We start from the raw sequence: 57,671 nt of genomic DNA on the forward strand, positions 1-57,671 counted from the left end.
GCTATCACACCGTGGCAAAGCACTGAGCAAGCTATTCGCTACTTTGTCAGAGCAAGTATAATCGTTGGCAAAATTGACGATGTTAAAACCACCTAAACTCAGCCTTTATGTACACATCCCATGGTGTGTACAAAAGTGCCCATACTGTGATTTCAATTCACACGCTTTAAAAGCAGATATTCCGGAACAGCAATATATTGACGCGCTACTTGAAGATCTCGATACCGATATCGAAAAGTATCAGCTAAACGACAATTCACGTAAATTGCATTCAATATTCATCGGTGGCGGAACCCCAAGCCTTATATCAGCTCAAGGCATAGAGAAGCTTCTAAACGGCATTGAAACTCGAATTGGCTTTGAGCCCAATATCGAAATCACAATGGAAGCAAACCCCGGTACCGTCGAAGCTGAACGCTTTAAAGGCTACCAAAAGGCAGGAGTGACGCGAATCTCGATTGGCGTACAGAGTTTTGAACAGCAAAAACTCGACAAGCTAGGACGTATCCATGGCCAACAAGAAGCGGTAAATGCCGCCCAGCTTGCTCATACAATCGGACTCAACAGTTTCAACTTAGACTTAATGCACGGCTTACCTGATCAAACAATCGAACAAGCCCTAGCAGATTTAGATAAGGCGATTGAACTCAATCCCCCTCACCTATCATGGTATCAGCTCACCATTGAGCCGAATACGATGTTTTACTATAAGACACCGACGCTACCCGACGACGATGATTTATGGGATATCTTCGAGCAAGGACATAAAAAGCTCGCAGATGCTGGCTATGTGCAATACGAGATTTCAGGATATAGCAAACCAGATTTTCAGTGTCGCCATAACTTAAATTACTGGCGCTTTGGCGATTACCTAGGCATTGGTTGTGGCTCACATGGCAAGCTGAGCTTTGCTGACGGCCGGATTGTCCGTACCACAAAGGTCAAACATCCACGTGGCTATCTCGCTGCTTATCAAAATATGGTGAAGCCGTATCTTTCAGATGAATTTATCGTAGCCAACGAAGATCGGCCTTTTGAGTTTTTCATGAACCGTTTTCGCTTGATGGAAGCCTGCCCTAAGCAAGATTTTATCGATACAACGGGCTTAGAGTTTGATGCTATCCAGTCGACTATTGAATGGGCGATAGAGAAGCAATACCTCAATGAGAGTGAAACACACTGGCAGATCACCGAGAAAGGTAAGCTGTTTCTTAATGATCTACTGGAAGCCTTTATGGCTGAAGAATAACTCAACTCATTGCTATATATGCTTAGAATAAAACCATAGACGAAAAAAGGTTAGCATCACGCTAACCTTTTTTGATCCTGAAACTATCTTGATCCTAATTAGTTCATATTAGGACCAAGCCATTTCTCAGCTTCGAGCAGATCCCAACCTTTACGATCAGCGTAACTCTCAACCTGATCCTGCTGGATCTGTGCGATCGCAAAGTAACGCGAGTCTGGATGCGAGAAATACCAGCCGGATACCGAAGCCCCAGGGTACATCGCATAGCTTGAGGTTAGCGTCATACCAATCGTCTCTTCTACCTTCATTAAGTCCCAGAGCGGGCCTTTTTCAGTATGTTCTGGACAAGCAGGATAACCCGGAGCAGGACGAATACCTTGGTACTTCTCTCGAATCAATTCTTCGTTCGATAGGTTTTCATCTGCGGCATAGCCCCAAATGTCTTTACGAACACGCTCATGCAAACACTCAGCAAACGCTTCTGCTAAGCGGTCCGCGACAGCTTGAATCATGATTGCGTTGTAATCATCACCTTGCGCTTTATACGCATCGGCCAATTCACGCTCATTAATACCACCAGTTACGGCAAACGCTCCAATCCAATCTTTCTTGCCAGACTCTTTCGGCGCAATGTAATCAGATAAACAGTAGTTGAAGCCTTTTGGCTTTTCAGTTTGCTGACGTAAGTTGTGAAGAACTTTAGCGACTTCAGTACGAGACTCGTCGGTGTAGACTTCAATGTCATCACCAACGCTCGCGGCCGGGAATAGCGCACACATACCACGTGCTTGCATTAGACCTTCTTTCTCTACTCGATCGAGCAGTTCATTTGCGTCCTTAAAGAGTCGTTGAGCTTCTTCACCGACTTCTTCATGGTCGAAGATCGCGGGGTATTTACCCACTAGCGACCAAGTCATGAAAAATGGTGTCCAGTCGATATATTTACGCAGTGTCGAAATTTCAAAGTCATCAAACACATGCACCCCTGGCTTCACTGGAGCAGGCGGTGTGTAAGTATTCCAATCAATCGCAACTTTATTTGCTCGAGCTTGCTCTAAGGTAACAGGCTTAGTGCGAGGCTTTTTACGGTTATGTTGGTCACGAACACGCTCATAGTCCGCATCTAACTTTTCTACAAACGCTGGACGAAGCTCATCAGAAAGCAGGGAAGTACACACCCCAACAGCACGAGATGCATTGTTTACATACACTACAGGGTTCTTGTAGTTCTGCTCAATTTTCACAGCTGTGTGAGCTTTTGAAGTTGTCGCACCACCAATTAACAGAGGCAAGTTGAAATCAAGACGTTCCATCTCTTTTGCAACGTGAACCATCTCATCTAGTGATGGCGTAATCAGGCCAGAAAGCCCGATGATATCTACGTTCTCTTCTTGAGCTACTTTCAAGATTTTCTCGCACGGAACCATTACACCAAGGTCAATGATCTCGTAGTTATTACATTGGAGAACAACACCAACAATGTTCTTTCCGATATCGTGAACATCCCCTTTCACCGTTGCCAGTAGTATCTTACCGTTGGAAGAGCCAGCTTGCTTTTCCTTGTTAATGAACGGCTCTAAGTGAGCTACAGCCTGTTTCATTACGCGTGCAGATTTCACTACTTGAGGCAGGAACATCTTACCTTCGCCAAATAAGTCACCGACCACGTTCATACCGTCCATTAGAGGGCCCTCAATAACCTCTAGTGGCTTAGATGCATTAACACGCGCCTCTTCAGTATCTTCAACAATGAACTCTGTAATACCTTTTACTAACGCGTGCTCTAAACGTTTCTCTACTGGCCATGTGCGCCATTCAAGTGCCGATGCATCATCTTCTTTGCCAACACCTTTACCAGCGTATTCTGCGGCGATATCAAGCAAGCGTTCAGTCGCATCATCACGACGGTTTAAGACCACATCCTCTACTGCTTCACGAAGTTTGTCGGGAACGTTGTCATAGATCTCAAGCTGACCTGCGTTAACGATCCCCATATCCATACCATTCTTAAAACAGTGGTAAAGGAAAACGGCGTGAATCGCTTCGCGAACATAGTTGTTGCCTCGGAAAGAGAACGACACGTTCGACACACCACCTGAAATCATCGCATGAGGTAAGTCACGTTTGATATCGGCAACAGCCTCGATGAAATCTACAGCGTAGTTGTTGTGCTCTTCAATTCCCGTCGCGACTGCAAAGATATTTGGATCGAAGATAATGTCTTCTGGTGGGAAGCCAACTTCATCAACTAGAATTCGGTATGCGTTAGTACAGATTTCTAGCTTACGTTCACGTGTTTCTGCTTGGCCTACTTCGTCGAATGCCATAACGATAACTGCAGCACCATAACGGCGGATCAGCTTTGCTTGCTCTACAAACTTTTCCTTCCCTTCTTTCAGTGAGATCGAGTTAACGATGCCTTTGCCTTGGATACATTTCAGGCCAGCTTCAATCACTTCCCACTTAGAAGAGTCCACCATGATTGGCACTTTGGAAATTTCAGGTTCTGAGGCACATAGGTTCAAGAATCGAACCATACACGCTTCAGCATCAAGCATGCCTTCATCCATATTGATATCGATGATCTGGGCGCCGTTCTCAACTTGCTGGCGTGCGACTTCTAGCGCTTCATCATAAAGCTCTTCTTTAATTAGGCGTTTGAAGCGAGCAGAACCGGTCACATTGGTACGTTCACCAACGTTAATAAACAGAGTCTCTTTTTCTATGGTCAGTGGCTCAAGACCGGACAGACGGCAAGCCGTTACTAGCTCAGGTTGCTTACGTGGTTGAACCCTCTCTACTGCGTCCGCCATATGACGAATATGTTCTGGCGTGGTACCACAACAACCACCAATCAAGTTTAGGAAGCCGCTTTCTGCCCATTCTTTAACGTGAACAGCCATATCCTCTGGTGACAAATCGTACTCACCGAAAGCATTAGGTAAGCCCGCATTAGGGTGAGCCGATACAAACGACTCAGAAATGCGTGACAACTCTTCGACATAAGGACGCAGTTCATCCGGTCCCAATGCACAGTTAAGGCCAAATGAGATAGGGTTAACATGGCGCAAGGAGTTGTAAAACGCTTCCGTTGTTTGGCCTGATAGCGTTCTTCCCGATGCATCGGTAATCGTACCTGAGATCATCACAGGCAAACTAATGCCTAGCTCCTCGAACACCGAATCAACGGCAAACGCACAAGCTTTAGCATTTAGGGTATCGAAAATAGTCTCAATAAGGATGAGGTCTGAGCCGCCTTTGATTAACGCTCTAGTAGACTCGGAATATGCAGTAACAAGTTCATCAAAGCTAACATTTCGATAGCCAGGGTCATTCACATCAGGAGAAATAGAACATGTTCGGTTTGTTGGGCCTAATACACCTGCAACATAACGCGGTTTCTTTGGTGTTTTCGCGGTCCACTCGTCGGCAGCTTCACGTGCTAACTTGGCCGCTGCAAAGTTAATATCTTCACTCAGGCTTTCCATATCATAGTCAGCCATAGCAATGGTGGTTGCATTGAATGTGTTGGTTTCAAGAATATCTGCACCTGCTTCTAAGTATTGCAGGTGAATATCTTTAATTAATTTAGGCTGAGATAGGACTAATAGATCATTGTTACCTTTTAAATCACAATGCCAATCCGCAAAGCGCTCACCACGATAATCTTGCTCTTCTAATTTGTAATCTTGGATCATGGTGCCCATACCACCATCAATCAATAAGATACGTTGCTTTAATTGAGCTTCAATCTGTTGCCTTACATTACTTCCCACAGTACAGCCTCATTCCTTTAGTTATCGCTCCATCCTATCACACATTAAAAAGGAGTCTAGACGTCTAAATGAGGAAATTGATTACTTAGCCATGACAAAAAAGTGTTTGCTATTTGAGCATAGTAGGCAGAAAATCCCTATTCATATTTTGTTACATACTGAGAATATAATGTCGGTCTACTACACGCTTTGCTTCCTCTCAGCAGCAGCCATGCTGATTGCTTTCGTAAACAGCAAAATTGGTAAGATGCAAACAACCATTGCGATTACAGCAGGTTCGATGATGCTATCGCTACTCATCTTAGTTGCAGGCCAAAATGATTGGTTTCACCTCACTGAGATTGCCTCTGATACAGTAGCGAGTATTAACTTTGAAGACTTTCTACTAAAAGGGATACTAGGCTTTCTTCTATTTGCTGGCGGCCTAGGAATCAAGCTTCCTAACCTTAAAGATCAAAGATGGGAAATTACTGTATTAGCGCTCGGGGCAACATTATTCTCGACTTTCTTCATCGGATTTGCGCTTTACTGGTTCTGTCAGTTGATTGGAATCCAATTCGACCTTATCTATTGTTTACTGTTTGGTGCACTGATTTCACCAACTGACCCAATAGCCGTGTTAGCGATCGTAAAAAAGTTGGACGCACCAAAACGTATCTCCACACAGATAGAGGGCGAGTCTTTATTTAATGATGGTTTCGGACTAGTAATCTTTGTCACTATCTTCACGATTGCTTTTGGGACTGAAGCTCCAACAGTCGGCAGCGTAACACTACTATTCATTCAGGAAGCCATTGGTGGTATCGCCTATGGTTTTGTTCTTGGCTTAGTGTTCCATTATTTAATCAGTTCAACCGATGACCACTCGATGGAGTTACTACTTACGATTGGCATTCCCACGGCAGGGTATGCATTTGCTGAAGTGCTTCACGTTTCAGGGCCGCTAGCTATGGTGGTATCAGGCATTATGATAGGTAACTGGACTCGCTTTATTGGCTTTTCGAAGGAAAGTGAGGATCACTTAGACCATTTCTGGGAACTGGTCGATGAGTTTCTTAATGGCGTGCTATTCCTTCTCATCGGCATGTCAATGCTACTGTTCGAATTCCATAAAGAAGACTGGATTCTAATGGCCTTTTCTATCCCGCTGGTTTTGTCAGCTCGATATCTTAGTGTGTTCATTTCCTACATTGGGTTTAAACGCTACCGAAACTACAACCCTTGGTCGGTAAAAATCCTAACTTGGGGTGGGCTCCGTGGCGGCCTAGCACTAGCGATGGCGCTATCTATTCCATCAGGTGTATGGGTTATTCAAGACAAGCTGATAGACGTAAAAGAAATCGTCTTAGTTATGACCTACTCAGTCGTTGTGTTCTCGATACTAGTGCAGGGATCAACCATCACACCAATGATAGAGAAAGCAAAGCAATCTCAGAAGGAACTGGACGCTGAAGAACCAGAATTAGAAGAGTAGCGCCCAGTAGTCCCCACTAAAGTAAAAAGGCAGCTGAATTTAGCTGCCTTTTTTGCCATTCATCCATCGTACATTTACGACAGAGATTATTCTAAGCTTGCAGAGGATCTAGATGCGGCTTTTCTTACCTTCAAAGCGATTAGACTGGATAACGCTATTCCTAAAGTGATAATAGGTGCAGCCATCAAGAAAGCCGTCACATAACGGCTAATTGCCTCGGGAAGTTGAGGCAATAGCATTCCCAACGTACATAATAGTAATGTCCACAACGTTGCGCTAAGCCAGGAGAAGTACTGAAATCTGCACGCTTTATGCTCACGTATACCCATTACTAACGGTAATAGAGATCGTACTACTGGGATAAACCGTGCACAAAACAAAGCAACCAATCCATGCCTGTTAAGCAAACTATCCACTTGAGCCATTCTTTTTGAAGGGACCGCATTAACCCAACTTTGGACTTTTGGCAGTCGATTGAGCCATAAACCTTGTATATATCCAACCCAGCTTCCGGTTGCTGCACATACCGTGATAACAAGTAACGTTGCAATAGGCTCAAGCACACCAACAGCGGCAAGCGTTCCAGATAACACAACCACGCTATCACAAGGGAAAGGAGCAGCTGGTATAAAACCACTTTCCAAAAAGATTAGCATGCCAACAATTATGTATATAAGGGACTCGCTCTGCGCAGCTTGTAATAGAGTGAAATCTTGATGCCATAGGGCCGTTATCACCGAAATAACACCGTCCAACATGTCACTATCCTTTGCTAGATATTCTATAGTTCCTTTTTGTATATCTCACCCAACGCTATGACAAATCCTATTTTGAATCGTCAAGATTAGTATGGTTAAAACTATGCTGAGAGATGAGGAGGGCTTTCGTTTTCTATATATTAACGGGGCTTAATGTAGTGAAGCGATACAGTACTAATTTCTTAACCTCTGGAAAGCTTTAACGACAATTGATCCCGAGTTTCCTAGGTCACCTGAATTTTCAAACATTCAGGTGAAGTAGCACACCTGGCAGGAAAACTAGATCTTCAGAAACGGGAAAAGCCCAGTTCTTCGACTGGGCTTATAGATGTCGGAATGGGTAAGACTCTAATCTCAGCCCCCTGCGTGATAGGCCATATTCTTCTCAGTATGGCCTAACCAACTGAACCACCGCTCACTCTAAGTTGGTAACTCGCTGCTTCTATTTGCTCCAAATACAAAAAGACCTCAGCATTTCTGCTGAGGTCTCGAAATAAATGGCGGAGTGGACGGGACTCGAACCCGCGACCCCCGGCGTGACAGGCCGGTATTCTAACCAACTGAACTACCACTCCGCAGTGGTATCACTCGCCTTAGCAGATGTACTAAATTTAAAGCCTGGCGATGTCCTACTCTCACATGGGGAAGCCCCACACTACCATCGGCGCTATTGCGTTTCACTTCTGAGTTCGGCATGGAATCAGGTGGGTCCACAACGCTATGGTCGCCAAGCAAATTCTTTCTCTCTATTTCTAGAGAATAACTTGGAAAACTGATTTAAGTTCTACTGATACACATTCAATGTTCTATTTGAGTCCATCAAAACCCCTTGGGTGTTGTATGGTTAAGCCTCACGGGCAATTAGTACAGGTTAGCTCAACGCCTCACAACGCTTACACACCCTGCCTATCAACGTTCTAGTCTCGAACAACCCTTTAGGACGCTTAAAGCGCCAGGGAAGACTCATCTCAGGGCTCGCTTCCCGCTTAGATGCTTTCAGCGGTTATCGATTCCGAACTTAGCTACCGGGCAATGCGTCTGGCGACACAACCCGAACACCAGAGGTTCGTCCACTCCGGTCCTCTCGTACTAGGAGCAGCCCCCTTCAATCTTCCAACGCCCACGGCAGATAGGGACCGAACTGTCTCACGACGTTCTAAACCCAGCTCGCGTACCACTTTAAATGGCGAACAGCCATACCCTTGGGACCGACTTCAGCCCCAGGATGTGATGAGCCGACATCGAGGTGCCAAACACCGCCGTCGATATGAACTCTTGGGCGGTATCAGCCTGTTATCCCCGGAGTACCTTTTATCCGTTGAGCGATGGCCCTTCCATACAGAACCACCGGATCACTATGACCTGCTTTCGCACCTGCTCGAATTGTCATTCTCGCAGTCAAGCGGGCTTATGCCATTGCACTAACCTCACGATGTCCAACCGTGATTAGCCCACCTTCGTGCTCCTCCGTTACTCTTTGGGAGGAGACCGCCCCAGTCAAACTACCCACCAGGCACTGTCCTCACCCCAGATAATGGGGCTAAGTTAGAACATCAAACATACAAGGGTGGTATTTCAAGGATGGCTCCAACGATACTGGCGTACCGTCTTCAAAGCCTCCCACCTATCCTACACATGTAGGCTCAATGTTCAGTGCCAAGCTGTAGTAAAGGTTCACGGGGTCTTTCCGTCTAGCCGCGGGTACACTGCATCTTCACAGCGATTTCAATTTCACTGAGTCTCGGGTGGAGACAGCGTGGCCATCATTACGCCATTCGTGCAGGTCGGAACTTACCCGACAAGGAATTTCGCTACCTTAGGACCGTTATAGTTACGGCCGCCGTTTACCGGGGCTTCGATCAAGAGCTTCGACCGAAGTCTAACCCCATCAATTAACCTTCCGGCACCGGGCAGGCGTCACACCGTATACGTCATCTTACGATTTTGCACAGTGCTGTGTTTTTAATAAACAGTTGCAGCCACCTGGTATCTGCGACTCTCAATAGCTCCATCCGCAAGGGACTTCACCGTCAAGAGCGTACCTTCTCCCGAAGTTACGGTACCATTTTGCCTAGTTCCTTCACCCGAGTTCTCTCAAGCGCCTTGGTATTCTCTACCCGACCACCTGTGTCGGTTTGGGGTACGATTCCTTACAATCTGAAGCTTAGAGGCTTTTCCTGGAAGCATGGCATCAATGACTTCACTACCGTAGTAGCTCGACATCGTGTCTCAGCCTTAAAAAGAGCCGGATTTACCTAACTCTTAAGCCTACGCACTTGAACCTGGACAACCGTCGCCAGGCCCACCTAGCCTTCTCCGTCCCCCCATCGCAATTGTAAGAAGTACGGGAATATTAACCCGTTTCCCATCGACTACGCCTTTCGGCCTCGCCTTAGGGGTCGACTTACCCTGCCCCGATTAACGTTGGACAGGAACCCTTGGTCTTCCGGCGAGGAGGTTTTTCACCCCCTTTATCGTTACTCATGTCAGCATTCGCACTTCTGATACCTCCAGCAGACTTTACAATCCACCTTCAACGGCTTACAGAACGCTCCCCTACCCAATACAATAAATTGCATTGCCGCAGCTTCGGTGTATAGCTTAGCCCCGTTACATCTTCCGCGCAGGCCGACTCGACTAGTGAGCTATTACGCTTTCTTTAAATGATGGCTGCTTCTAAGCCAACATCCTAGCTGTCTAAGCCTTCCCACATCGTTTCCCACTTAGCTATACTTTGGGACCTTAGCTGGCGGTCTGGGTTGTTTCCCTCTCCACGACGGACGTTAGCACCCGCCGTGTGTCTCCCGGATAGTACTTACTGGTATTCGGAGTTTGCAAAGGGTTGGTAAGTCGGGATGACCCCCTAGCCTTAACAGTGCTCTACCCCCAGTAGTATTCGTCCGAGGCTCTACCTAAATAGATTTCGGGGAGAACCAGCTATCTCCAGGTTTGATTGGCCTTTCACCCCTAGCCACAAGTCATCCGCTAATTTTTCAACATTAGTCGGTTCGGTCCTCCAGTTGATGTTACTCAACCTTCAACCTGCCCATGGCTAGATCACCTGGTTTCGGGTCTATATCCAGCAACTCGACGCCCAGTTAAGACTCGATTTCTCTACGGCTCCCCTAATCGGTTAACCTTGCTACTGAATATAAGTCGCTGACCCATTATACAAAAGGTACGCAGTCACACCACGAAGGTGCTCCTACTGCTTGTACGTACACGGTTTCAGGTTCTATTTCACTCCCCTCACAGGGGTTCTTTTCGCCTTTCCCTCACGGTACTGGTTCACTATCGGTCAGTCAGTAGTATTTAGCCTTGGAGGATGGTCCCCCCATATTCAGACAGGATATCACGTGTCCCGCCCTACTCGATTTCACTGATTATGATGTGTCGGTTACGGGGCTATCACCCTGTATCGCGAGACTTTCCAGACTCTTCACCTGCATCATTAAAAGCTTAAGGGCTAGTCCAATTTCGCTCGCCGCTACTTTCGGAATCTCGGTTGATTTCTACTCCTCCGGGTACTTAGATGTTTCAGTTCCCCGGGTTCGCCCTGTTAACCTATGTATTCAGTTAACAGTAACTGCTTATGCAGTTGGGTTTCCCCATTCGGAAATCCCAGACTCAAATGGTTTTTACTACCTAATCTGGGCTTATCGCAAGTTAATACGTCCTTCATCGCCTCTGACTGCCAAGGCATCCACCGTATACGCTTAGTCACTTAACCATACAACCCGAAGGGGTCTTTACGTATGGCAAACAACCAAGGTGTTGTCTCTCATTATTTGAATGAGCGAGAGACATTCGATTTTGCCGGACTCAAATATGAATAACTCGAAAGTTATTCCCAAGAACACTTGAATGTGTGTTGGTACCTACATCTCTATGAGACATAGGATTTGAGAACTTTTATTTAGATAACAATCAATCAAATTGTTATCTGTCAGCTTTCCAAATTGTTAAAGAGCTAGATTCATTTAAGAACCATTTTTAAAAGCACTATCGCTAATGCGCTTAAAGATGGTGGAGCTAAGCAGGATCGAACTGCTGACCTCCTGCGTGCAAGGCAGGCGCTCTCCCAGCTGAGCTATAGCCCCATCAAGGTGTCGATACTATCAGCCAATCCCCTGAGAGGAAGATTGGTGGGTCTGAGTGGACTTGAACCACCGACCTCTCGCTTATCAGGCGAACGCTCTAACCACCTGAGCTACAGACCCAGTATCGTCTCTTAAACTTTTTTAAACCATATCAATCTGTGTGAACACTCATCGCAATAATCATCGTATAAGGAGGTGATCCAGCCCCAGGTTCCCCTAGGGCTACCTTGTTACGACTTCACCCCAGTCATGAACCACAAAGTGGTGAGCGTCCTCCCGAAGGTTAAACTACCCACTTCTTTTGCAGCCCACTCCCATGGTGTGACGGGCGGTGTGTACAAGGCCCGGGAACGTATTCACCGTAGCATTCTGATCTACGATTACTAGCGATTCCGACTTCATGGAGTCGAGTTGCAGACTCCAATCCGGACTACGACGCACTTTTTGGGATTCGCTGACCATCGCTGGCTCGCCGCCCTCTGTATGCGCCATTGTAGCACGTGTGTAGCCCTACTCGTAAGGGCCATGATGACTTGACGTCGTCCCCACCTTCCTCCGGTTTATCACCGGCAGTCTCCCTGGAGTTCCCGACATTACTCGCTGGCAAACAAGGATAAGGGTTGCGCTCGTTGCGGGACTTAACCCAACATTTCACAACACGAGCTGACGACAGCCATGCAGCACCTGTCTCAGAGTTCCCGAAGGCACCAATCCATCTCTGGAAAGTTCTCTGGATGTCAAGAGTAGGTAAGGTTCTTCGCGTTGCATCGAATTAAACCACATGCTCCACCGCTTGTGCGGGCCCCCGTCAATTCATTTGAGTTTTAATCTTGCGACCGTACTCCCCAGGCGGTCTACTTAACGCGTTAGCTCCGAAAGCCACGGCTCAAGGCCACAACCTCCAAGTAGACATCGTTTACGGCGTGGACTACCAGGGTATCTAATCCTGTTTGCTCCCCACGCTTTCGCATCTGAGTGTCAGTATCTGTCCAGGGGGCCGCCTTCGCCACCGGTATTCCTTCAGATCTCTACGCATTTCACCGCTACACCTGAAATTCTACCCCCCTCTACAGTACTCTAGTGAACCAGTTTCAAATGCAGTTCCGAGGTTGAGCCCCGGGCTTTCACATCTGACTTAATCCACCACCTGCATGCGCTTTACGCCCAGTAATTCCGATTAACGCTCGCACCCTCCGTATTACCGCGGCTGCTGGCACGGAGTTAGCCGGTGCTTCTTCTGCAGCTAACGTCAAACACTAAGAGTATTAATCTTAATGCCTTCCTCACTGCTGAAAGTGCTTTACAACCCGAAGGCCTTCTTCACACACGCGGCATGGCTGCATCAGGCTTTCGCCCATTGTGCAATATTCCCCACTGCTGCCTCCCGTAGGAGTCTGGACCGTGTCTCAGTTCCAGTGTGGCTGATCATCCTCTCAGACCAGCTAGGGATCGTCGCCTTGGTGAGCCATTACCTCACCAACTAGCTAATCCCACCTAGGCGTATCCAATAGCGCAAGGCCCGAAGGTCCCCTGCTTTGCTCCGAAGAGGTTATGCGGTATTAGCCATCGTTTCCAATGGTTATCCCCCTCTACTGGGCAACTTCCTAGGCATTACTCACCCGTCCGCCGCTCGACGCCGTTACCATCCCCCGAAGGTTCAGTTAACTCGTTTCCGCTCGACTTGCATGTGTTAGGCCTGCCGCCAGCGTTCAATCTGAGCCATGATCAAACTCTTCAATTAAAGTTTTGTTGAAGCTTAAAGCTTCGGCTCAATGAATACTGATTACATTTTCTTTGCTTATAAAAAGCAGAGTAATGTGAATTGACTGTGCCAAGCTGTCCTTTCAAATAAAAAGACGACTCGTTTGGTCACTCAGTTCATTGATAAATCTTTTGGATTATCATCAACGAGTGCCCACACAGATTGATAGGTTTAAATTGTTAAAGAGCGTTTCTTCTTTGTGACTTAAGTCACTTCGGAAGAGGCGGCCATTCTAGCGAGATAATCTTCAGTGTCAAACACTTTTTTGCATTTAATTTCATTTTCTAAAACTAAAGGCAAATGAAGATTTCTATTTCCTTTTGACCTTGCTAACTAAGCTTTGCTGCCCGTGGGCCCTTGCTGCGTCAACGAGGAGGCATTATAGAGATCGATATCACATTGGCAAGCGTTATTTTTCAAAAATTGCAAAAATAAGCTCTAATCGCTACATTTTCATTCAAAGCGCTATTTATCCATATTTACCCATATATGACAAACAGGTTAACCCCAAAGTTATCCACAGATAGTCGTTCACACAGCTCCCTCTGGAGATAAAAAAGCCGCTTACGCGGCTTTTTATCTTCATGTACCAATACTAGATACCTGAGCCATACTGTTCCCCATCATCTTCATGGAGACCACATTCTCTTTTAAGACCAAAGAAACGAGTTTCTTGCTCTGTCATACCCGGTTCCCATTTTTTAGTCGTGTGCGTATCACCCACCGACAGGTACCCCTCTTCTCTTAGAGGATGATAAGACAGGCCATGCTCTTCTAGATAGTAATGAACATCTTTGTTACTCCAGTCGATTACCGGTAGAAACTTAAACACACCATTTTGGATCGACAAAATCGGTAGGTGTGCTCTTGAATCTGATTGCTCACGACGTAATCCAGAAAACCAAGTACCCACTTCAAGTTCATCCAATGCGCGGCGCATCGGCTCTACTTTATTTAGCTTGTTGTACTTCTCAATTCCTTCTATACCTTGCTCCCACAGTTTACCGTAACGTGCTTCTTGCCAATTAGGGCTGTCTAAAGAGCTATATACTTTCAAGTTCAGGGTCAACTGCTGACTCAACTGATCAATAAAGCGGTAGGTTTCAGGAAATAGATAACCTGTATCGGTAAGGATAACTGGAATATCTGGTTTTACTTGAGTGACTAAGTGCAGCATCACTGCAGCTTGAATACCAAAACTGGACGAAACAACATGTGTCCCTTCTAAGTTATTCAATGCCCATTCAACTCTTTGCTGAGCGGTAAGACGTTCGAGCTCACCGTTAATCTCAGCAAGACGGAGTATTTGCTCCGTCTTAGTTAATGAGAGCAGTTCTGCCAACTTCGGTTTAGAAGCTACAGAATTAAGCATGAAAATCCCTCTTTGAGTTAATGACCTCAGCAATGATTCCTGCTCGGATAGTAAAGTCGCCAAAGCCTTCATTTTCTTCGCGCTCTGCCGCCCAACGCCCAATCAGTTGATCGATATCTTCGAGGATTTGCTGCTCAGTGATGTTTTCTTTGTACATCTTAGGCACACGAGTACCTGCACGGTTGCCACCCAAATGTAGGTTGTAACGACCAGGCGCTTTACCTACTAGGCCAATTTCCGCCAACATTGCACGTCCACAACCATTTGGGCAACCAGTCACACGTAAAATGATGTTGTCTTCTTTGGGTAACTGGTGCTTCTCTAGGAGGCCTTCTACATCTGTAACGAATTCAGGTAAGAATCTCTCGGCTTCAGCCATTGCCAAAGGACAAGTAGGAAACGCCACACAGGCCATCGAATTTTTGCGTTGTTCACTGATCGCGTCATCCATTAAGCCGTGCTCACGCGCGATCTTCTCGATCTTCGCTTTTTGACTTTTCGCTACACCAGCCACAATTAGATTCTGGTTAGCCGTCATTCGGAAGTCGCCTTTATGCACCTTAGCGATTTCAGCAACACCTGTTTTAAGAGGTTTTCCTGGGTAATCCAACAAACGACCATTTTCAATAAACAGCGCTAAGTGATATTTACCATCGATTCCTTCCACCCAACCGATGCGGTCACCTCGGTCAGTAAATTCGTAAGGTCGGCTCGCTTCAAATTCTACACCTGCACGCTTTTCGACTTCAGCTTTAAATACATCAGTACCCACTCTGTCTAGCGTGTATTTGGTCTTTGCGTTTTTACGATTAGAGCGGTTACCCCAATCACGCTGCGTTGTAACAACGGCTGCTGCTACATCGAGTGTTTTTTCCAAAGGAATGAACCCCAGATCATCCGCTTTACGTGGGTAAGTAGACGTATCACCATGGGTCATAGCAAGACCACCACCAACCAATACGTTAAAGCCCACCAGCTTACCGTTGTCTGCTATCGCAACGAAGTTGAGGTCATTAGCATGTACATCAACATCATTTTGCGGTGGGATCACTACTGTGGTTTTGAATTTACGTGGTAAGTAGTTGCTACCCAAGATTGGTTCTTCATCCGTCGACTCAACTTTTTCACCATCCAACCAAATCTCAGTATAGGCTTTAGTTTTTGGTAGTAGGTGCTCACTGATTTTCTTGGCCCACTCATAAGCTTCTTGATGTAGCTCTGACTCAACGGGGTTAGTCGTACACAACACATTTCGGTTAACATCGCCCGCGGTAGCAATCGAATCGATACCAATACTATTGAGTGTCTGGTGCATCAACTTAATATTTGGCTTTAACACACCGTGAAACTGGAACGTCTGACGTGTAGTTAAACGTAAACTTCCATACATTGTATGCTCAGTAGCAAACTTATCGATCGCTAACCATTGCTTAGGTGTAATGATCCCACCAGGCATACGAGCACGCAGCATCACATTATGCAATGGCTCTAGCTTTTGCTTAGTACGCTCGTTGCGGATATCACGGTCATCCTGTTGATACATACCGTGGAAGCGGATCAATTGAAAGTTATCAGCAGTAAATCCACCAGTAATACGATCTTGTAAGTCCTGCTCTATCGTTCCGCGAAGAAAGTTACTTTCACGCTTTAAACGCTCATTGTCAGCTAATGGACCAAGCACTTGACCCAAAACTTCCTGTTCAAATACATCTTGCTTGCTCATTAGTACACATCCCTTTGATAGCGTTTTTCTTTACGTAAGTTATTAATGAATTCCTCGGCATCATCACGAGACATCTTGCCTTCTTGTTCAGCCACAGCGATGAAGGCTTCATGGACATCTTTAGCCATACGTGTCGCATCACCACACACGTATAAATAAGCCCCCTCTTGAATCCACTGCCATACCTGTTCAGCTTGTTCTAGGATGCGATGTTGTACATAGACCTTTTCATGCTGGTCGCGGCTAAAGGCAACATCCAATCGATTGACCAAACCAGACTTCAGATACTTCTGCCATTCCACTTGATATAGGAAATCCTGCGTGAAAGTACGATCGCCAAAGAACAACCAGTTTTTACCTTCTGCATCACGATTGTCTCGCTCTTGAATAAAGCTGCGGAACGGAGCTATTCCTGTACCTGGACCAATCATGATAACTGGCACACTATCATCTTGAGGTAACTTAAAGTTGTTGTTGTTTTCGATAAAGACTTTAACTTCACCGCCTTCTTCAAGACGCTGTGCAAGGTAGCTTGACGCACCACCATAGCGAGTCGAATCACCTTTTTGGTATTCAACCAGTCCAACGGTTAAGTGAACTTCTTCGTCGACTTCACTTTGCGCCGAAGCGATAGAATATAAGCGCGGCGTCAAACGGCGAAGTAGCCCAACTAATTCTTCTGCCGATAGCTTGGTTTTCTTTTCAGCAATAACGTCGACAACTTGAGTATTTCCTGCGTATTCGCGCAGTTTGTCCTTATCTTCCACCAGCTTTTGCAGTTTTTTACTGCCAGATAGCTCTGCAAATTTAGTCACGAGCTGTGGATTAGACGTCGTAATTTCGTATTTACTTACAAGCGCACTATGAATAGAGAGGCTTTCACCATCGACTTCAACACTTTCAACACCTGACAAGCCCACTTTAGCGAGGATTTCATTGGCTAGATCAGAGCTGTTTTCGTACCAGACCCCTAACGCATCGCCTGGTTGGTATGTAATGCCCGACTCTTCAAGATCAATCTCGATATGACGAACATCTTTACCCGAATCACGACCCGTGATTTTTTGGCTCGTCAATAACGTTGCTGTATACGGGTTTTGCTTAGTGTATTGCGAGTGTCCTGCTGCCGCTTGGCCAACCGGCAATTGCACGACTTCAGCTTCACTACCTGACGCTAGCTCTTCCTGTACAAGATCAAGAGCCTTACTGCGCCATTCTGACGCTGGAGCTTCGTAATCCACATCACAGTCGATACGATCGATAAAAGACGTCGCGCCCAACTTAGCGAGGTAAGAATCGAAGTCTTTACCCGTTTGACAGAAGAATTCGTAACTAGAATCACCAAGTCCAATAACACCATATTTAAGGTTTGGCAGTTTTGGCGCTTTCTTAGATTGTAAGAACTCGTGCAACTCAATCGCATTATCGGGTGCTTCACCTTCACCGTTAGTCGATGCCACGATAATGACATGAGTTTCTTTCGCGAGGCTCTTCCCTTTATAATCACTAGCATCGTATAGCTGAGCTTCAATGCCAGCCTGACGAGCTTCGTTTTCAAGCGATTCAGCTACACCTTTTGCATTACCAGTTTGAGATGCATAGATAATGGTGAGCTTGCCAGCAGGTTTTGAAACAACCGTCGCAGCAGCTTGAGTGATTGGTGCCGATGCACCAGAAGTTTGAGCTTGACTTAGACCCCAGAAATAACCACTTACCCATGCAAGTTGATTTGGAGACAGTTCAGATACGGTTTGCTGCAACTGACCTAGTTGCTGCTGATTAAGAGGGGCTGTTAATCCAGCCAGATCATTAGTGCTTCCTGATGACACTTTCTTTTGAGAAGACATAGTCACGACATCCCTATTCATTGCGTGACGATAGATTAACCACTCTTTTTAATAACAAGAAAGAATAGATAAGTATGTTTTATAACTTTTTGGAAGTAAGAAAAGGAGGTAATCGAGTGGCTAGGTGCTATTTGGCTTCAACTCTCACCTGTTTAAAACCCACAGCCATGGCAGACTTTGATGCTAAATCTAAGTCCATATAGTGGCATTCTTCCCCATGAGAGTCGGTTAGTAATACAAACCCACCTCTAGCGTGACGAAACTCAACAATCCAACTCCCCTCTTGCACAGAGGGTTCGATGATAGCTTCAACTAGCTTGTCATCTCTATACAGAGTACGTAGCTCAGTAATTGTCATAGTAAACAGCTTCCATTGCTTTACATTACAAGTCTTGCTCAGTAAGCATGGTTGATTCCCGCCAAACTGCTAACAAAATCCTTTTCCATATAATGATTAGATATAAAAAAACGCCGCTTAATAAAGCGGCGTTTTAAGAAACTTTAGTAGCGGTACGCTAAAAAACGTATTCAGCTCCGACAAACCAGCCATCAACAAAGATGAATGGTTTATGGCCACCTACATCGACTTCAAATTGGTCTGATTCAATATCAATTACGCGATAACCACCTTTCAGTGCTAATTCACCTGATGGCAGCTGCCAACGGTACTGGCCACCTGCAACCATATCAGTCGTTTTTAACCCTTTGCTATCACCAAAATCGATTTGACCAATAATATCGAAGTTCGTCCCATCGATATTGATCGCTGCCTTACCGTACCAGTTCCAAGTTAGTTCATCGAAAGTGTCAGTATTCGGCGTACCCACTGTCGCTACATACTTTGAGTTAGAAAACTGACTAAGAGCAATACCCGCATCAAAGTGAAGCAAATCGTGATCAATCAGCGAGTAATAAAACGTAAAGTCATACTTATCAAACGCCATGTAATCAGCGTCAACACTAGTGTAGCGGAAGCTAACATCTGGCAAGTATGGAAGATCATGCTCGAAAGATGCATTGAAAGATGGGATAGATGCATCATCTTTGCGCACTTCATTCACTTTGGTGCTCCCCCACCAATGCTCTGCGCCTACACTGAAACGATATGGCGATTCAGCGTAAGCAGAAGAGGCAAGCATAACCCCGCCCAAAGCAATCGCCAGTCTGCAAATATTCATCCTGTTTAGCTCCTGAAGTAATCGGCTACTTGTTGTCATCAAAATCTGGCGGGAATAATAGCACAGAATGTCATCAGGATAAGGGGGATCGTTTTACAAATTATCTCGGGCTGTAAACAAAGCTTTTGAAAAACCACACACCTAATGCAATCACAATGAGCCAGGGCACCAGTTTAATGACCGCTCCAATCATGCCCAGCAACATCATCACCAGCAGCGCAACACCCGTTGCAACGAAAACAGTCACCATAGTCAAACCTGTCACTAACAACGTCGCAATGAATACCAATACAAAAATAAGCTCTAACATAAAACCTCTCCTATCTTTCTCTCTCAAAAGATTGCAGATATTGGGCCAGCTCATAACTATCGATATTTTTCAATCACTTAGAAACAAAAAAGCCGATGGCGTATAAAAACATCATCGGCCTCAACATTAAGATCGGTAAATTTAACCACTAAACATGGTCATATTTACACATTCAGCTCTTTCGGAATTTTCGCTAAAGCGGCTTCAACCACTTCAATACCGGCACCTTTCTTATGCGCATTTTCGCTGATATATCGACGCCATTGACGAGCACCTGGCATATTTTGGAATAAACCCAACATGTGACGAGTAATATGACCAAGGTATGCGCCCTTTGCCAATTGTTCTTCTATATAAGGGTACATTTCCTCAACCACTTGGCTGCGTTTTTTGATAGGTGTATCTAGGCCAAAAATGCGTTGATCGACCTCAGCCAGCAAAAATGGGCTTTGATATGCTTCACGACCAATCATCACACCATCTAAATGCTCGAGGTGTTCTAACGACTCATCAAGCGTTTTAATACCACCATTAACCGCGATCACTAAATGGGAGAAATCTTTCTTTAGCTGGTAAGCCCTTGGGTAATCCAATGGTGGGATTTCTCGGTTCTCTTTCGGGCTTAAGCCACTCAACCACGCTTTACGAGCGTGAATAGTGAACTGCTCACAGCCACCTTTTTCCGATACTGTTGACACAAAGTCTGTCAGAAACTCATAAGAGTCCTGATCATCAATGCCGATGCGGGTTTTGACTGTGACCGGTATATCGACGACTTCTTTCATTGACGCCACACAATCTGCAACTAACTGTGGTTCCCCCATTAAACAAGCACCAAAGCGGCCATTTTGCACACGATCCGATGGGCAACCTACATTCAAGTTCACTTCATCATAACCACGTTCCTGAGCCAACTTAGCACACGTCGCTAAGTCTTGTGGGTTAGAGCCTCCTAGCTGCAGCGCTACTGGGTGCTCTTCTTGGTTGTAAGCAAGAAAATCACCTTTACCATGAATAATCGCGCCCGTTGTTACCATCTCTGTATAAAGCAATGTTTGACTAGACAACAAACGATGGAAGTATCGACAGTGGCGATCTGTCCAATCGAGCATTGGTGCAACAGAAAGTCGGCATGAGTGAGTCATGGCTAAGTATCCTAAATAAGTAAATCACAGATCACGTTTTGCAAGGACAAAAGTGAAGCGCCGTATTGTAATCACTTCTCAGATCAATCGCCAACTTATCTTCTAGGTATCGTTTTCGTCTTATTTAGGGTAACTTATGTTCAGAGTTTTCCTCATATACAAGCTGAAGAGACGCAGCTTAGAGGACAAATAAGATGGTTTGATAAACGATAATTATCTTAAAATAGTATATTATTAATAAAGTCCAATGGTTATGGTGATTAATTTGGACCAAACGCTACTTAAGCAAATCGAAGAAATATGTGTTGCAAGAGGGGTTAGGCTCACCCCGCAGCGTAAAAGAGTTTTTGAACTGATTTGCGCCAACAAAAAAGCATCCAGTGCTTACGAGCTTCTAGAAGATCTCAAAGAGAGCGAACCTCAGGCAAAACCGCCTACGGTATACCGAGCTCTAGATTTTCTTCTTGAGCAAGGTTTCATCCATCGAGTTGAATCCACAAACAGCTATATTTCTTGCTGTTCGTGCAATGCACATAAGCACCACTCACATCTATTGATTTGCGACAATTGCAGCAATGTTATTGAACTTCAAGACGATAGTCTGGTAACTTTGTTAACAGAGAATGCAGAGAAACACGGATTCAACATTACGAATCATGTCATTGAATCCCATGGCATTTGCCAGCAGTGTTCCTCAGAAATAGAAGAATAGACACAGAAGAAGGTTATGCGCGCTGAATTTGTAAACCCGTTTTTAGCTTCGTTAATGAATGTACTAAAAACGATGGCTTCATTGGAATTGAAGCCACAGAAGCCTCGTGTAAAGAAAGATGAAATTGCACGTGGTGATGTTTCTGGATTAATAGGGATGGTTGGTGATCAAAGCCGCGGTTCTATGTCGATCACTTTTGATGAAAGCTTGGCTCTAGAAATCATGCAGAACATGCTTGGTGAACGCCCAAATGGCTTGAATGAAGAAGTTACCGATATGGTGGGTGAAATCACTAACATGGTTACTGGTGGTGCGAAACGTATCTTGGCTGAAAGCGGATTTGATTTCGACATGGCAACACCTGTTGTCGTCTCTGGCAAAGGTCACACTATCCGTCATAAGTGTGAAGGTGCGATCATTATCATGCCTTTCTCTTCACAGTGGGGAAATGCATTTATCGAAATCTGTTTCGAATAACGCTTTCCTTTTGAACTGAAAAAGCTAGCCACCGGCTAGCTTTTTTTGTTTTGTTGAAACTAATGGGTAATAAATCAGCTTCAGCAAATAAAAAGAGCCTGCTATCAAGCAGGCTCCTTACTTCGACATATATCTTTATGCTTTAAACGCTTTAAATGCGTTAATCAAACCATTGGTTGAGCTGTCGTGAGAGCTGATTTCAGACTCATCCGCAAGCTCAGGTAGAATTTGGTTAGCCAGCTGTTTACCTAACTCTACGCCCCACTGATCAAAACTAAAGATATTCCAAATAACACCTTGTACGAAGATCTTGTGCTCGTACATTGCGATTAGGTTGCCTAGAGTACGTGGGGTAATTTGCTTAACTAGAATTGAGTTCGTTGGGCGGTTACCTTCAAATACTTTGAATGGTGCTAGTGTCACCGCTTCTTCTTCGCTCTTACCTGCTTTAGCAAATTCAGCTTTCACGGTCGCTTCGTCTTTACCAAATGCCAGTGCTTCTGTTTGAGCAAAGAAGTTAGACATTAGCTTCTGGTGATGATCGCCTGCAGGGTTGTGGCTTACTGCTGGAGCAATAAAGTCACATGGAATTAGCTTAGTGCCTTGGTGAATCAACTGGTAGAACGCGTGCTGGCCGTTAGTACCTGGCTCACCCCAAATGATTGGGCCAGTTTGGTATGTTACTGCATTGCCGTCACGGTCAACGTATTTACCATTTGATTCCATGTTGCCTTGCTGGAAGTACGCAGCGAAACGGTGCATGTACTGATCGTAAGGTAGAATTGCTTCAGACTCAGCGCCATGGAAGTTATTGTACCAAAGGCCGATAAGCGCAAGGATCACCGGGATATTGCTTTCTAGTTCAGTCGTCGCGAAATGGTTATCCATCTCGTGCGCGCCATCTAGTAGCTCAATAAAGTTGTCGTAACCTACTGCTAGAGCGATAGAAAGACCGATTGCTGACCATAGTGAGTAACGACCACCAACCCAATCCCAGAACTCAAACATGTTGTCTGTATCGATACCGAATTCAGATACCGCAGGAGCATTAGTTGAAAGCGCCGCAAAGTGCTTAGCAACGTGTGCTTCATCACCAGCAGAAGCGAGGAACCAATCACGTGCGCTGTGTGCATTGGTCATCGTTTCTTGAGTGGTAAATGTCTTCGACGCAACTAGGAATAGCGTTGTTTCTGGGTTTACTTTCTTCAATGTTTCTACGATGTGCGTACCATCAACGTTAGAAACAAAGTGTAGGTTTAGATGGTTTTTGTATGGTGCTAGTGCTTCAGTCACCATGTAAGGACCTAGGTCAGAACCACCGATACCGATGTTTACGATGTCAGTAATCGCTTTACCTGTGTAACCTTTCCACTCACCGCCAATAACACGGTCAGTGAACGATTTCATTTTTTCCAGTACAGCATTGACAGCAGGCATGACGTCTTCGCCATCAACCATTACAGGGTTGTTGCTGCGGTTGCGCAGTGCAGTATGAAGTACTGCACGATCCTCTGTCTTGTTGATCGCGTCGCCGCTGAACATCGCTTCAATCGCTGCTTTTAGCTCAGTCTCGTTTGCTAGAGCAAATAGGTGCTTTAACGTTTCTTCGTTGATTAGGTTCTTAGAGTAATCAACTAGAATGTCCGCACCAAAACGTGTAGAGAAGTTGTCAAAACGAGCTGGATCTTGAGCAAATAGTGCTTTTAGATCCATATCTTGTGCAGATTCGAAGTGCGCAGTTAGCGCTTTCCAAGCTTGTGTTTGCGTTGGATTGATATTTTTCAACATGGTTACGATCCCGATGTTACAGTAGGTTTTATTCTACGAATCATAGCGTGTATCACCGCCATGGGTAGAATCCCCGATTTAGCAAAAAGTATATTAGAATTGTCCCGATATTGGAGACAATAAATTTGTAATTAATTTTCAAGTCGCAATTATGACCCAGCTTGATGACACCTTTGTTGAGGTATATCACGTTAACAACGTATGCTAATTGAACAGACTATAACTTCAAGGCTTTCAGACCAGAGTCACGCGATTATTTTTACTTTTCGATCAAGAGAACTGTCTATGTGGTTTCAGAAAACGATCCAATTAACTGCGCAAAAACGTGGTTTCCACCTCATTACTGATGAAATTGAACAACAATTACCTGAAATCAACTCTTTATCTGTCGGATTATTACATTTGTTTATCCAACATACTTCAGCCAGCTTAACGCTCAATGAAAATGCTGATCCGACGGTTCGGGCCGATATGGAGCGCCACTTCAATCAATTCGTTCCTGAACGCGCGCCCTATTATCAGCATACTTATGAAGGGGATGATGACATGCCTGCACATATCAAGGCTTCGCTACTCGGAAGCAGTGTGTCCATCCCTATTCAAAATGGCCGATTGGCACTAGGGACATGGCAAGGGGTGTACTTGGGAGAGCATCGAGACTTTGGAGGAAGCCGGACAGTCGTCGCGACTCTTAATGGAGAGTGACCTCAGCTAAAGGCAGCTCAAAATGGTTGGTTGATCATCACGCGAAATAGCCCTTCGTCTTGTCCTTGGGCAATTTCCGTTCTCACGACAATCCCTTCAACTTGAAAACGTATCGCCCCACCGACACTCCACTTCATGTCGGTATGGAGTGTTTTCAGGTCATACTCTTCTGCAACACGTCCGGCGTCAATAAACAGAACCCATTGCCACCAAGGAAGATCGTAATAGTTGATCACCGGAATTTCTTCTAGTGGCTGCCAATCAGGAATCACACGATATTCTGCCGAGTAGTGGATAGCCGAACGACCATGATATCGACCACCAGTATAGCTTCGAAGGCGATATAACCCGCCAAGCTGAACCTGTTCATGTTCTGGCGGTCTCCCACATCCAGACTGTTCGCAGTCTTCCCATGTTGGTGTGTCCGCCGTATAGAAGTCAAACGCTAATACTTGCTGGTCAAACAAATCACCAAGCGGGCCTAAAGCAAAATAGTGACTATTTTGAAATTCAATCTTGGTCCAGATCTCTTCACTCGACCAGCGTTCTGCGCCAACCGTCACATCTAAGTATGTATGTGAGCCTTTGGTAGTATTGCGGATATTGTCACGATTATCCCAGTCTAGCTTTAGGCTAAAACCCGTAGCGACTTCTTGATCCGATTGGATAGCAAGATCGCGTGAAGTATAGAAAGGCGTGAGCTGAATACTGCTCACACCAGAATCTACCGGGGAAGCAAAAGAGACATCTTTGTTCGGCATGAAAGCTCCACGCATTCCATGCTTAGCCACTTCCCCCCACGGCAGTAAGTACTTGAACTCAAGTTCATAGTTTTTTTCAAGGCCATCTGTCACCGTCTCTTCACCAGTGATGGAATCGTTATTGCCCTGATCGCCTAGGTAGTATGGGTTTTGATTGAACTGTGCTTGATATAGCTGAGAGCTGATTAATAGATTATCTGAGACCGCATAGTTTAGAGCAGAGAAGAAACCCACATAGCTGTCTTTATCGGAATAGAGCCCCATACCAAACAGTACAGCTTGTGGTTGCCCAACGCCTTTTGCCACTCCAGCAACACCGACCGTATGACCCAGTGTTTCAGTACTGAAATAAAAGGGAACAAACGCGGAGTCTTTTTCTTTGGCCATCAAAGCGGGCGCTAGCAGCAATGCTAAGCCAAAGCAGGCAAATCTAAATAGCATGAGAGGTTACTTTACATATTCCATTTCTACGCGTGACGTTAGCTTAGTCACCAATTCGTAAGCAATGGTTCCAATATGTTGTGCGACTTCTTCAGAAGGGAGAGCTTGTCCCCAAAGAACAGCCTCATCACCAACGTTATCATGAGCTTCAGGGCCGAGATCTACCGTCAACATATCCATTGAAACTCTACCAGCAATCGGTACCTTTCGGCCATTCACTAACACCGGTGTACCATTCGGAGCTGTACGAGGATAGCCATCACCGTAACCAATTGCGATGACACCAACTTTAGTGTCGCGTTCGCTGGTCCAAGTACCGCCATATCCAACGCTTTCCCCGGCTTTTACATCTCGAACCGCGATTAAATGCGATTTCAAGGTCATCACGGGTTTGAAACCAAGGTCTGAGGCGGTTTTGTCATTGAATGGAGAAACTCCATACATAATGATGCCAGGTCGAACCCAATCCAAGTGACTAGAACTCCAAGCTAATAAGCCTGCCGACGCTGCTAACGAGCGCTCTCCTTCGCAACCTTGGGTTAGGGCTAAAAACAAATCGATTTGCTGCTGAGTGATCGGTTTATCCAATTCATCTGCGCAGCCAAAATGGCTCATGTAACGCAATGGCTTAGCTACGTTAGAGCATGCCTTCAAGCGAGTCACAAAGTCTGAGTACTGCTCAGGGCGAACTCCCAAACGATGCATGCCACTATCAACTTTCAACCATACCACTACAGGCGTTTCAAGCTGCGTATTTTCAAGTGCGTTTAACTGTTCTTCACAATGCACGACGGTTTGGATGTTGTTGGTCACCAATACAGGAAGGTCACCCGCTGAATAAAAGCCTTCCAACAATAGAATCGGCTTTACCACTCCGCAAGCACGTAACTGAAGCGCTTCTTCAATACGAGCAACACCAAACGCATCAGCGCCATAAGCATGTTTGGCAATATGGCGTAAGCCATGACCATAGCCATTGGCCTTCACAACCGCCATCACCTTACTTTGTGGTGCTTGCGTTTTGATTTGCTCTAAGTTGTGTTGTAGCGCCGCTAAATCTATACACGCCGTGGCCGCTTTCATGTAACTCATGGATTATTCATCATCCATATCGAAGGCTGGACCAGCATAGTTGTCAAAGCGCGACCATTGGCCTTGGAAAGTCAAACGTACCGAACCGATAGGACCATTACGCTGTTTACCAAGAATGATTTCCGCCGTGCCCTTCATTGAACTATCAGGGTTATACACTTCGTCACGATAGATAAACATGATCAAGTCGGCATCCTGCTCGATAGAGCCAGATTCACGAAGATCCGAGTTCACTGGGCGTTTGTCCGCACGTTGCTCTAGGGAACGGTTAAGCTGAGACAGCGCTACAACCGGGACATTCAGCTCTTTTGCCAACGCCTTCAATGAGCGAGAAATTTCAGCGATTTCTAGAGTACGGTTATCAGAAAGTGCAGGTACACGCATCAACTGAAGGTAGTCGACCATGATCATCGAAAGACCACCATGCTCACGCGCAATACGTCGAGCGCGCGAACGCACTTCCGTTGGAGTAAGACCTGAGCTGTCATCGATATACATATTCTTCTTTTGCATCAGAATACCCATAGTCGATGAAATTCGTGCCCAGTCTTCGTCATCCAATTGACCAGTACGAATCTTGGTTTGGTCTACTCGTGACAAAGACGCCAACATACGCATCATTAGCTGTTCGCCTGGCATCTCTAACGAAAAGATAAGTACCGGCTTTTCTTGACTCATGGCTGCGTTTTCACACAAGTTCATCGCAAACGTGGTTTTACCCATCGATGGACGTGCCGCGACAATGATCAAATCAGAGCCCTGTAGGCCGGCAGTTTTCTTGTTGAGATCGGTAAAGCCCGTATCCACACCAGTGACACCATCTTGAGGTGTCTTATATAGGATTTCGATACGCTCTAGTGTTTTCTCTAAGATATTGTCGACGTTCTGTGGGCCTTCATTTTCGTTAGTACGATCTTCTGCGATCGCAAAAACTTTACTCTCAGCCAAATCAAGAAGATCTTCAGAGCTTCGGCCTTGTGGATCGTAGCCTGCATCAGCGATCTCATTCGCGACACCAATTAGGTTTCGTACCAGAGCGCGCTCAGCGACAATATCAGCATAAGCATTAATATTTGCCGCACTCGGAGTGTTCTTTGCCAGATCTGCAAGGTAGGCAAAGCCACCCACATCTTCAAGCTGCTCACGTAGCTCCAAGAACTCAGACAGGGTTATTAAGTCAAGAGGCTTACTTTCTTCCAGAATCGATTTCACCGCTTCAAATATCAAACGGTGTGGACGGCTATAAAAATCTTTTGCCACCACCTTTTCCGCAACCGTATCCCAGCGTTCATTGTCCAGCAGCAAACCACCAATAACGGATTGCTCGGCTTCTAATGAATGTGGTGGTACTTTTATTGCGTCCACCTGGGCATCTGATTTGTTGCGCTTTTTCTGATCCATTCTGGGCTCGGCCATGACTACACTCAATAACACTAAAATGACCGCCCATTATAACGAGAATCACGCATTTGTAATTAACAATGAAGATGTTTGTTTTCAAGTTAGGTAGAATTAACCGTTCACTGACCAAGAAAGCATTTGGTCAATTTAATATTCAACACCCTGTTTACATATCATCGAGGTACTTTGTGCAAAAACTTTGGCTTATTGGTGCAAGCCTACTTGCCATTCCATCTGCTTACGCGGAAGACACCACACAAAGTCAAACGGATATTGAAGTACCTTCTCCATGGACGACAGAAGTTGAATTCGGCTACCAAGCACATGATGGTAATACTGAATCAGAGTCATTAAATACTCGCATGAATGCTGAGTATGTGTCTGGTCGCTATCGTACCAATGGTGAGTGGCGCTTCTACAACTTGTACAAAGATGGTGAAGAAGACAAAAACCAATCGACTTATAGTATCCAGAGCGACTATAAGCTAAGCCCCAAAACTTACCTATACGGAAGCTTCCAAGGTAACGATTCTAAATACACCGCTTACTTTAAGGACTACACACTTTCTGCCGGTTTAGGTTACCAGTTTTCTTATACAGATGACTTCAAGTTGGAAGTAGAAGTGGGCCCAGGCTTTCGTTATCAAGAGCCGAACCTAGATGAAATTGACGACGATGAAATCGTATTTCCAGATATCGTCGAAGAAGGTATTTTCCGAGGCAACATCGCTTCGACATGGCAAGCGCTCGAGCATTTAAGTCTTTCGGCCGACATAACTATCGTTACTGGTCACAGTAATACCAGAACCGACCTAGATTTAAGCGCTACTAATGATATCACTGATCATATTGCATTGAAGTTCAGCTACGATCAGACCTATCACGATAAGGTTCCTGAAGGGCTGGATAAATCTGACTCGATTTTTTCAGTCAACATCCTGTTCAGCTTTTAACATAAGTGTCGAACGTACTCTAGGTTTTCTTCAGCCATAAAAAAACACCGGCCAATGGCCGGTGTTTTACTATCTTCTGCATGAAGATTTCGTCTCGTACTGAGATTACTCAGCAGCAACAACTTGTAGGTTGATAGCAGCGAAAACTTCAGAGTGAAGTTGGATGCTGATTTCGAACTCACCAGTGTTACGTAGAGCGCCTTCAGGAAGACGAACTTCGCTCTTAGCAACTTCAACGCCTGCCGCTGTGATAGCGTCAGCGATGTCACGAGTACCAATAGAGCCGAATAGCTTACCTTCGTCACCAGCTTTAGAAGCGATAACAACAGCTTCAAGAGCGTTAACTTTCTCAGCGCGCGCTTCAGCAGCAGTTAGTTGCTCAGCAACTTTAGCTTCTAGTTCAGCACGACGAGCTTCGAACATTTCAACGTTGCCTTTAGTAGCCATAACTGCTTTACCCTGTGGGATAAGGAAGTTACGAGCGTAACCAGATTTAACGTTAACTGTATCGCCAAGACCACCTAGGTTACCGATTTTATCAAGTAGAATAACTTGCATTGTTTAATCCTCTTTCTTAATAAAACGACCGATTACTGATGCTTATCAGTGTACGGTAGTAGAGCTAGGTAGCGAGAACGCTTAATAGCGCGAGCTAGTTGACGCTGGTACTTAGCGCTTGTGCCAGTGATACGGCTAGGTACGATTTTACCAGCTTCAGTGATGTAGTTTTTAAGAGTTGCTACGTCTTTGTAATCAATCTCTTGTACGCCTTCTGCAGTGAAACGGCAGAATTTACGACGACGGAAGAAACGAGCCATGGGCTATCTCCTGATCTTAAATTTGAGTAATGTTGTCGGCATGCAACACTAATTTTCCCACGCCATTTCGGCCGGTCTGATAAGCAACGAAGCCGCCTACCTTAATGTTACTACCTTGAACTAAATTCTGAGTTAACGTTTTTGACCTCTGCCCGCTGACAACGACTGGCATGCGACAATACACTTGCCTTGGTAAATCAGCTTCAAGAACGGTGGAACGATGCTCTAACCAAAAGCGGCAGTGCTCAATCCCACTAGGACTTTGGCTTCGAATCGGAGGCTTTACGACGCTGCCGCTGAGCTCCATTCGATTGGTCATAAAGTCAATTACTCAGCAGCTGCTTCTGGCTTAGCTTCTGTACGCTCTTCGCGACGAGGAGCACGCTCTGCACGCTCTTCTTTTTGCTTAAGCATGATAGATTGCTCAGTGATAGCAGATTTAGTACGCATGATCATGTTACGTAGAACTGCATCGTTGAAACGGAAAGCAGTTTCTAGCTCATCGATAACAGCTTGGTCAGCTTCAACGTTCATTAGAACGTAGTGAGCTTTGTGAAGCTTGTTGATTGGGTAAGCCATTTGACGACGACCCCAGTCTTCTAGACGGTGGATAGTACCGCCAGCTTCAGTGATAGAACCAGTGTAACGCTCGATCATGCCAGCAACTTGCTCGCTTTGATCTGGGTGCACCATGAATACGATTTCGTAATGACGCATGTTTGCTCCTTACGGATTATTAGCTTCCACGATTGGCTCGGTCGTCCAGAGGAAGCAAGGAACTAAAGATAATTGACCGAGTTTTAAGGAGCACGAATAGTACAGAAAGGAAGCAAATTACGCAAGAAAAATGTGAGTTAAAACAAAACAGCCTGCTTCGAGTATGCAGGCTGTAAGTAATAGATAGTAAAGAGTATGCGGTCAGCTAATCATCGTCTTCATCGACATACTGAGCTTGTAGGTAGTTTTGGATACCTGTCATGTCAATTAAGCCTAACTGTGTTTCGAGCCAATCAACATGCTCTTCTTCATCTTCAAGGATATCTTGGAATAAGTCTCTAGAGACATAATCATGAGTGTCTTCAGCATAGGCAATGGCATTTTTTAGATCTGGAATTGCGGCCATTTCAAGTTTGAGGTCGCACTCTAACATCTCTTTAGTGTCTTCCCCGATCATTAACTTGCCCAAATCTTGTAGATTTGGCAGTCCTTCAAGAAACAGAATTCGTTCGATGAGGTGATCGGCATGCTTCATCTCGTCAATCGACTCATGGTATTCCTTATCGGCGAGGTGTTTTAAGCCCCAGTCCTTATACATGCGAGCATGCAAAAAATATTGGTTTATCGCGACGAGCTCGTTGCCGAGTATTTTATTGAGGTGTTGAATAATGATTGGATCGCCTTTCATGACAAATACCCTCCTGTTTGGCTCTTATAAATGTAGAACCAAATAAGAAGGTGTCAAAAAAGGAAAGCTGCTGTTAGCTTGCTTTTTGCACTTGTAAGTATTGAGTTTCGGCTAAAATTTCTTTGGTTAGCTTCACGCATTTACCACATTGGCTGCCTAAAGCAGTACACTTCTTGATACCTCTAATATCTGTGATGCCTTCATCTATCGCTAACTTCCTAATTTTCTTATCAGATATACCGTGACAAAGACAAACATACATAACAACTAAATCCTAATACAACTTACGAAATTAAATATAAACAAGAATTGTTATCGCTACCAGTTGTATTGATAATTTAACCAGAACATTTAGTTATATTCATAAGAGCGCAGCGGCATAGATTCAAAGATTTAGCATAAAAAAGAAAAGACAACCGTAGAAGGAAGATTTTTATCGACTGGTTTTCAGTAAGTTAGTATCGGAGCGTGCGCTTAGCGCTTATAACCAAAAATAAAAAAGGGAAGCCTAAGCCTCCCTTTTTAATGCGATTACCGCAATCTCGAATTAATTCCTAAGAATTAATCGAAGATCTTAGCAACAACACCAGCACCTACTGTACGGCCACCTTCACGGATAGCGAAACGTAGACCTTCGTCCATTGCGATTGGAGCGATTAGTTCAACAGTCATTTGAACGTTGTCGCCTGGCATTACCATTTCTACGCCTTCTGGAAGAGTGATGTCACCAGTTACGTCCGTTGTACGGAAGTAGAACTGTGGACGGTAGCCCTTGAAGAATGGAGTGTGACGGCCGCCTTCGTCTTTAGAAAGTACGTATACTTCTGACTCAAACTTAGTGTGTGGGTTGATTGACTTAGGAGCCGCTAATACTTGACCACGCTCTACTTCGTCACGCTTAGTACCACGTAGAAGTGCACCAACGTTCTCACCCGCACGACCTTCGTCTAGAAGCTTACGGAACATCTCAACACCAGTACAAGTAGTTACTGTAGTATCTTTGATACCTACGATTTCTACTTCGTCACCTACTGTTAGGATACCACGCTCGATACGACCAGTTACAACTGTACCACGACCTTGGATTGAGAATACGTCTTCAATCGGTAGTAGGAACGGTTGGTCTACTGCACGCTCTGGCTCTGGAATGTAAGAATCTAGTGCTTCTGCAAGCTCAACGATCTTGTCTTCCCATTGCTTCTCGCCGTTTAGTGCGCCAAGAGCTGAACCTTGGATTACTGGTAGGTCATCACCTGGGAATTCGTACTCAGAAAGAAGTTCACGAACTTCCATTTCTACTAGTTCTAGTAGCTCTTCATCGTCAACCATGTCACATTTGTTCATGAATACGATGATGTATGGGATACCAACCTGACGGCCTAGTAGGATGTGCTCACGAGTTTGTGGCATTGGGCCATCTGTCGCAGCTACAACTAGGATACCACCGTCCATCTGTGCAGCACCTGTGATCATGTTCTTAACATAATCCGCGTGTCCTGGACAGTCTACGTGTGCGTAGTGACGAGTTGGAGTGTCGTACTCAACGTGAGAAGTTGCGATTGTGATACCGCGCTCACGCTCTTCTGGAGCGTTATCGATAGATGCGAAGTCTTTCGCTTCACCGCCGTACACTTTAGCTAGAGTAGTACAGATTGCAGCAGTTAGAGTTGTTTTACCGTGGTCAACGTGGCCGATAGTACCAACGTTTACGTGCGGTTTCGTACGTTCAAATTTTTCTTTAGACACGATCGTGTTCCTTCCTAGTTATGATTCGCCACGATCATTATTGATCGAGACGCGCCAGAATTTGCTATTTTATGCGCCAACTCGCGTTAGCGCAATATTTGGTCGAGCCGTTCTGCCAAAAAATATCGATTATTTAGCAGTTAGCCCATCCGGGTATTAACCACGCTCTGCAATGATAGCTTTTGCAACATTGTTAGGCACTTCAGCGTACTCACTAAACTCCATAGAGTAAGAAGCACGGCCTTGTGTCGCAGAACGTAAATCAGTTGAGTAACCGAACATGACAGACAACGGAACTTGTGCACGAATTATCTTCAGGCCAGCTGTCCCCTCGTCCATACCTTCAATGATGCCGCGACGACGGTTAATATCGCCAACAACATCACCCATCCAGTCTTCTGGAGTTGTTACTTCAACTTTCATCATAGGCTCAAGCAGAACCGGTTGCGCTTCAAGTGCACCAGATCTGAAAGCCATAGAGGCAGCGATTGTAAACGCCATCTCACTTGAATCTGTTTCGTGGTAAGAACCGTCATATAGTGTAGCTTTGATATCCAGAACAGGATAGCCAGCAAGCACACCATTGTTCATTTGCTCTTCAACGCCTTTCGCGACTGATGCAATAAACTCTTTTGGTACAGTTCCATCATCAATTTCATTCACGAAGACAAAGCCTTCGCCAACTTCTGATGGCTCTAGTTTCAGCCATACGTGACCGTATTGACCTTTACCACCATGTTCACGGATAAACTTACCTTCAGCTTTCGCTGAACCGCGAATCGTTTCACGATAAGCCACTTGCGGGTTACCCACATTACAAGCCACGCTGAATTCACGCTTTAAACGGTCGACAATGATGTCTAGGTGAAGCTCACCCATGCCAGAAATCAGTACTTGCCCTGTTTCATCGTCGGTTTCCACACGGAAAGACGGATCTTCTGCAGCCAACTTCGCCAGCGCAATCGCCATTTTATCTTGATCGGCTTGCGAGCTTGGCTCTACAACGATCTGGATAACTGGATCTGGGAACTCCATGCGCTCAAGAACAATCTTATGGTTCTGATCACATAGGGTTTCACCGGTAGTCACTTCTTTTAAGCCAATTATGGCTGCGATATCACCAGCTCGTACTTCTTTGACTTCTTCACGCTTATTTGAGTGCATTTGAACAATGCGCCCTAGGCGTTCACGTTGCTTCTTCACCGAGTTGTAAGCGGTTTTTCCACTCTCAACCACACCTGAATAAACACGGATAAAGGTTAAAGTACCAACGAATGGGTCAGTTGCGATCTTAAATGCAAGTGCAGAAAACGGTTCGTTGTCGTCAGCATGACGCTCTACTTCGTTCTCATCTTCGTCGATACCTTTAATTGCAGGAACATCAACCGGAGACGGAAGGAAATCGACTACTGCGTCAAGAACTGCTTGTACACCTTTGTTTTTGAACGCACTACCACAGGTAGCAAGTACAATTTCGTTATTAAGGGTACGAGTACGAAGGCCTTGTTTGATCTCTGCTTCAGACAATTCACCTTCTTCGAGGTATTTGTCCATTAGCTCTTCAGAGGCTTCCGCCGCTGCTTCAATAAGCTCTGTACGATATTCCTCAGCCATTTCTTGCATGTCTGCTGGGATATCTTCGTATGTGAACGTCATGCCTTGATCAGCTTCGTTCCAGTTAATTGCCTTCATCTTGATGAGATCGACAACGCCTTGGAAGTTTTCTTCAGCACCAATGTTCAATTGAATAGGAACAGGTGTCGCACCTAAGCGATCCTTAATCTGTTCAATGACACGCAGGAAGTCTGCGCCTGTACGGTCCATTTTGTTAACGAAAACCATACGTGGGACGTGGTACTTATCAGCTTGACGCCATACTGTCTCTGATTGAGGTTCAACACCTGATGAGCCACAGAACACAACCACTGCACCATCAAGAACACGCAAAGAGCGTTCTACTTCGATAGTAAAGTCTACGTGTCCAGGAGTGTCGATAATGTTGATACGGTGATCTGGGAATTGCGCTTCCATACCACGCCAAAACGTAGTAGTTGCTGCTGAAGTGATTGTGATACCACGTTCTTGCTCTTGCTCCATCCAGTCCATGGTTGCTGCACCATCGTGAACTTCGCCGATTTTATGAGAGAGACCGGTATAGAACAGAATACGTTCACTTGTGGTTGTTTTACCTGCATCTACGTGAGCAACAATACCGATATTACGGTAGCGCTCAATAGGAGTTTTACGAGCCACGGTTGAATCCTCTTTACTTAGAGACTTAGGGACTATTGCTATACCCAGACTGGTTGCTAAAAAAGCCCCCCTCTAGAAATAGCAATAGTTCCTAGCATACGCATAGGAACTAAAGAAGTGCTGCAAGGAACCTTGCAGCACTATAAAGGTATTACCAGCGGTAATGTGCGAACGCTTTGTTAGCGTCAGCCATGCGGTGAACGTCTTCACGTTTCTTAACCGCAGTACCTTTGTTCTCAGACGCATCTAGCATTTCAGCAGCTAGGCGTTGAGCCATAGATTTTTCACCACGCTTACGCGCAGCTTCAACTACCCAACGCATAGCAAGTGCGTTACGGCGAACCGGACGTACTTCTACAGGTACTTGGTAAGTTGAACCACCTACACGGCGAGATTTAACCTCTACCGCTGGGCGAACATTTTCAAGAGCTTCTTCGAATACTGCTAAGTGATCTTTACCAGATTTCTCAGCCATAGTGTCTAGTGCAGTGTAAACAATTTTCTCTGCAGTAGATTTTTTACCGTCAACCATTAGGATGTTAACGAATTTTGCCAGCAATTCAGATTTGAATTTAGGATCTGGAAGGATCTTACGCTGACCGATGACGCGACGACGTGGCATGGATTTTCTCCGTTGTCTTCTTCAGGTTATCCAAAACTTTTCAGTTTCTTCAAAAATTAAAATTAATTTAGTGTTTGGCCTTACTTAACGGATACCATTAAGATTTTGGACGCTTAACACCGTACTTAGAACGACCTTGCTTACGGTCGTTAACGCCAGCACAGTCTAGTGCGCCGCGAACTGTGTGGTAACGAACACCCGGAAGGTCTTTTACACGACCGCCACGGATTAGAACAACACTGTGCTCTTGAAGGTTGTGACCTTCACCGCCGATGTACGAAGTTACTTCGAAACCGTTAGTTAGACGTACACGACATACTTTACGTAGTGCCGAGTTAGGTTTTATAGGTGTAGTAGTGTAAACACGAGTACATACACCACGTTTTTGTGGACACGCTTCTAGTGCAGGCACGTTGCTTTTAACAACTTGCTTTGCACGAGGCTTACGTACCAACTGGTTAATAGTTGCCATTAACTAGCTCCTGAAATTTACTTAAAAGTAAGCTTTGTGAAAAATCTATCCCAAACCGCCATTGCAGTTAGGGACGCAAAATTCTATGCAGCAGTGAGAGGTGTGTCAAGAAATATACGGATCTTTTTTGTTCAATAAGAGCAATTAGTCCGTAAAGCCACATTGGCAGGAAAAGTAGGTTAATCCCAAGTCAGTGAGTTGTGTTGTTTTGCTGTTAAATCGACAAAGCCAGCATAGCTGACGACAGATACCGACGGGCTCACTCGATTAGCGATACCTCTTGCTTCTAAGTCACTCTGTAGAGCAAACAAAGACAGCCCTTTAACACGATTAAAGGCTTGATGCTGAGGGTTGACCACATAGACGGCATCTTCGACCAACAACACGTCATCTTCTGCAGCATAAAGCGCGAGCATGTCGTCTAATGCTGAAATGGATTTGATGATATGTAACATAGCTTCCTCAGAAAGACAGTAGTTTACCGGCTTGCTGCAATTTAATTTGCAGTTGTTGTCGAGTTAATGCTTCAGCTTCTATGACCAGATCTGCTTGAGCTAGGCCACGCTCCGAAAGCGACTCTGCGCAGACATACACGTGCTCTATATCGTACAAATCGAATAGTTTGAGCATCGGTGCATAGTCCTTGCTCAAAACCCCACTAGGATCTTGCCCTAATAGCAATTGGTACACGCCATCGCCAATAAACAGCACTGTGATATCTTCACAGTATGCTGATGCAGCCAGAAGCGCATCGACACCTTCTCGGCCCGAATTGCGTCCATGTGGTGCACTGCGAAATAGATAAGTTAGTTGACTCAAAACTGCACTACTCGATCTTGGGTTAACATAGCTTCAGCTAAACTCCCCAACCCAGCCTGTTCAAACCCAGCCGCCAAATTGTGCTGTGCAAGGCCGTGCTGATTTGCTTCGTCTTCACTGAGAATACCACGCCGTAAAGCTGCGGCAACGCATGTCTCGAGACGTATATCATGTTGCTGCGCCATTGACTGCCAAGCTTTAGTGAGGTTGAACTCATCGTTTGCTGGCACACTCAATGCAGTGCCATTGGTCACACCGTCCTGATAAAAAAACACGCTCTTGATGACATGTCCTTTTTCGATGACTGCTTGAGCAAATTGGTATGCACTGCGAGCCGATTGGCTGCCATAGACAGGGCCATTGACCACCAGCGAGTAAGTTAGCTGGCTCACGCTTATTCGTCCTCGGTCTTACGCTGACGAATGTAGAGATAAACTGTGTGTTTAGAGATGTTCAATCGGTCTGCAACACGGTTGATGGCATCTTTAATATCAAAGATACCTTTATCGTATAGCTCCATCACGATTTGGCGGTTCTTGGTATTGTTGGACACAGATTTGTCGGCGTTGATCTCTTCGATCGTGCGCTCAACCGTTTGGTCTACGAGTTCTTCAACATCGCTTGCGAAGTTAACAGAAGACGCCGCTTCTTTCGCTTCTTGCGTTGGCATGAACGATTGCAGCACTTGAGAGAAAGGCGCATCAAGGTTGACGTTGATACAAAGCAGACCAATCACGCGGTTTTCGCCGTTACGAATAGCAACGGTGATCGACTTCATTAATACGCCGCCTTTTGCGCGGGTAAAGTACGAACGCGAGAAGTTACGCTCAGAGCCTTCGATGTCTTTCAACATCTTAAGCGCTAAGTCTGTAATTGGAGAACCAACCTGACGGCCAGTGTTTTCACCGTTAGCAATTTTAATCGCCGATGTATTGAGATCTTCAAGCGAGTGAAGAACAATCTCACAAAACGGACCGATGAGGCTAGCAATGCCATCAACCACGGCTTCGTAAGATTTAAGAATAATTTTATCGTGCTCGCTAAATGGCATCACATTGACAGATTCCATTTCGAGCAACATGTCTGCATTTATTGTTTCTGTAGTTGTCACTTTTATCTAGCCTTAGAGCGAAAAATCAACAAATTGGTGTAAGTTTATCAGAAATTTTGAATTGAAGATCAAGCTAAGTGACGTTCTAGTGATATAAAACAAGTTATCAAGACAAACATCACGATAACAAAAAAGGCCTGACAGAGTCAGGCCTTTGAAATTGATGAAACTTTTAGCTGCGATTATTGCGTAGCCGTTTCTGTTCCGTTATCAATTTTAAGCAGTTCAACTTCGAATACTAGTGTCGAGTTTGCTGGAATTGTTGGAGTGTCTTGCTCGCCGTAAGCTAGCTCTGGTGGGATAACAAACTTGAACTTAGAACCCACTGGCATTAGCTGAACACCTTCAGTCCAACCCGGAATAACGCGGTTTAGAGGGAAAGTAGCCGGCTCACCACGATCGTAAGAACTGTCAAACTGAGTACCGTCGATTAGAGTACCTTTGTAATGTACTTGAACAGTATCAGTATCTTTAGGCTGCTCACCTTCTGCTGGAGTCATTACTTGATAAAGTAGACCAGTTTCAGTTTTGTTTACGCCTTCTTGTTTTTCAAAATCGGCGCGGTAATCATCACCTGCCTTTTTCGCTTCAGCCGCTTTTTCAGCAGCTTGCGCTTGCATTGTTTCAGCAACACGCTTGTCCAGCGCTTCTAGTGCAGCACGAGTTTCTTCTTCATTCAGCTCTGGGTTACCAGCAAATACATGCTCGATACCTTTAAGAACCAAATCTTTGTTTAGATCGATGCCAATTTCGCTTGGCTTTTCAATGCTAGTGCTTAGGTAATTAGCAAACGATACACCAATTGCATATGCTGCTTTGTCATCGTCCGATTTAAAATGAACCGTTTTACCTGTTTCAGCTTGAGTTTGTTCAGCTGCTGGTGCCACTTCGGCTTTTGGCTCTTCTTCTTTTTGACAGCCGACTGCTAACAATACTGTTGCCGCAAGCAGTGACACTTTAAACATCGATTTCATTTTATTCTCCAATTTGTAGGCTAACCTTCTGTCGTTATACATAAATATCATTTTTATGACTGGTACGTACGACTCAGTTGTACCAATATAGCTATATGTTTACAGATTGTCTTTAAACACCAAGCGGATAATTAGACTTGATGCGAAATATTTTTCATGCAATTGCATTGTTATTTGTCATCGTTACGTTAAATGGATGCTTTTTCTCCAGTAACGATGACCAACGTTGGGAGTTAGAACCAAAAGGAACAACTAGCTTTGCGCTCAGCAGAGACGCTCGCTTTGCGTTAATTTATTCTAAGTCCCAGCACCTTGTTCTGTGGGACCTAGCCCAGAACCAACTACTCGCGAAACTTGGTGAACAAGACCAGCAAGCCAATACCGTATCAAGAATCCGAATATCAGATAATGGCCGCTATGCCATCACTGCCAGCCAAATCAACTTTGCGGTCTGGGATCTGTCTTGGACTCAAGCTGAAGGGCTTTGGTCTATCTCTGACGGGTTGATTCGAGACGTCGATATCTCCAGCAATGGAGAGCAAGTCATACTCGGCTTATCCAATGGCAAAGCAATTTACGTAAACTTAGTCACCGGACGACGACTTGAGTTCCTTGCACACCAAGAAAAAGTCAATTCTGTCGCTCTTTCCCCAAATGGAAAATACGCGCTGTCAGGAGGCAACGACTACACAGCCTATCTATGGGACACCGAAACAGGGCTGATAATACGCACCTTTGAACATGAACAGCGTATCAATCGAGTCGCACTACAAAGAGATGGCTTATATGCGTTTACATCCGACGGCGGTAATCAGGCAATCATCTGGGACTTAAAGACAGGAGAACAGATTAGCCAGCTTAAGAGCTTATCTCGACAGCTGATCTTCTCCAGCGCCCGCTTTTCAGATGATGGCCAGTACTTAGTTACTGGTACTCCTTCCAGCCGTATCCATGTTTGGGAGACCCAAACAGGCAAACGAATAGAGGGCTTTGAAGCCGAACCATTAAAAGATGCTCGCCCACCGCGTGCGGTAGTGTATGATGCAGCATTCGACCACCAGCAACGTGTTATCTCTGGCACATCCGCTGGTATTGCACAGGCGTGGAAATTAAATGACTGAAAAGACAATTCAAGCTCTTGAAAACCGAATTAACGACCTAGAGTGTCAACTGGCTTTCCAAGAACAGACTATTGATGAGCTCAACAGTGCGCTGAGTGAGCAACAATTGCTGATAGGTAAAATGCAAGACCAAATGAAGTACGTCGCGGGTAAGATTAAAAACATGGATACTTCAAACTTGGCCGATCCATCTGAAGAAACACCGCCACCTCATTATTAATCGAGTTCTCAGGTGATTGCCTAACCAAAGATATAGGCAATCACAGCTCCCGCAACGACCAAGCAACCACCAACTCGACGCAATAGATTATCCGGTAACTCACTCAACTGAGCGACCATGTTTCGCCAGCCATTAGGCGCAATCAAAGGCCCTAGCCCTTCAACAATCAACACTAAGCCGATCGCTAGCCAAATTGAGTTCGACATTATTACCTCTATATATTTAATCAAAAAATAAAGGCCCCTAAGATTAGGGGCCTTTATTGTTACTAGTGCTGAGATTATTTTGCAGCTGCGCCAGAAGCGTTATTCATGTACTGGAAGAAGTCACTCTTCGGATCCAATACTAGGATATCACTCTTCTCACTGAACGATTTCTCATAGGCTTTCAAAGAACGCATGAAGCTAAAGAACTCAGGATCTTTGTTGTAGGCATCAGAGTAAATCTTCGCTGCTTTAGCGTCTGCTTCACCTCGTGTTACACGAGCTGTTTTGTCAGCTTCAGCAAGGACGGTTGCGACTTCAAGTTCAGCTTGTGCACGGATAACTTCCGCACGCTCACGACCTTGAGAGCGGTGCTTACGCGCTACAGATTCACGCTCTGCACGCATACGACGGTAGATAGACTCACTGATTTCATCTGGCAGGTTAATCTTCTTCATACGGAAGTCGACAATTTCCACACCTAAATCTTCCAGTGCACTATCTGTTGTGCCCGCAAGAACATTTTCCATGATCTTGTCGCGCTCACCATCAATCTCTAGTGCTTCTTTCGCAGCTTCAGTCGCGACTTCTTCACTGTCGATGCTCTCTGGTAATACATCTCTATTACGAGGGCCCGATACAATCTGTTTGATTTCACGTGCACCGATTTCAGAACGAAGTACGTCTGTTACCTTACGCTCAAGAAGCGCTTCAGCTGTTAGTACGTTACCGCCACCAGTAGTTAGGTAGAAACGCCCGAAATCAGAGATACGCCACTTTACATAGGTATCGATGATAACGTCTTTTTTCTCTGACGTTACGAAGCGGTCAGAACGTCCATCCATCGTTTGGATACGTGCATCAAGTGTCTTCACACGGTCAAACAAAGGCATTTTGAAGTGCAAGCCAGGCTCATAAATCTTCGACACACCATTGTCATCAAGAACACGGCCGAATCGGATTACCATACCGCGCTCGCCTTCTTGAATCACGAATACCGACATTAGCAATAGTACAATCGTTACTGCCAATACAGGGATCATTAACTTACGCATTCTTAATATCTCCCTTGACGTGAACCAGTAGAACGAGATTGTGAATCATTGCTTGTCTCAGTGCCTTGCGACTCAAGTTCAATTTTGTCGTATGCTGATGAAGACTTAGTGCTACGTTTAGTCTGAGTTTTACCTTCCTGACCTGCTAGCTTATCGATTGGCAAGTAAAGTAGGTTGCCGCTCGATTCAGAATCAATCAACACTTTCGACGTACTTGAGTAAACCTGCTCCATTGTGTCTAGGTATAGACGGTTACGAGTAACCTCTGGAGCCGCTTGATATTCAGGTAGCAGCTTTTCAAACTGAGCGACTTGACCAAATGCTTCGTTCACTACGCGCTCAGAGTAACCAAGTGCTTCTTTCTTCAAACGTTCAGCACGACCCGTCGCTTTCGGTAGAATATCGTTACGGTAAGCTTCAGCTTCACGTTCAAAACGCTCTTCATCTTCTCGCGCCGCGATTGCATCATCAAATGCATCTTTCACTTGCTCTGGTGGACGCGCTGATTGGAAGTTCACATCCACAATCACTAAGCCCATATCATAGCCATCGATAATTTGATTTAGCGTTTCTTGTGTGCTTTGGCGGATTTGCTGACGACCACTTGTTAGGATGCTATCCATTAGGGAGTCACCAATCACAGCACGTAGTGCAGAGTCAGTCGCTTGACGTAAGCTATCGTCAGCATTTGTTACTCGGTACAAGTATTTGTATGGGTCAGCAACACGGTATTGAACGTCCATACCAACTGTTACTACGTTTTCATCTTTAGTCAGCATTAGACCAGATGCACGCAATGAACGGATAGATTGAACATTAACCGGTTCGTACTCATCGATAAAACGAGGGCGCCAGTTCAGGCCTGGATCGACGATGCGATCAAACTTACCTAAACGAGTAACCACACCACGTTCTGTTTCACCAATGGTATAGAAGCCTGCAAAGAACCAAATTGCTACGGCAATCGCTGCGATGACACCAAATCCTAGTGCCCCACCATTGCCAATAGATGGGCCTTTGCCACCCTTATTACCAAACTTGCCACCCAGCTTTTGACTCAGTTTGTTAAATACTTCGTCTAAATCTGGCGGCCCTTGATCACGGCCACCTTTGTTACCACGATTATTATTACCCCAAGGGTCATTATCGCGGCCATTGTTGCCGTTGTTGTTACCAGGCTCATTCCACGCCATTAGAAAGCTCCATCATTAGATATGACGTTATACTGTAGCAGTCCTTTAAGTAACTATAAAGTCACATAAAACTGCCTCTTCTCTTTTTTCAAGTCTAGACCAATCTACCTGTTGCATTCGAACATCGATCAACAGGTTACCTTCCTGGTCATATTCTTCTCGTTGAATACATTTCATTTTGAAGAATGTGCTACGTATGCGCCCTTGATGCAGGGGAGGTATACGCAGTCGGTACTGAACCATCTGACTCGCAAGACGTTCCGTCAATGCTTCAAAAAGCAGTTCAATACCCAAACCTTCCATTGCTGAAACCCACACAGCTCGCGGCACGCCTTCTTCGTCTCGCTCAATTCGGGGTTTCTGGTCTTCTAGATTATCAATCTTGTTCATGATGACGAGCGTCGGCACTTCGTGCGCATCGATCTCTTCTAGCACGTCATGAACAGCTTGAATGTTCTCACGAAAACGGTCATCACTCGCATCAACAACATGTAACAAAATGTCAGCTTCCTGAGTTTCTTGTAACGTTGCTTTAAATGCAGCCACTAAGTCATGTGGCAAGTGACGAATGAAGCCCACCGTATCTGCCAAAATTGCCGGTCCAACATCCGCAAGTTCGATCTTACGTAAAGTAGGATCCAGTGTCGCAAATAATTGATCGGCGGCATACACGCCAGCTTCAGTAATACGGTTAAATAATGTCGATTTTCCCGCATTGGTATAACCGACTAATGATACTGTCGGTATTTCAGCTCGGTTTCGAGCACGACGACCTTGCTCTCGCTGCTTGGCCACTTTTTCAAGTCGACGCAAGATAGCTTTAATACGATCACGCAGTAGACGTCGATCCGTCTCTAACTGTGTTTCACCTGGTCCACGTAAACCAATACCGCCTTTCTGCCTCTCTAGGTGAGTCCAACCGCGAATAAGGCGGGTGGATATATGGCGTAGTTGAGCAAGCTCGACCTGTAATTTACCTTCGTGCGTTCGAGCACGCTGAGCAAATATATCCAGTATCAAACCGGTACGATCTAATACTCGGCATTTACACAGAGCTTCTAGGTTACGTTCTTGGGCAGGGGAAAGAGCATGATTAAAGATCACTATATCTGCACCCGCTAACTGAACAGCTTGTGCAATTTCCTGAGCTTTACCTTCTCCAACATAGTATTTAGGGTGAGGAGACTGACGACTGCCAGTAATCACTTGCAGTGACGACACTCCTGCAGAAGACACAAGCATTTCAAATTCGCTTAAGTCTTCCCACTCACCCTCTTGCGTGAAGTTGATATGAACAAGTACGGCTCGCTCACCGGCTTCATAACGGTCAAACAAGCAACCAACTCCTTATGATGATTGGTAGTAGAGAATTAATCTTCAGATTTCTCTTGTGGACGATCTGCTTGAGGGCGATCGCCGCTGTGGTGGCTAACAGCACGAGCAGGCACGACTGTTGAGATCGCGTGCTTGTATACCATTTGATTTACTGTGTTCTTAAGTAGGATCACAAATTGATCGAACGACTCGATCTGACCCTGAAGTTTAATACCGTTAACCAAGTAAATAGATACTGGAATGCGCTCGCGACGAAGTGCATTTAAGAATGGGTCTTGTAGAGATTGCCCCTTAGCCATTTTTATTTTCCTTATTTGTATTTTGTTGTAATTATTTAGCTAGTGGTTTAGTGCAAATATTTTGGTGCAGCCTTTGCATCTGAGCTAAACGAATAATAATCACCCCGTTGTTACTCTTTAATGAAGGCAATACCAACATTTTTCAAGTAACGAATCCTTCACAGGGCACATGCACGCAAAAGCGATCACATTATACACAGCTAACTTAATCAGATGCTATTGCATTCGATACAGTTTCTAGCGCTTGTTCAATGTTTTCACTATCTAACCAAGTTAAATCATCCCAGCTGCGTAACCAGGTGATCTGACGCTTGGCCAATTGACGGGTCGCACAAACTCCACGAAAAATCGCTTCGTCCAATGTACAGTTCCCATCCAAATAGTCCCACATCTGTCGATACCCGACACAACGAATAGACGGTAAATCAGGGTGAAGATCCTTTCTGGCGTACAACGCCTTCATTTCTTCTTCAAATCCCGCTTCGATCATTTTGTCAAAACGCAGTTCAATTCGACGATGGAGCTCAGCCCTTTCCTTGGGAGCTATTGCAAACTGTTTTACACGAAACGGCAGGCTTTCACCTTTGGTTTCAGTCAGCTCAGTAAGAGTTTTACCCGAAATTCGATAAACTTCCAATGCCCTTGATAATCTTTGTGGATCATTAGGGTGAATTCTTGCGCCTGAAACAGGATCTATTTCCTTCAGTTGATCGTGTAATGCTCCCCAACCTAACTCGGCAGCTTCTTGCTCAATTTGCTGACGAATAGCTACATCTGCAGCCGGAAGCGGAGACAACCCTTCTAGCAACGCTTTGTAATACAGCATCGTCCCCCCCACTAGTAGGGGGATCTTGCCCTGTGCAACAATGTTGTTCATTGCTTCAAGTGCATCCCGACGAAAATCTGCTGCTGAATAGGCTTCACTCGGGTCGAGAATGTCAATCAACTGATGTGGAGCAAGCTCCAACTCTTTCTCATCAGGTTTTGCTGTTCCGATATCCATCCCTTTGTAAATCAGGGCAGAATCCACACTGATGATCTCTACAGGAAATTTTTGGCGCAGTCGAATAGCCAAATCAGTTTTTCCTGACGCTGTTGGCCCCATTAAAAATAGAGCTAAAGGGAGTGTTTTGTTCATGTTTACTTATATGTTTATGGCATTAGTGCCGCTATGGTCGCTTCAAAATTAACAGGACGAACAAAGCTAGGATCATCTAAAGGTAGTTGACCGTGCCAAAGCTGTTCTAGTTCCGCAATAATTTGAATTCCTTCGGATAAAGTGTAGTCACTTTTCACTTGAGTGATGTTTTGCGCAAGCCAATCCGCCAACAAACGCGCGTTCTTCTGGCTTGCTTCCTGACCATCATCAAACGAAGCGACGTAAGATAACAGATCTGGGATCAGCTTTTGCAAGTTTTGTTGTCGCAAAGGTTGTGGGACCCCCATAACCATTACCGTTGAGGTATTTCTCGCCTTAAATTCAATCCCAAATAACCCGAACAACTCACTGGCTTGCTCGATGAGGGTCACCTCATCAGTGGTTAACTTCAAGGAGAGCGGAACCAATAAAGGTTGGGACTTTAGCGCTTCTATACCTGTTTCTAACTGCCCGCGAGTTCTCAGCCACTCCGCTTTAGCGAGTGATACCAGTGCCACGCCATGCTTTGACCCCATGACTAAGTATTGGCTATGGGATACAGCAATCGCTTTGCCTAAGGTTTCCACCTTCTCATCATGTGTACCTATTGGTTGAGAGCCACTTGATTTGTCAGGTTTGCTAGTTAGCTCAGAACCAAAGTCAGGCGTTTGCATAAGCTCATTGTAAGCTCTGACTTCTTGCTTACTTGGCGCTGGAGCAGAATATCCTTCTTGCTGCTTAGATGACAGTGGCTTGTTTGGTTTAGCCGTCTCTATCCATTCACTGCGCGCCGAAGTTTCGTTAACCGAAAAAGCAGGCTTGGACTCTGCTACTTCTCGTTTGCGAGGGTATGCAGGGGTATTTTCAATCGCTTGAAATACACGCTGTTCAACATCGTTATAAGCATCAGTACGGCCACTTTCTCCGTGGTGTACCTGAGCACTATGACCTTGATTACTCGCTTCCTGAGCAGTATGTCCTGGAGAATCACTGTGTTGAAACGTTGCCGTAGACGGCTGCGCACTAGACTCCGGTGAAACGCTCTCTGCCGCTTGATGAAAAGCAGACTGAGGAACTTGAGGCGTTTCAATATGAGCGCTCTGTACTAGGGCATCGCTCAACGCTTGATAAATGAAATCATGCACTAACCTCGCTTGATGGAAACGAACTTCATGCTTCGCCGGATGAACGTTCACATCTACTTGGTGTGGATCAATTTCAATAAACAATACATAGGTGGCAAATTGATCTGCTCTTAAGCTCGTTTCGTAACTTTGCCGAATGGCATGATTGATCAATTTGTCGCGCATCATACGACCGTTCACATAGCAGTATTGAAGATCGCTTTGCGCACGAGCTCCCTCTGGAGTGGAGATCCAGCCATGCAATTTAAGGCCTTGATGATCCAACTCTATCTTCAACATATTACGAACAAACGCATTGCCACACACTGCCGCGATTCGTTTCTCTGCTTGAAGCTCGTTTTTTGCTGCTCTGTACTGACGAATCATCTTGCCGTTATGGCGCAGATTAATCGTCACATCAAACCGGCTTAATGCAATACGCTTAAGCAACTCATCAATATGAGTAAACTCAGTTTTCTCTGTACGCAAGAACTTGCGTCTTGCCGGAGTATTGAAGAACAGATCCAATACTTCGACTGATGTACCAATAGGGTGGGCAGCAGGTTGGATCTTCACTTCCATCTCGCGGCCTTCACTGTAAGCCGACCAAGCCTGATCCTGAGTTGCAGGTCGTGAAGTCATCGTCAAACGGCTTACTGAGCTAATACTGGCTAACGCTTCCCCACGAAAGCCTAAACTCACTATCGCCTCAAGATCATCTAAAGTGTGGATCTTTGATGTCGCATGGCGGCTGAGCGCTAAGCCCAACTCCTCTTTAACAATGCCTTTGCCGTTATCTCGAATACGGATCAGTTTCGCTCCGCCTTTCTCGATATCAATATCGATTCGAGTTGCACCGGAGTCTAAACTGTTCTCGACCAGCTCTTTAACCACCGATGCAGGGCGCTCTACCACTTCACCTGCGGCTATTTGGTTGGCTAAACGAGCTGGAAGGATCTTTATCGTCATTGTCGTGCCACTGGGTATTGCTACTTGTTTGGAATGATCAGGACTTGGCCAATAGCCAGTTCATCTGAACGAAGTTTGTTGGCTTGACGAATGCTATTAACCGAAACGCCATATCGATTTGCAATCTTACCCAAAAATTCCCCTCGCTGTACTTTATGCTTCCTAACAGGAAGATCTTTCAAGCTAACGGTTATCTTAAGTTTCTGACCTAACCTGAGCGTATCTGATTTAAGGTTGTTCTCTCGCTTAATCGACGCCACCGTAACTTTATACTTACTGGCTATCTTACCTAAGTACTCTCCCGACTTAACAACATGAGTCAATGTCTTGGTTTCAACAGGGTTCTTGGCAACAGGAACATACACTGCAGAGGCAGCACCTGGAATCGTTAATACCTGACCAATCGCTAGGCTCGAACTTTTTAAGTTGTTAGTTTGCATCAGCTTGCTAGTTGAAGTGCCGTACTTTTTAGCAATAACAGAGAGTGACTCTCCGCGCTGGACCTTGTGCTTTTTCACTTTGCCACGATTAGCAAACAGAGTCCCTTCTGGAGGGTTAGCCTCAAAGTATTGTACAACCGCTTTGGTTAACGCTCGTGCCAGCTTATCTTGGTGACTTCGCTGGAACAGCAGCCTTTCTTCAGTTGGGTTGGTAATGAACCCTGTTTCAACTAATACCGATGGAATATCTGGCGACTTAAGTACTGCAAGGCTCGCGTTTACTGGCTCCTTCTTATGCAGCTTCACCCCTGCACGCGTCATTTCTCCAAGAATTTTAGTCGCGAGCTTATAGCCTTCTTTTTGTGAGTGGCTAAACTGCAGGTCCAATAATGTTTGGCTCACGTTACGGTCAGTAGTGTTTTTGGCCAGCACCTGCCCCGCTCCACCTAATAACTCGGATTGTTGCTCATGGTTTTCTACCCAGCGAGCAATTTCAGAATTGGCACGCTTAGTATTCAACACGAATACCGAACCACCTCGCGGTTGAGGTGTATGAAATCCATCTGCGTGTATCGACATTAATAAGTGGGCTTTATTACGACGAGCGATCTCTGAGCGTTTATTTAAATTCACAAAGTAATCGCCATTACGCGTTAATACTGCTTTCATACCCGGAATGGCATTGATGTGCGCTGCAATTTTCTTAGAAATCGCTAAGGTTGCATGCTTTTCATATTTCTTCGATGGGCCGATAGAGCCTGGGTCTTCACCACCGTGCCCAGCATCAATCGCGACAATAATATCGGCAGTACCAAGTAGCTGTGACGCATCTTTACTCACCTGCGTTTTGCTAGAAGGCTTGCTGGCAACAGGAGTAGTCGATTTCTTCGCACTGTGTGGCAAATCGATCACTAAGCGGTGACCGTACTGACCACCAGGCGTTGGGGCGAGCTTAAACAGTTGTGGTGAAACTTTAGTTTTAAGCTCAAAGACCAAACGATAAGTCGATTTGTTTGGAGGCGAGCTTTTACGAATTTTGGATAGCACCGGGCTGTCCGCCACATTCAAAGGCAGTTTGGTTTTCAAAGTCGTTTGCTTAAGGTCGACAACTAAACGACTTGGGCTACTCAACGTAAAGTAGCTATAGTCAGCCTCTGAACTGAGGTCGATCACCACTCGAGTTTCATCAGGTGAAGGCCAAACCCTAAGCCCTTCCAGCGCATTAGCTGAAACAACAGAAGGCAATATAGAAAGAGCAAGGGCGAAAAAAAGTAATACAGCCCGTATAGGTTTGATGATCAATTTAACTCCAATTGATTTAGCAATGAACGTCCGTAATCATTATTCGCAGCAAGCAAGGCAACACGCTGCTCACCATCGTAACGAAGTTCAATATCAAGATCTGGTTGCGGCAGAAGCCCAGCGCCTTTTTCTGGCCACTCAACTAAGCAAATAGCATCCGGTGTGAAGTAATCACGAATTCCCATAAACTCCAGTTCTTCTGGATCAGCCAAACGATAAAGATCGAAGTGGTACACCTGCCACTTATCCAATTGGTAAGGTTCTACCAAGGTATACGTTGGGCTTTTGACATTGCCAGCATGACCAAGAGCACGCACAAAACCACGACTGAACGTCGTTTTTCCAGCCCCTAAGTCGCCATGCAAATAAATGGTGGTTTGCTGAGAGCAAATAGCAGCAAGTGCTGTCCCCATTTCAATCGTTGCTTGTTCATCGACTAGTGTAAATTGTTTTGTGCTCATGAATTGAATTCTCGAAATTACTAAAAATGACTATATAAAAATCAAAAGAACAGGAATAGTAAACCGGGTTAGAATTGAGAGACAAGATCTCTTGTGTAAGTTAAAGCAAAATAATCGTAAATAGTGACGATTAATCGATCATACTTAGCTAGAACCTAGCCATAAGATCTTGTAAGATTCCGCCCCCTTTCGCTGAGTGCCATCGCTATGAACTATCAACAACTCGCCGAACAAATAAAAGTTTGGGCTACTGAACTTGGATTTCAAAAAGCAGGGATCTGCGATGTTGATTTATCAAACCACGAAGCCGAACTGCAGAGATGGTTAGACGCTGGCTATCATGGCAGTATGGATTGGATGGAAAGGCACGGAATGATGAGAGCACGTCCTGCAGAGCTCCTTCCTGGCACTATTAGAGTCATCAGTGTTCGAATGGATTACCTTCCACCTGAAGCTCAATTCGCTTCAAACCTCAGTGATCCAAACCAAGCCTACATTAGCCGCTATGCGTTAGGGCGTGATTACCATAAGTTAATCCGCAATCAACTAAAGAAACTCGGACAGAAGATTGAACAAGAAGTGGAACAACTTGGTTACCGCCCATTTGTCGACTCTGCACCTATTCTAGAACGTCCACTGGCTCAAAAAGCTGGGCTAGGCTGGATTGGAAAACACTCCTTAATACTAGATAAAGAGTCAGGATCATGGTTTTTTCTAGGTGAGTTATTAGTCGATATTCCACTGCCAATCGATACTCCACAAGAAGACCAATGCGGAAAGTGCCGAGCATGCATTACTTCGTGCCCTACCAATGCCATTGTTGATGATGCTGTTGTTGATGCTAGACGATGCATTTCTTACCTAACCATTGAATTTGATGGTGTGATTCCAGAGCAATATAGAAAAGCAATGGGAAACCGTATCTATGGCTGCGATGATTGCCAGCTCGTTTGTCCTTGGAATCGATTCTCTGATTTAACACAGCAAGATGACTTCCATCGCCGTGACAGTCTAGCAAATGCCAATTTGGTTACTTTGTTTCAGTGGAGTGAAAACGAGTTTCTAAAATACATGGAAGGCTCGGCTATTCGACGTATCGGACACGTTCAATGGTTACGCAATATCTCCATTGCTTTGGGAAATGCGCCTTATTCTATTGAAATTATTGAGGTTCTAGAGTCAAGATTAGGCATCAGCGAGCTACTGGATGAGCATATTAATTGGGCTTTAACAGAGCAACGTGCCCAACTTCCGCGCACAGTAACTTCTGAGCAAACTAAAAAGAATAGACTAATTCGGATTGTTGAGAAGGGACTTCCTAGGGATGCTTAAGAATTTCATCATTTAGCGTTGTTTTTTTGATTTACTTCTAAAAAAAATCAATGTGTGGAAAAAAAAGTAAACTAGTCACTGTTTGGTATATTTTATGAAAGTTAGCCACAAACTCAATAAATGACTAGGATCAAAAAACAATCACTTAATGATCATATAGCTTTTACCTACCCATAAGAAAAAAACCAACAAAAACCTTAAAAAACAACACCTTAATAAAAACCCACTAGATAAGTGTCATTCCATTGAAACAAAATGATCTTTAATCTTGAGACGAGTCAATCTAGATTTATAAGTTTATACACCAAGTTATCCACAGAAACATAAATGTGGATAAGTCTGTTAACAGCCTAAGCAAAGGCGACCTTAACCATAACTAGGATAAAGCTTTCACTCGCTGTTGATATCTCGAGGTAATATTCGACACAGAAACCTAGCACTTTGCTAAGTTGGTCATTACTTGTAGGGGTTAATGCTTCTCAGCATTATAAAGAGCGGATGTAACTTGATTCATCGTTTAGCACGATATGAACTGCATATCTGCAAAGAGAAACTGGAGCGACACACGAGGTTCGAACTCGTGACCTCAACCTTGGCAAGGTTGCGCTCTACCAACTGAGCTAGTGTCGCATTGGTTGCGGGGGCCGGATTTGAACCGACGACCTTCGGGTTATGAGCCCGACGAGCTACCAAGCTGCTCCACCCCGCGTCCGTATTCATCATTCAAGGCATGATGAAAGCCTATAAATTTGGAGCGACACACGAGGTTCGAACTCGTGACCTCAACCTTGGCAAGGTTGCGCTCTACCAACTGAGCTAGTGTCGCATTTGGTTGCGGGGGCCGGATTTGAACCGACGACCTTCGGGTTATGAGCCCGACGAGCTACCAAGCTGCTCCACCCCGCGTCCGTATTCATCATTCAAGGCATGATGAAAGCCTATAAATTTGGAGCGACACACGAGGTTCGAACTCGTGACCTCAACCTTGGCAAGGTTGCGCTCTACCAACTGAGCTAGTGTCGCATTGGTTGCGAGGCTGATTTATACCAAAGACCTTCGCTAGATTTTATGAATAGCTGAGCCCGACGAGCTAGCGAATCACAACACCTGAAATTTGGTTGCGGGGGCCGGATTTGAACCGACGACCTTCGGGTTATGAGCCCGACGAGCTACCAAGCTGCTCCACCCCGCGTCCGTATTGTTTCACCGTTAAGCACGATGACAGCTTTAAATTTGGAGCGACACACGAGGTTCGAACTCGTGACCTCAACCTTGGCAAGGTTGCGCTCTACCAACTGAGCTAGTGTCGCATTCACAACGTTTCCGTCGTTCAGGGCTGCGAATTATAAGAGCATTTTTTTGTGATGCAAGTCCTTCCACAAAAAAACACTAACTTTTTTTTCGTTTGATGAAAAAGCGCCCAAATCTGACGCTTTTCTACTCGGAAGTGATTGTTTTAGACAAACTTCAAGCCACTCAGGCTTGATAAGCTAAATGCTGATAATCGTTTGGCGATAATATTGCAGTTCCGCGATTGATTCACGAATATCATCAAGCGCTAGATGACTGCCTGATTTAGAAAATCCATCCAGCACTTCAGGCTTCCAACGGCGTGTCAGTTCTTTAAGAGTACTCACATCAATGTATCGATAATGAAAGTACTGCTCTAGCTCAGGCATATGCTTGTATAAGAATCGGCGATCTTGGCCAATACTGTTACCACAAATCGGCGATTTACCTTTTGGCACCCAATTTTCAAGAAATTCGATGGTTTGAGTAATCGCTTGCTGCTCTGTCACGTTACTTTTCCGAACACGCTCTACTAACCCGCTACCGGTGTGCGTAGTCGTACACCACTCATCCATTTTATCTAGTTCTTCTTCCGGCTGATGAATAGCAAGAACAGGCCCTTCAGCTAAAATGTTTAATTCACTGTCAGTAACAATGGTGGCGATTTCGATAATTTTGTGTGTTTCAGGATCCAAGCCTGTCATCTCAAGATCGACCCAAATTAAGTTCTGATCGCTAAAGGACATAGATGAGTTGCCTATTTGTTTGCTGTTAAAAAGGGTACTATACCCAAATTAAGATCCTCAGGATAGCTTTGCGTAAATTGCTACAGACAGCAACTGCGAGCATTTCTGTTTGGATCGCAACCTCGATAATCGTTAACTAAGAATACATTGTGGCAAAGAAAAAAAAGCTGACTAAAGGCCAAGTAAGGCGAGTGCGTAGCAACCAGAAAAAACGCTTAAAACAGGAAGATTCCATTCAATGGGATGAGTCCATGCTGGGTGGTACTAAATCTGGTTTAGTTATTACTCGCTTTGGTCAACACGCTGATATCGAAGACTCGGAAACTAAAGAGATTCATCGGTGTAACTTACGCCGAGGCATTGAATCACTAGTATCGGGCGACAAAGTGATATGGCGCCCTGGATTAGAATCTATGGCAGGAATTTCTGGCGTTGTAGAAGCAGTTGAGCCACGTACCTCTGTACTCACTCGGCCTGACTATTACGACGGTTTGAAGCCCGTCGCCGCAAATGTAGACCAAATGATTATCGTGTCATCGGTCTTGCCAGAACTGTCGCTGAATATCATTGACCGCTACCTTGTGGCGTCAGAAACCTTACAGATATCTCCACTTATCGTACTCAACAAAATCGATTTATTGGAAAGTGAACAGCGCGACACCTACGCCGAGTGGTTACGTGAATATGAGCGCATCGGATATAAGGTTCTGCTTGTGAGTAAAGAAACAGGCGAAGGCATTGCCGCCCTAGAAGCTGAACTTCAGGGGCGTATCAATATCTTCGTCGGCCAGTCAGGGGTAGGAAAATCGAGTTTAGTCAATGCGTTAATGCCAGAACTAGAAGTCGAAGAAGGCGCTATCTCAGAAAACTCGGGGCTTGGTCAGCACACTACAACTGCTGCTCGCCTATATCATATACCAAGTGGTGGTAATCTGATTGACTCCCCTGGCGTACGTGAATTTGGTCTATGGCACCTAGAAGCAGAGCAAGTGACAGAGGCATTTGTTGAGTTTAGAAGCTTACTTGGCGGATGCCGATTCAGAGACTGTAAGCATAATGATGATCCTGGCTGCATCATTCGTGAAGCCGTTGAAAAGGGCGAAATCAGCGAAGTTCGTTTTGATAACTATCATCGCATCATCGAAAGCATGGCGGAAAACAAAGCAAACCGACAGTATTCACGTAACAAAAAAGCCGATTTGTAATCGCAATTTTGTAAGCAAACTATCGCAACTGCTGACATTCAGGTGCAATTTGAGTAACATCTCGCGCCCAGAATATCGTCAATCATTCAAATAGCATTGGAATTGAATACCATGGATAAGATTAAAGTTGGACTGCAATATTGGATCCCACAACACGGTTTAACGCGCCTTGTGGGCAAGCTAGCATCAGCAAAGGCTGGCGGTCTAACAACAGCAATCATTCGCTGGTTTATCAAGCAATATAACGTCAATATGGACGAAGCTCTGCACTCAGATCCTAAACATTTCAAAACGTTTAACGACTTTTTCGTACGAGAGCTCAAAGAAGGTGCACGTCCTATTGCCGAGGGTGATTCTGTTATCTCTCACCCCGCTGATGCCTGTGTCAGTCAATTTGGCCCAATTAAAGATGGCAAACTGATTCAAGCAAAAGGTCATGACTTTACTGCTCAAGAACTACTTGGTGGTGATTCTGCTCTGGCAGAAGAATTTGCAGAAGGTGAATTTGCCACTTTGTACTTGTCACCACGAGATTACCATCGCGTGCATATGCCATGTGATGGCACGCTGCGCCAAATGATTTACGTACCAGGTGATTTGTTCTCAGTAAATCCTCTCACAGCGGAAAATGTACCAAACTTATTTGCGCGCAATGAGCGTGTCGTGTCTATTTTTGATACTGAGTTTGGCCCAATGGCACAAGTCTTAGTCGGTGCGACTATTGTTGGTAGTATCGAGCAAGTATGGGCAGGTACAATTACACCACCTCGTGGCAACACGGTTTACAAGTGGGACTACCCAGCAGAAGGCGATAAAGCGGTAATTCTTAAGAAAGGCGAGGAAATGGGCCGCTTTAAACTAGGTTCAACTGTAATCAACCTGTTTGCAAAAGACGCAATCAAGTTTGATGAGTCGATGCAAAATGGACAAGCAACAGTAATGGGTACTGCTTATGCACATCGTGCAGAAGGCGCTACTTCTGAAGCACCTGAAGCCTAATTTCTCTGCTTAGCTCTTTTATTAAAAAGCCCCGACTCTCGGGGCTTTTTTGATGCAAAACAAATATAGTTCAACAAATTCAGCGCGTTGTTAAAACTCTCGCCCTCGTCGAAGACCTCTACTTCATCGTCAATTACTCTATCTCTTCATAAGGAAATATGAAGGGAGTTAAACCACTGTATGGCGAAGATTGATTCAGGGATCATCGTTAAATTACTCATCTGCTTTGGGTTGCCACTGGGTGTACTCTTGATGCCTATTGATTGGATTCCAATCGATGACCTCACCGTCATTCAACATCGACTGCTGGCCATTTTCTTACTGGCTGCTCTGCTTTGGGTTTTAGAGCCTGTTCCTGTCTTTGCCACATCTATTTTAATCATCGCTTTAGAGCTCATCATGATTTCCGATAAAGGCATGCACCTGTTTCGCAATCCACCAGCAGGACATGAACTCGGCGAATTGATGAAATACACCGACATTTTCAGCGCCTTTTCTTCTCCGATCATTATTCTCTTTATGGGCGGCTTTGCTTTAGCGATTGCTGCTTCTAAATATGATTTGGATAACAATCTCGCCCGTGTTTTATTGAAGCCTTTTGGCACCCAGCCGAAATTCATAATGTTAGGGCTAATGCTAATTACGGCAGTGTTCTCGATGTTTATGTCAAACACAGCTACAACCGTCATGATGCTGGCATTACTTGGGCCTATCGTTGCTTCCGCTCCCAAAGGGGATTTAGGTATCAAAGCACTGGTGTTGTGTATCCCAATTGCTGCCAATACTGGAGGTATAGCCACCCCAATTGGCACCCCGCCAAATGCAATTGCGCTGCAGTACTTAACTGGTGAGAACACCATCGACTTTTTAAGTTGGATGATGATGGGGCTACCTTTCGTCATTATTCAGTTAACCATTGCATGGTTTCTGCTACAAAAACTCTTTCCGGCGACGCAGGATAAAATGATGCTTAAGCTCAACGGCACCTTCAAAACAAGCTGGAGAGCGATTGTGGTCTACTGCACTTTTGGAGCCACTATATTGCTGTGGATGACCACCAAACTGCACGGTATGAATACCTACGTGGTTTCTATTATTCCGCTGGCCATTTTTACTTTAACGGGAATAATGGGTAAGGAAGAGCTAAAGCAAATCAACTGGGATGTGCTGTGGCTTGTTGCAGGGGGAATCGCGATTGGTATTGGCTTAGACAAGACCGGTTTAGCGGCTGCACTCGCTCACGCAATTGACTATGAGTCCTTATCTCCTGTTGCCGTGGTAATCACACTCTCAATCGTCTGCTGGCTAATGGCCAACTTCATGTCGAACACTGCTACGGCCAACTTGTTAATGCCAATAGCAGCCGCAATCGGAGCATCAATGGAAAGTTTAGCAACCATCGGTGGCCTACAAGGGTTACTGGTCGTCGTTGCGTTCTCTGCTTCTTTAGGAATGATTTTACCCGTCTCGACACCACCAAACTCACTGGCATACTCTACCGGTCTTATTGAGAGCAAAGACATGGCTAAAACCGGAATAATCATCGGCCTGATCGGTCTGGTTATTGTTTATACCGCGACACTTCTACTCACTTAAGCGTTCTCAGCTACCTAGCTTCATCCGACTCGCCTTAATCTTTTCTTTGCTTGAAGATAAGGTTAAGGCATATTGAGTTTCTTTCATGCAGCACAAGGATGCGTTTAGGATGGGTTTCGAATGGCTTGCGTTAGCCGCCGCTTTTTTATGGGCTGTCGCCAGTTTACTCTCTGTCACACCAGCACAGCACCTCGGCACATTTGCTTATAGCCGATGGCGCATGGGTTGTACGTCCGTCATTCTTGCGACAATGGCATTATTCACTGGTGGCTGGTCAACCGTAGAAACCAACGCAATCACCGCTATGATGCTGTCTGGGCTAATCGGTATTTTTATTGGTGATACGGCACTGTTTGCTTGTTTAAATCGAATGGGGCCGAGGCAAGCGGGCTTACTCTT

The 57,671-nt window shown here is 45.1% G+C and carries 52 protein-coding genes, 10 tRNA genes and 3 rRNA genes (2 of these 65 cut by a window edge); 14 read left to right on the forward strand and 51 right to left on the reverse strand.

The genetic code is table 11. The features are described from left to right. A protein-coding gene (locus ACXABW_RS13305; RefSeq protein WP_457523098.1) for an XTP/dITP diphosphatase crosses the window boundary here: on the forward strand, positions 1-61 show its final stretch. The gene continues 536 nt to the left of window position 1, outside the view; only the last 61 of its 597 coding nucleotides appear in the window; its start codon lies off the left edge, out of view; it ends in the stop codon at positions 59-61. An 18-nt stretch (positions 62-79) separates the two neighbouring features. Further along, positions 80-1,249: a radical SAM family heme chaperone HemW gene (hemW, locus tag ACXABW_RS13310; protein WP_457523099.1), complete on the forward strand. Its 1,170-nt coding sequence runs from the start codon at positions 80-82 to the stop codon at positions 1,247-1,249. A 98-nt stretch (positions 1,250-1,347) separates the two neighbouring features. Here the strand turns inward: hemW and metH are convergent, their stop codons facing one another. Next, positions 1,348-5,025 (reverse strand): methionine synthase, encoded by a 3,678-nt coding sequence (gene metH / locus ACXABW_RS13315; RefSeq protein ID WP_457523100.1) that lies wholly within the window; start codon positions 5,023-5,025, stop codon positions 1,348-1,350. Between the two features lie 169 nt (positions 5,026-5,194). Between metH and ACXABW_RS13320 the strand changes: the two genes are divergently transcribed. Next, positions 5,195-6,499 carry a cation:proton antiporter gene (locus ACXABW_RS13320; protein WP_457523102.1) on the forward strand — a complete coding sequence of 435 codons (1,305 nt, stop codon included), beginning with the start codon at positions 5,195-5,197 and terminating at the stop codon, positions 6,497-6,499. Positions 6,500-6,585: 86 nt separating this feature from the next. Here the strand turns inward: ACXABW_RS13320 and ACXABW_RS13325 are convergent, their stop codons facing one another. From ACXABW_RS13325 to dusA, 14 genes are all read right to left on the reverse strand, one after another. Beyond that, on the reverse strand, positions 6,586-7,257 hold the full coding sequence (locus ACXABW_RS13325; protein WP_457523104.1) for a DedA family protein: 672 nt from the start codon (positions 7,255-7,257) through the stop codon (positions 6,586-6,588). A gap of 498 nt (positions 7,258-7,755) precedes the next feature. Further along, a tRNA-Asp gene (locus ACXABW_RS13330) sits at positions 7,756-7,832 on the reverse strand. 41 nt (positions 7,833-7,873) lie between these two features. Continuing rightward, positions 7,874-7,989 (reverse strand): 5S ribosomal RNA (gene rrf / locus ACXABW_RS13335). Between the two features lie 108 nt (positions 7,990-8,097). Further along, positions 8,098-10,987 (reverse strand): 23S ribosomal RNA (locus ACXABW_RS13340). Positions 10,988-11,281: 294 nt separating this feature from the next. Beyond that, a tRNA-Ala gene (locus tag ACXABW_RS13345) sits at positions 11,282-11,357 on the reverse strand. A gap of 43 nt (positions 11,358-11,400) precedes the next feature. Continuing rightward, positions 11,401-11,477, reverse strand: a tRNA-Ile gene (locus tag ACXABW_RS13350). A gap of 68 nt (positions 11,478-11,545) precedes the next feature. Next, positions 11,546-13,098, reverse strand: a 16S ribosomal RNA gene (locus ACXABW_RS13355). Together the 16S, 23S and 5S rRNA genes with 3 tRNA genes alongside form the textbook arrangement of a ribosomal RNA operon. 616 nt (positions 13,099-13,714) lie before the next feature. Next, entirely contained in the window at positions 13,715-14,491 is a 777-nt protein-coding gene (locus tag ACXABW_RS13360; RefSeq protein ID WP_252028412.1) for a phosphoadenylyl-sulfate reductase, read from the reverse strand. Next, on the reverse strand, positions 14,484-16,214 hold the full coding sequence (gene cysI, locus ACXABW_RS13365) for an assimilatory sulfite reductase (NADPH) hemoprotein subunit (protein ID WP_457523106.1): 1,731 nt from the start codon (positions 16,212-16,214) through the stop codon (positions 14,484-14,486). The genes ACXABW_RS13360 and cysI overlap by 8 nt, the downstream gene beginning before the upstream one ends. Continuing rightward, positions 16,214-18,082, reverse strand: a complete 1,869-nt coding sequence (locus tag ACXABW_RS13370) for an assimilatory sulfite reductase (NADPH) flavoprotein subunit (protein WP_457523108.1) — start codon at positions 18,080-18,082, stop codon at positions 16,214-16,216. Before ACXABW_RS13370 ends, cysI begins: the two co-directional genes overlap by 1 nt. Positions 18,083-18,188: 106 nt before the next feature. Next, positions 18,189-18,419 carry a hypothetical protein gene (locus ACXABW_RS13375; protein ID WP_252028418.1) on the reverse strand — a complete coding sequence of 77 codons (231 nt, stop codon included), beginning with the start codon at positions 18,417-18,419 and terminating at the stop codon, positions 18,189-18,191. Positions 18,420-18,576: 157 nt separating this feature from the next. Then, positions 18,577-19,239: a TIGR04219 family outer membrane beta-barrel protein gene (locus tag ACXABW_RS13380; RefSeq protein WP_252028419.1), complete on the reverse strand. Its 663-nt coding sequence runs from the start codon at positions 19,237-19,239 to the stop codon at positions 18,577-18,579. Between the two features lie 100 nt (positions 19,240-19,339). After that, on the reverse strand, positions 19,340-19,549 hold the full coding sequence (pspG, locus tag ACXABW_RS13385) for an envelope stress response protein PspG (protein WP_252028420.1): 210 nt from the start codon (positions 19,547-19,549) through the stop codon (positions 19,340-19,342). Between the two features lie 164 nt (positions 19,550-19,713). Next, a complete protein-coding gene (gene dusA / locus ACXABW_RS13390; RefSeq protein ID WP_457523111.1) occupies positions 19,714-20,694 on the reverse strand; it encodes a tRNA dihydrouridine(20/20a) synthase DusA in 981 nt (326 codons plus the stop codon). A 253-nt stretch (positions 20,695-20,947) separates the two neighbouring features. Between dusA and zur the strand changes: the two genes are divergently transcribed. Further along, positions 20,948-21,406 carry a zinc uptake transcriptional repressor Zur gene (gene zur / locus ACXABW_RS13395; RefSeq protein WP_457523113.1) on the forward strand — a complete coding sequence of 153 codons (459 nt, stop codon included), beginning with the start codon at positions 20,948-20,950 and terminating at the stop codon, positions 21,404-21,406. A 15-nt stretch (positions 21,407-21,421) separates the two neighbouring features. After that, positions 21,422-21,883, forward strand: a complete 462-nt coding sequence (locus tag ACXABW_RS13400; protein ID WP_252028422.1) for a chemotaxis protein CheX — start codon at positions 21,422-21,424, stop codon at positions 21,881-21,883. Between the two features lie 135 nt (positions 21,884-22,018). On the opposite strand, the gene pgi is transcribed toward ACXABW_RS13400, so the two are convergent. Beyond that, positions 22,019-23,671 carry a glucose-6-phosphate isomerase gene (pgi, locus tag ACXABW_RS13405; RefSeq protein ID WP_457523115.1) on the reverse strand — a complete coding sequence of 551 codons (1,653 nt, stop codon included), beginning with the start codon at positions 23,669-23,671 and terminating at the stop codon, positions 22,019-22,021. Positions 23,672-23,956: 285 nt separating this feature from the next. Between pgi and ACXABW_RS13410 the strand changes: the two genes are divergently transcribed. Continuing rightward, positions 23,957-24,376, forward strand: coding sequence for a secondary thiamine-phosphate synthase enzyme YjbQ (locus tag ACXABW_RS13410; RefSeq protein ID WP_252028424.1), 420 nt, complete (start codon positions 23,957-23,959; stop codon positions 24,374-24,376). Between the two features lie 17 nt (positions 24,377-24,393). On the opposite strand, the gene ACXABW_RS13415 is transcribed toward ACXABW_RS13410, so the two are convergent. The 3 genes from ACXABW_RS13415 to ACXABW_RS13425 are packed head-to-tail and all read right to left on the reverse strand — an operon-like array spanning position 24,394 to position 28,086. After that, complete coding sequence (locus tag ACXABW_RS13415; protein WP_457523116.1) at positions 24,394-25,578, reverse strand: BamA/TamA family outer membrane protein; 1,185 nt, start codon at positions 25,576-25,578, stop codon at positions 24,394-24,396. A 6-nt stretch (positions 25,579-25,584) separates the two neighbouring features. Continuing rightward, positions 25,585-26,661, reverse strand: coding sequence for an alanine racemase (gene alr / locus ACXABW_RS13420; RefSeq protein ID WP_457525028.1), 1,077 nt, complete (start codon positions 26,659-26,661; stop codon positions 25,585-25,587). 12 nt (positions 26,662-26,673) lie between these two features. Further along, entirely contained in the window at positions 26,674-28,086 is a 1,413-nt protein-coding gene (locus tag ACXABW_RS13425) for a replicative DNA helicase (RefSeq protein WP_252028426.1), read from the reverse strand. 173 nt (positions 28,087-28,259) lie between these two features. On the opposite strand from ACXABW_RS13425, the gene ACXABW_RS13430 reads away from it, so the two are divergent. Further along, positions 28,260-29,024 (forward strand): DUF481 domain-containing protein, encoded by a 765-nt coding sequence (locus ACXABW_RS13430; RefSeq protein WP_252030847.1) that lies wholly within the window; start codon positions 28,260-28,262, stop codon positions 29,022-29,024. A 105-nt stretch (positions 29,025-29,129) separates the two neighbouring features. On the opposite strand, the gene rplI is transcribed toward ACXABW_RS13430, so the two are convergent. The 15 genes from rplI to fkpA all read right to left on the reverse strand — a co-directional run bounded on the left by rplI (position 29,130) and on the right by fkpA (position 39,244). After that, positions 29,130-29,582: a 50S ribosomal protein L9 gene (gene rplI / locus ACXABW_RS13435; RefSeq protein ID WP_252028427.1), complete on the reverse strand. Its 453-nt coding sequence runs from the start codon at positions 29,580-29,582 to the stop codon at positions 29,130-29,132. A 32-nt stretch (positions 29,583-29,614) separates the two neighbouring features. After that, the gene (rpsR, locus tag ACXABW_RS13440) at positions 29,615-29,842 is read right to left on the reverse strand and encodes a 30S ribosomal protein S18 (RefSeq protein ID WP_000090472.1); all 228 of its coding nucleotides are present in this window, start codon (positions 29,840-29,842) and stop codon (positions 29,615-29,617) included. Positions 29,843-29,858: 16 nt separating this feature from the next. After that, positions 29,859-30,161 (reverse strand): primosomal replication protein N, encoded by a 303-nt coding sequence (priB, locus tag ACXABW_RS13445; protein ID WP_265689064.1) that lies wholly within the window; start codon positions 30,159-30,161, stop codon positions 29,859-29,861. An 8-nt stretch (positions 30,162-30,169) separates the two neighbouring features. Further along, positions 30,170-30,559: a 30S ribosomal protein S6 gene (rpsF, locus tag ACXABW_RS13450; protein WP_252028429.1), complete on the reverse strand. Its 390-nt coding sequence runs from the start codon at positions 30,557-30,559 to the stop codon at positions 30,170-30,172. Between the two features lie 205 nt (positions 30,560-30,764). Further along, on the reverse strand, positions 30,765-31,247 hold the full coding sequence (gene bfr / locus ACXABW_RS13455; RefSeq protein ID WP_252028431.1) for a bacterioferritin: 483 nt from the start codon (positions 31,245-31,247) through the stop codon (positions 30,765-30,767). A gap of 73 nt (positions 31,248-31,320) precedes the next feature. Further along, positions 31,321-31,509: a (2Fe-2S)-binding protein gene (locus tag ACXABW_RS13460; protein WP_252028433.1), complete on the reverse strand. Its 189-nt coding sequence runs from the start codon at positions 31,507-31,509 to the stop codon at positions 31,321-31,323. 299 nt (positions 31,510-31,808) lie between these two features. Beyond that, positions 31,809-32,993 (reverse strand): elongation factor Tu, encoded by a 1,185-nt coding sequence (gene tuf / locus ACXABW_RS13465; RefSeq protein ID WP_252028435.1) that lies wholly within the window; start codon positions 32,991-32,993, stop codon positions 31,809-31,811. A 156-nt stretch (positions 32,994-33,149) separates the two neighbouring features. Next, positions 33,150-35,246 (reverse strand): elongation factor G, encoded by a 2,097-nt coding sequence (fusA, locus tag ACXABW_RS13470; protein WP_252028437.1) that lies wholly within the window; start codon positions 35,244-35,246, stop codon positions 33,150-33,152. Positions 35,247-35,397: 151 nt separating this feature from the next. Further along, entirely contained in the window at positions 35,398-35,868 is a 471-nt protein-coding gene (rpsG, locus tag ACXABW_RS13475; RefSeq protein WP_047044141.1) for a 30S ribosomal protein S7, read from the reverse strand. A gap of 97 nt (positions 35,869-35,965) precedes the next feature. Beyond that, a complete protein-coding gene (gene rpsL, locus ACXABW_RS13480; protein WP_457523121.1) occupies positions 35,966-36,340 on the reverse strand; it encodes a 30S ribosomal protein S12 in 375 nt (124 codons plus the stop codon). 179 nt (positions 36,341-36,519) lie between these two features. Continuing rightward, a complete protein-coding gene (gene tusB / locus ACXABW_RS13485) occupies positions 36,520-36,795 on the reverse strand; it encodes a sulfurtransferase complex subunit TusB (RefSeq protein WP_252028439.1) in 276 nt (91 codons plus the stop codon). Positions 36,796-36,802: 7 nt separating this feature from the next. Continuing rightward, on the reverse strand, positions 36,803-37,159 hold the full coding sequence (gene tusC, locus ACXABW_RS13490) for a sulfurtransferase complex subunit TusC (RefSeq protein ID WP_252028441.1): 357 nt from the start codon (positions 37,157-37,159) through the stop codon (positions 36,803-36,805). Beyond that, the gene (gene tusD, locus ACXABW_RS13495) at positions 37,156-37,551 is read right to left on the reverse strand and encodes a sulfurtransferase complex subunit TusD (protein ID WP_265688346.1); all 396 of its coding nucleotides are present in this window, start codon (positions 37,549-37,551) and stop codon (positions 37,156-37,158) included. Before tusD ends, tusC begins: the two co-directional genes overlap by 4 nt. A 2-nt stretch (positions 37,552-37,553) precedes the next feature. Further along, positions 37,554-38,270 (reverse strand): helix-turn-helix transcriptional regulator, encoded by a 717-nt coding sequence (locus ACXABW_RS13500; protein WP_252028444.1) that lies wholly within the window; start codon positions 38,268-38,270, stop codon positions 37,554-37,556. Positions 38,271-38,452: 182 nt separating this feature from the next. After that, entirely contained in the window at positions 38,453-39,244 is a 792-nt protein-coding gene (gene fkpA / locus ACXABW_RS13505) for an FKBP-type peptidyl-prolyl cis-trans isomerase (protein WP_252028446.1), read from the reverse strand. A gap of 140 nt (positions 39,245-39,384) precedes the next feature. Here fkpA and ACXABW_RS13510 point away from each other — a divergent pair, with 140 nt between their 5' ends. Continuing rightward, positions 39,385-40,365, forward strand: a complete 981-nt coding sequence (locus ACXABW_RS13510) for a WD40 repeat domain-containing protein (protein WP_252028448.1) — start codon at positions 39,385-39,387, stop codon at positions 40,363-40,365. Continuing rightward, positions 40,358-40,585, forward strand: a complete 228-nt coding sequence (locus ACXABW_RS13515; RefSeq protein WP_252028451.1) for a SlyX family protein — start codon at positions 40,358-40,360, stop codon at positions 40,583-40,585. The genes ACXABW_RS13510 and ACXABW_RS13515 overlap by 8 nt, the downstream gene beginning before the upstream one ends. Before the next feature lie 20 nt (positions 40,586-40,605). Here the strand turns inward: ACXABW_RS13515 and ACXABW_RS13520 are convergent, their stop codons facing one another. From ACXABW_RS13520 to tsaE, 9 genes are all read right to left on the reverse strand, one after another. Beyond that, positions 40,606-40,791, reverse strand: coding sequence for a DUF2065 domain-containing protein (locus ACXABW_RS13520; RefSeq protein WP_252028452.1), 186 nt, complete (start codon positions 40,789-40,791; stop codon positions 40,606-40,608). Between the two features lie 74 nt (positions 40,792-40,865). After that, positions 40,866-41,843, reverse strand: coding sequence for a protease modulator HflC (gene hflC / locus ACXABW_RS13525; protein ID WP_252028454.1), 978 nt, complete (start codon positions 41,841-41,843; stop codon positions 40,866-40,868). 2 nt (positions 41,844-41,845) lie between these two features. Then, positions 41,846-43,036, reverse strand: a complete 1,191-nt coding sequence (gene hflK, locus ACXABW_RS13530) for an FtsH protease activity modulator HflK (protein ID WP_252028456.1) — start codon at positions 43,034-43,036, stop codon at positions 41,846-41,848. Between the two features lie 45 nt (positions 43,037-43,081). Further along, positions 43,082-44,371 (reverse strand): ribosome rescue GTPase HflX, encoded by a 1,290-nt coding sequence (gene hflX / locus ACXABW_RS13535; protein ID WP_252028458.1) that lies wholly within the window; start codon positions 44,369-44,371, stop codon positions 43,082-43,084. 35 nt (positions 44,372-44,406) lie between these two features. Beyond that, complete coding sequence (gene hfq, locus ACXABW_RS13540; RefSeq protein WP_252028460.1) at positions 44,407-44,670, reverse strand: RNA chaperone Hfq; 264 nt, start codon at positions 44,668-44,670, stop codon at positions 44,407-44,409. A gap of 205 nt (positions 44,671-44,875) precedes the next feature. Next, a complete protein-coding gene (gene miaA, locus ACXABW_RS13545) occupies positions 44,876-45,808 on the reverse strand; it encodes a tRNA (adenosine(37)-N6)-dimethylallyltransferase MiaA (RefSeq protein WP_265688342.1) in 933 nt (310 codons plus the stop codon). A 14-nt stretch (positions 45,809-45,822) separates the two neighbouring features. Beyond that, positions 45,823-47,901 carry a DNA mismatch repair endonuclease MutL gene (gene mutL, locus ACXABW_RS13550; RefSeq protein WP_457523124.1) on the reverse strand — a complete coding sequence of 693 codons (2,079 nt, stop codon included), beginning with the start codon at positions 47,899-47,901 and terminating at the stop codon, positions 45,823-45,825. A gap of 20 nt (positions 47,902-47,921) precedes the next feature. Then, positions 47,922-49,628 carry a LysM peptidoglycan-binding domain-containing protein gene (locus tag ACXABW_RS13555; RefSeq protein WP_457525030.1) on the reverse strand — a complete coding sequence of 569 codons (1,707 nt, stop codon included), beginning with the start codon at positions 49,626-49,628 and terminating at the stop codon, positions 47,922-47,924. Positions 49,629-49,639: 11 nt separating this feature from the next. Further along, positions 49,640-50,104, reverse strand: coding sequence for a tRNA (adenosine(37)-N6)-threonylcarbamoyltransferase complex ATPase subunit type 1 TsaE (gene tsaE / locus ACXABW_RS13560; RefSeq protein ID WP_252028465.1), 465 nt, complete (start codon positions 50,102-50,104; stop codon positions 49,640-49,642). Positions 50,105-50,311: 207 nt separating this feature from the next. Here tsaE and queG point away from each other — a divergent pair, with 207 nt between their 5' ends. Continuing rightward, entirely contained in the window at positions 50,312-51,436 is a 1,125-nt protein-coding gene (gene queG / locus ACXABW_RS13565) for a tRNA epoxyqueuosine(34) reductase QueG (RefSeq protein WP_252028467.1), read from the forward strand. A 554-nt stretch (positions 51,437-51,990) separates the two neighbouring features. Here the strand turns inward: queG and ACXABW_RS13570 are convergent. From ACXABW_RS13570 to orn, 8 genes are all read right to left on the reverse strand, one after another. Next, positions 51,991-52,066: transfer RNA gene (locus ACXABW_RS13570), tRNA-Gly, on the reverse strand. Between the two features lie 2 nt (positions 52,067-52,068). Further along, positions 52,069-52,145 (reverse strand) — tRNA-Met (locus ACXABW_RS13575). 41 nt (positions 52,146-52,186) lie between these two features. Further along, a tRNA-Gly gene (locus ACXABW_RS13580) sits at positions 52,187-52,262 on the reverse strand. Positions 52,263-52,265: 3 nt separating this feature from the next. Beyond that, positions 52,266-52,342, reverse strand: a tRNA-Met gene (locus tag ACXABW_RS13585). A 41-nt stretch (positions 52,343-52,383) separates the two neighbouring features. Continuing rightward, positions 52,384-52,459 (reverse strand) — tRNA-Gly (locus ACXABW_RS13590). 92 nt (positions 52,460-52,551) lie between these two features. After that, a tRNA-Met gene (locus tag ACXABW_RS13595) sits at positions 52,552-52,628 on the reverse strand. A 42-nt stretch (positions 52,629-52,670) separates the two neighbouring features. Next, positions 52,671-52,746: transfer RNA gene (locus tag ACXABW_RS13600), tRNA-Gly, on the reverse strand. Positions 52,747-52,926: 180 nt separating this feature from the next. Next, positions 52,927-53,472, reverse strand: coding sequence for an oligoribonuclease (gene orn, locus ACXABW_RS13605; RefSeq protein WP_252028468.1), 546 nt, complete (start codon positions 53,470-53,472; stop codon positions 52,927-52,929). Between the two features lie 149 nt (positions 53,473-53,621). Here orn and rsgA point away from each other — a divergent pair, with 149 nt between their 5' ends. The 4 genes from rsgA to ACXABW_RS13625 all read left to right on the forward strand — a co-directional run. Further along, positions 53,622-54,677, forward strand: a complete 1,056-nt coding sequence (gene rsgA, locus ACXABW_RS13610; RefSeq protein ID WP_457523127.1) for a small ribosomal subunit biogenesis GTPase RsgA — start codon at positions 53,622-53,624, stop codon at positions 54,675-54,677. Between the two features lie 111 nt (positions 54,678-54,788). Continuing rightward, positions 54,789-55,676: an archaetidylserine decarboxylase gene (gene asd / locus ACXABW_RS13615; RefSeq protein WP_265687855.1), complete on the forward strand. Its 888-nt coding sequence runs from the start codon at positions 54,789-54,791 to the stop codon at positions 55,674-55,676. Between the two features lie 180 nt (positions 55,677-55,856). After that, positions 55,857-57,272, forward strand: coding sequence for an SLC13 family permease (locus tag ACXABW_RS13620; RefSeq protein WP_252028474.1), 1,416 nt, complete (start codon positions 55,857-55,859; stop codon positions 57,270-57,272). A gap of 109 nt (positions 57,273-57,381) precedes the next feature. After that, a protein-coding gene (locus ACXABW_RS13625) for a DMT family transporter (RefSeq protein WP_457523129.1) crosses the window boundary here: on the forward strand, positions 57,382-57,671 show its start. Its footprint extends 598 nt past the window's final position; only the first 290 of its 888 coding nucleotides appear in the window; it begins with the start codon at positions 57,382-57,384; its stop codon lies beyond the right edge, outside the window.

The organism is Vibrio paucivorans (assembly GCF_054053395.1).

Bases quoted from the DNA above. Each gene is read 5' to 3' on its own strand.
- ACXABW_RS13425 (WP_252028426.1), bottom strand. From the start codon at position 28,086: ATGGCCGAGCCCAGAATGGATCAGAAAAAGCGCAACAAATCAGATGCC.
- ACXABW_RS13380 (WP_252028419.1), bottom strand. From the start codon at position 19,239: ATGAATATTTGCAGACTGGCGATTGCTTTGGGCGGGGTTATGCTTGCC.
- cysI (WP_457523106.1), bottom strand. From the start codon at position 16,214: ATGAGCAAGCAAGATGTATTTGAACAGGAAGTTTTGGGTCAAGTGCTT.
- rpsG (WP_047044141.1), bottom strand. From the start codon at position 35,868: ATGCCACGTCGTCGCGTCATCGGTCAGCGTAAGATCCTTCCAGATCCT.
- hflK (WP_252028456.1), bottom strand. From the start codon at position 43,036: ATGGCGTGGAATGAGCCTGGTAACAACAACGGCAACAATGGCCGCGAT.
- rpsR (WP_000090472.1), bottom strand. From the start codon at position 29,842: ATGGCTCGTTTCTTCCGTCGTCGTAAATTCTGCCGTTTCACTGCAGAA.
- priB (WP_265689064.1), bottom strand. From the start codon at position 30,161: ATGACCAATCGAATGGAGCTCAGCGGCAGCGTCGTAAAGCCTCCGATT.
- alr (WP_457525028.1), bottom strand. From the start codon at position 26,661: ATGAAAGCGGCCACGGCGTGTATAGATTTAGCGGCGCTACAACACAAC.
- ACXABW_RS13375 (WP_252028418.1), bottom strand. From the start codon at position 18,419: ATGACAATTACTGAGCTACGTACTCTGTATAGAGATGACAAGCTAGTT.
- hemW (WP_457523099.1), top strand. From the start codon at position 80: ATGTTAAAACCACCTAAACTCAGCCTTTATGTACACATCCCATGGTGT.
- ACXABW_RS13320 (WP_457523102.1), top strand. From the start codon at position 5,195: ATGTCGGTCTACTACACGCTTTGCTTCCTCTCAGCAGCAGCCATGCTG.
- pgi (WP_457523115.1), bottom strand. From the start codon at position 23,671: ATGTTGAAAAATATCAATCCAACGCAAACACAAGCTTGGAAAGCGCTA.
- dusA (WP_457523111.1), bottom strand. From the start codon at position 20,694: ATGACTCACTCATGCCGACTTTCTGTTGCACCAATGCTCGATTGGACA.
- hflC (WP_252028454.1), bottom strand. From the start codon at position 41,843: ATGCGTAAGTTAATGATCCCTGTATTGGCAGTAACGATTGTACTATTG.
- asd (WP_265687855.1), top strand. From the start codon at position 54,789: ATGGATAAGATTAAAGTTGGACTGCAATATTGGATCCCACAACACGGT.
- ACXABW_RS13460 (WP_252028433.1), bottom strand. From the start codon at position 31,509: ATGTATGTTTGTCTTTGTCACGGTATATCTGATAAGAAAATTAGGAAG.
- ACXABW_RS13510 (WP_252028448.1), top strand. From the start codon at position 39,385: ATGCGAAATATTTTTCATGCAATTGCATTGTTATTTGTCATCGTTACG.
- orn (WP_252028468.1), bottom strand. From the start codon at position 53,472: ATGTCCTTTAGCGATCAGAACTTAATTTGGGTCGATCTTGAGATGACA.
- pspG (WP_252028420.1), bottom strand. From the start codon at position 19,549: ATGTTAGAGCTTATTTTTGTATTGGTATTCATTGCGACGTTGTTAGTG.
- ACXABW_RS13515 (WP_252028451.1), top strand. From the start codon at position 40,358: ATGACTGAAAAGACAATTCAAGCTCTTGAAAACCGAATTAACGACCTA.
- ACXABW_RS13370 (WP_457523108.1), bottom strand. From the start codon at position 18,082: ATGAATAGGGATGTCGTGACTATGTCTTCTCAAAAGAAAGTGTCATCA.
- tsaE (WP_252028465.1), bottom strand. From the start codon at position 50,104: ATGAGCACAAAACAATTTACACTAGTCGATGAACAAGCAACGATTGAA.
- ACXABW_RS13410 (WP_252028424.1), top strand. From the start codon at position 23,957: ATGTGGTTTCAGAAAACGATCCAATTAACTGCGCAAAAACGTGGTTTC.
- rplI (WP_252028427.1), bottom strand. From the start codon at position 29,582: ATGCAAGTTATTCTACTTGATAAAATCGGTAACCTAGGTGGTCTTGGC.
- zur (WP_457523113.1), top strand. From the start codon at position 20,948: ATGGTGATTAATTTGGACCAAACGCTACTTAAGCAAATCGAAGAAATA.
- rpsL (WP_457523121.1), bottom strand. From the start codon at position 36,340: ATGGCAACTATTAACCAGTTGGTACGTAAGCCTCGTGCAAAGCAAGTT.
- hfq (WP_252028460.1), bottom strand. From the start codon at position 44,670: ATGGCTAAGGGGCAATCTCTACAAGACCCATTCTTAAATGCACTTCGT.
- ACXABW_RS13325 (WP_457523104.1), bottom strand. From the start codon at position 7,257: ATGTTGGACGGTGTTATTTCGGTGATAACGGCCCTATGGCATCAAGAT.
- bfr (WP_252028431.1), bottom strand. From the start codon at position 31,247: ATGAAAGGCGATCCAATCATTATTCAACACCTCAATAAAATACTCGGC.
- ACXABW_RS13520 (WP_252028452.1), bottom strand. From the start codon at position 40,791: ATGTCGAACTCAATTTGGCTAGCGATCGGCTTAGTGTTGATTGTTGAA.
- ACXABW_RS13360 (WP_252028412.1), bottom strand. From the start codon at position 14,491: ATGCTTAATTCTGTAGCTTCTAAACCGAAGTTGGCAGAACTGCTCTCA.
- queG (WP_252028467.1), top strand. From the start codon at position 50,312: ATGAACTATCAACAACTCGCCGAACAAATAAAAGTTTGGGCTACTGAA.
- mutL (WP_457523124.1), bottom strand. From the start codon at position 47,901: ATGACGATAAAGATCCTTCCAGCTCGTTTAGCCAACCAAATAGCCGCA.
- rpsF (WP_252028429.1), bottom strand. From the start codon at position 30,559: ATGCGTCATTACGAAATCGTATTCATGGTGCACCCAGATCAAAGCGAG.
- ACXABW_RS13620 (WP_252028474.1), top strand. From the start codon at position 55,857: ATGGCGAAGATTGATTCAGGGATCATCGTTAAATTACTCATCTGCTTT.
- miaA (WP_265688342.1), bottom strand. From the start codon at position 45,808: ATGAACAAAACACTCCCTTTAGCTCTATTTTTAATGGGGCCAACAGCG.
- tusB (WP_252028439.1), bottom strand. From the start codon at position 36,795: ATGTTACATATCATCAAATCCATTTCAGCATTAGACGACATGCTCGCG.
- fkpA (WP_252028446.1), bottom strand. From the start codon at position 39,244: ATGAAATCGATGTTTAAAGTGTCACTGCTTGCGGCAACAGTATTGTTA.
- ACXABW_RS13415 (WP_457523116.1), bottom strand. From the start codon at position 25,578: ATGCTATTTAGATTTGCCTGCTTTGGCTTAGCATTGCTGCTAGCGCCC.
- ACXABW_RS13400 (WP_252028422.1), top strand. From the start codon at position 21,422: ATGCGCGCTGAATTTGTAAACCCGTTTTTAGCTTCGTTAATGAATGTA.